At 37.7% G+C, this 57,671-nt stretch carries 64 protein-coding genes (2 of these 64 only partly in view); 10 read left to right on the forward strand and 54 right to left on the reverse strand.

What is annotated here, in order from left to right; translation table 11 throughout:
• On the forward strand, positions 1-925 hold the 3' portion of the coding sequence (locus FHT21_RS22605) for a GMC family oxidoreductase (RefSeq protein WP_167296994.1). It extends 812 nt beyond the left edge of the window; 925 of the gene's 1,737 nt are visible here — the last part of the coding sequence; the start codon falls outside the window, past its left edge; its stop codon occupies positions 923-925.
• Between the two features lie 11 nt (positions 926-936).
• Positions 937-1,569, forward strand: coding sequence for a gluconate 2-dehydrogenase subunit 3 family protein (locus FHT21_RS22610; RefSeq protein WP_167296995.1), 633 nt, complete (start codon positions 937-939; stop codon positions 1,567-1,569).
• Between the two features lie 114 nt (positions 1,570-1,683).
• On the opposite strand, the gene FHT21_RS22615 is transcribed toward FHT21_RS22610, so the two are convergent.
• The 33 genes from FHT21_RS22615 to FHT21_RS22775 all read right to left on the reverse strand — a co-directional run bounded on the left by FHT21_RS22615 (position 1,684) and on the right by FHT21_RS22775 (position 22,868).
• Positions 1,684-4,653 (reverse strand): glycoside hydrolase domain-containing protein, encoded by a 2,970-nt coding sequence (locus FHT21_RS22615; RefSeq protein ID WP_167296996.1) that lies wholly within the window; start codon positions 4,651-4,653, stop codon positions 1,684-1,686.
• Positions 4,654-4,955: 302 nt separating this feature from the next.
• Entirely contained in the window at positions 4,956-5,477 is a 522-nt protein-coding gene (gene rplQ / locus FHT21_RS22620; RefSeq protein WP_167296997.1) for a 50S ribosomal protein L17, read from the reverse strand.
• Positions 5,478-5,599: 122 nt separating this feature from the next.
• Positions 5,600-6,592 (reverse strand): DNA-directed RNA polymerase subunit alpha, encoded by a 993-nt coding sequence (locus FHT21_RS22625; protein ID WP_025145205.1) that lies wholly within the window; start codon positions 6,590-6,592, stop codon positions 5,600-5,602.
• Between the two features lie 85 nt (positions 6,593-6,677).
• Positions 6,678-7,286 (reverse strand): 30S ribosomal protein S4, encoded by a 609-nt coding sequence (gene rpsD / locus FHT21_RS22630; RefSeq protein ID WP_029282720.1) that lies wholly within the window; start codon positions 7,284-7,286, stop codon positions 6,678-6,680.
• Positions 7,287-7,346: 60 nt separating this feature from the next.
• Positions 7,347-7,736 (reverse strand): 30S ribosomal protein S11, encoded by a 390-nt coding sequence (rpsK, locus tag FHT21_RS22635; RefSeq protein ID WP_010599885.1) that lies wholly within the window; start codon positions 7,734-7,736, stop codon positions 7,347-7,349.
• Positions 7,737-7,890: 154 nt separating this feature from the next.
• Positions 7,891-8,268 (reverse strand): 30S ribosomal protein S13, encoded by a 378-nt coding sequence (rpsM, locus tag FHT21_RS22640; protein WP_010599886.1) that lies wholly within the window; start codon positions 8,266-8,268, stop codon positions 7,891-7,893.
• Positions 8,269-8,337: 69 nt separating this feature from the next.
• On the reverse strand, positions 8,338-8,454 hold the full coding sequence (gene rpmJ, locus FHT21_RS22645; protein WP_010599887.1) for a 50S ribosomal protein L36: 117 nt from the start codon (positions 8,452-8,454) through the stop codon (positions 8,338-8,340).
• Position 8,455: 1 nt separating this feature from the next.
• The gene (gene infA / locus FHT21_RS22650; protein WP_010599888.1) at positions 8,456-8,674 is read right to left on the reverse strand and encodes a translation initiation factor IF-1; all 219 of its coding nucleotides are present in this window, start codon (positions 8,672-8,674) and stop codon (positions 8,456-8,458) included.
• 71 nt (positions 8,675-8,745) lie between these two features.
• Positions 8,746-9,531, reverse strand: coding sequence for a type I methionyl aminopeptidase (gene map / locus FHT21_RS22655; protein WP_167296998.1), 786 nt, complete (start codon positions 9,529-9,531; stop codon positions 8,746-8,748).
• An 8-nt stretch (positions 9,532-9,539) separates the two neighbouring features.
• Positions 9,540-10,880 carry a preprotein translocase subunit SecY gene (gene secY / locus FHT21_RS22660; RefSeq protein WP_167296999.1) on the reverse strand — a complete coding sequence of 447 codons (1,341 nt, stop codon included), beginning with the start codon at positions 10,878-10,880 and terminating at the stop codon, positions 9,540-9,542.
• Between the two features lie 7 nt (positions 10,881-10,887).
• On the reverse strand, positions 10,888-11,334 hold the full coding sequence (gene rplO, locus FHT21_RS22665; protein WP_025145210.1) for a 50S ribosomal protein L15: 447 nt from the start codon (positions 11,332-11,334) through the stop codon (positions 10,888-10,890).
• A gap of 104 nt (positions 11,335-11,438) precedes the next feature.
• Positions 11,439-11,618, reverse strand: coding sequence for a 50S ribosomal protein L30 (gene rpmD, locus FHT21_RS22670; RefSeq protein ID WP_010599892.1), 180 nt, complete (start codon positions 11,616-11,618; stop codon positions 11,439-11,441).
• Positions 11,619-11,622: 4 nt separating this feature from the next.
• Positions 11,623-12,141 carry a 30S ribosomal protein S5 gene (gene rpsE, locus FHT21_RS22675; RefSeq protein WP_167297000.1) on the reverse strand — a complete coding sequence of 173 codons (519 nt, stop codon included), beginning with the start codon at positions 12,139-12,141 and terminating at the stop codon, positions 11,623-11,625.
• A 17-nt stretch (positions 12,142-12,158) separates the two neighbouring features.
• Positions 12,159-12,512 carry a 50S ribosomal protein L18 gene (gene rplR / locus FHT21_RS22680; protein ID WP_029278655.1) on the reverse strand — a complete coding sequence of 118 codons (354 nt, stop codon included), beginning with the start codon at positions 12,510-12,512 and terminating at the stop codon, positions 12,159-12,161.
• 5 nt (positions 12,513-12,517) lie between these two features.
• On the reverse strand, positions 12,518-13,075 hold the full coding sequence (gene rplF / locus FHT21_RS22685; RefSeq protein ID WP_167297001.1) for a 50S ribosomal protein L6: 558 nt from the start codon (positions 13,073-13,075) through the stop codon (positions 12,518-12,520).
• Between the two features lie 18 nt (positions 13,076-13,093).
• Positions 13,094-13,492, reverse strand: a complete 399-nt coding sequence (gene rpsH, locus FHT21_RS22690; protein WP_010599896.1) for a 30S ribosomal protein S8 — start codon at positions 13,490-13,492, stop codon at positions 13,094-13,096.
• A gap of 154 nt (positions 13,493-13,646) precedes the next feature.
• Positions 13,647-13,916 carry a 30S ribosomal protein S14 gene (gene rpsN / locus FHT21_RS22695; RefSeq protein WP_025145214.1) on the reverse strand — a complete coding sequence of 90 codons (270 nt, stop codon included), beginning with the start codon at positions 13,914-13,916 and terminating at the stop codon, positions 13,647-13,649.
• A complete protein-coding gene (gene rplE, locus FHT21_RS22700) occupies positions 13,916-14,482 on the reverse strand; it encodes a 50S ribosomal protein L5 (RefSeq protein ID WP_086547740.1) in 567 nt (188 codons plus the stop codon). The genes rpsN and rplE overlap by 1 nt, the downstream gene beginning before the upstream one ends.
• Entirely contained in the window at positions 14,479-14,820 is a 342-nt protein-coding gene (gene rplX, locus FHT21_RS22705) for a 50S ribosomal protein L24 (RefSeq protein ID WP_167297002.1), read from the reverse strand. Before rplX ends, rplE begins: the two co-directional genes overlap by 4 nt.
• A 1-nt stretch (position 14,821) precedes the next feature.
• Complete coding sequence (rplN, locus tag FHT21_RS22710) at positions 14,822-15,190, reverse strand: 50S ribosomal protein L14 (protein ID WP_010599900.1); 369 nt, start codon at positions 15,188-15,190, stop codon at positions 14,822-14,824.
• 1 nt (position 15,191) lies between these two features.
• Positions 15,192-15,446 carry a 30S ribosomal protein S17 gene (rpsQ, locus tag FHT21_RS22715; RefSeq protein ID WP_010599901.1) on the reverse strand — a complete coding sequence of 85 codons (255 nt, stop codon included), beginning with the start codon at positions 15,444-15,446 and terminating at the stop codon, positions 15,192-15,194.
• 13 nt (positions 15,447-15,459) lie between these two features.
• Positions 15,460-15,672, reverse strand: coding sequence for a 50S ribosomal protein L29 (rpmC, locus tag FHT21_RS22720; protein ID WP_029278652.1), 213 nt, complete (start codon positions 15,670-15,672; stop codon positions 15,460-15,462).
• Positions 15,673-15,746: 74 nt separating this feature from the next.
• Positions 15,747-16,169 (reverse strand): 50S ribosomal protein L16, encoded by a 423-nt coding sequence (gene rplP, locus FHT21_RS22725; protein ID WP_010599903.1) that lies wholly within the window; start codon positions 16,167-16,169, stop codon positions 15,747-15,749.
• Between the two features lie 40 nt (positions 16,170-16,209).
• The gene (gene rpsC / locus FHT21_RS22730) at positions 16,210-17,055 is read right to left on the reverse strand and encodes a 30S ribosomal protein S3 (RefSeq protein WP_167297003.1); all 846 of its coding nucleotides are present in this window, start codon (positions 17,053-17,055) and stop codon (positions 16,210-16,212) included.
• A 7-nt stretch (positions 17,056-17,062) separates the two neighbouring features.
• A complete protein-coding gene (gene rplV / locus FHT21_RS22735; RefSeq protein ID WP_167297004.1) occupies positions 17,063-17,422 on the reverse strand; it encodes a 50S ribosomal protein L22 in 360 nt (119 codons plus the stop codon).
• Between the two features lie 7 nt (positions 17,423-17,429).
• Entirely contained in the window at positions 17,430-17,696 is a 267-nt protein-coding gene (rpsS, locus tag FHT21_RS22740; RefSeq protein WP_010599906.1) for a 30S ribosomal protein S19, read from the reverse strand.
• On the reverse strand, positions 17,696-18,520 hold the full coding sequence (gene rplB, locus FHT21_RS22745) for a 50S ribosomal protein L2 (protein ID WP_167297005.1): 825 nt from the start codon (positions 18,518-18,520) through the stop codon (positions 17,696-17,698). Before rplB ends, rpsS begins: the two co-directional genes overlap by 1 nt.
• 20 nt (positions 18,521-18,540) lie before the next feature.
• Entirely contained in the window at positions 18,541-18,831 is a 291-nt protein-coding gene (gene rplW / locus FHT21_RS22750; protein ID WP_025145221.1) for a 50S ribosomal protein L23, read from the reverse strand.
• Between the two features lies 1 nt (position 18,832).
• Positions 18,833-19,462: a 50S ribosomal protein L4 gene (gene rplD / locus FHT21_RS22755; protein WP_167297006.1), complete on the reverse strand. Its 630-nt coding sequence runs from the start codon at positions 19,460-19,462 to the stop codon at positions 18,833-18,835.
• A 4-nt stretch (positions 19,463-19,466) separates the two neighbouring features.
• Positions 19,467-20,084 carry a 50S ribosomal protein L3 gene (rplC, locus tag FHT21_RS22760; protein WP_057932251.1) on the reverse strand — a complete coding sequence of 206 codons (618 nt, stop codon included), beginning with the start codon at positions 20,082-20,084 and terminating at the stop codon, positions 19,467-19,469.
• Positions 20,085-20,256: 172 nt separating this feature from the next.
• Positions 20,257-20,652, reverse strand: a complete 396-nt coding sequence (locus FHT21_RS22765) for a DUF1634 domain-containing protein (RefSeq protein ID WP_167297007.1) — start codon at positions 20,650-20,652, stop codon at positions 20,257-20,259.
• Positions 20,652-21,485 (reverse strand): sulfite exporter TauE/SafE family protein, encoded by an 834-nt coding sequence (locus tag FHT21_RS22770; RefSeq protein WP_167297008.1) that lies wholly within the window; start codon positions 21,483-21,485, stop codon positions 20,652-20,654. The genes FHT21_RS22765 and FHT21_RS22770 overlap by 1 nt, the downstream gene beginning before the upstream one ends.
• A 126-nt stretch (positions 21,486-21,611) precedes the next feature.
• On the reverse strand, positions 21,612-22,868 hold the full coding sequence (locus FHT21_RS22775; RefSeq protein WP_167297009.1) for a prephenate dehydrogenase: 1,257 nt from the start codon (positions 22,866-22,868) through the stop codon (positions 21,612-21,614).
• A gap of 170 nt (positions 22,869-23,038) precedes the next feature.
• Between FHT21_RS22775 and FHT21_RS22780 the strand changes: the two genes are divergently transcribed.
• Entirely contained in the window at positions 23,039-23,650 is a 612-nt protein-coding gene (locus FHT21_RS22780) for a hypothetical protein (protein WP_167297010.1), read from the forward strand.
• 276 nt (positions 23,651-23,926) lie between these two features.
• On the opposite strand, the gene FHT21_RS22785 is transcribed toward FHT21_RS22780, so the two are convergent.
• Entirely contained in the window at positions 23,927-25,270 is a 1,344-nt protein-coding gene (locus tag FHT21_RS22785; RefSeq protein ID WP_167297011.1) for a deoxyguanosinetriphosphate triphosphohydrolase, read from the reverse strand.
• Between the two features lie 143 nt (positions 25,271-25,413).
• On the opposite strand from FHT21_RS22785, the gene FHT21_RS22790 reads away from it, so the two are divergent.
• Together FHT21_RS22790 and FHT21_RS22795 are read left to right on the forward strand one after the other, a co-directional pair.
• Positions 25,414-25,776, forward strand: coding sequence for a hypothetical protein (locus FHT21_RS22790; RefSeq protein ID WP_167297012.1), 363 nt, complete (start codon positions 25,414-25,416; stop codon positions 25,774-25,776).
• A gap of 10 nt (positions 25,777-25,786) precedes the next feature.
• Positions 25,787-25,981: a YtxH domain-containing protein gene (locus tag FHT21_RS22795; RefSeq protein ID WP_167297013.1), complete on the forward strand. Its 195-nt coding sequence runs from the start codon at positions 25,787-25,789 to the stop codon at positions 25,979-25,981.
• 271 nt (positions 25,982-26,252) lie between these two features.
• Here the strand turns inward: FHT21_RS22795 and FHT21_RS22800 are convergent, their stop codons facing one another.
• The 6 genes from FHT21_RS22800 to rpsL all read right to left on the reverse strand — a co-directional run bounded on the left by FHT21_RS22800 (position 26,253) and on the right by rpsL (position 30,585).
• Complete coding sequence (locus FHT21_RS22800) at positions 26,253-26,528, reverse strand: hypothetical protein (protein WP_167297014.1); 276 nt, start codon at positions 26,526-26,528, stop codon at positions 26,253-26,255.
• Positions 26,529-26,653: 125 nt separating this feature from the next.
• The gene (locus tag FHT21_RS22805) at positions 26,654-26,899 is read right to left on the reverse strand and encodes a hypothetical protein (protein ID WP_167297015.1); all 246 of its coding nucleotides are present in this window, start codon (positions 26,897-26,899) and stop codon (positions 26,654-26,656) included.
• 100 nt (positions 26,900-26,999) lie between these two features.
• On the reverse strand, positions 27,000-27,305 hold the full coding sequence (gene rpsJ / locus FHT21_RS22810) for a 30S ribosomal protein S10 (RefSeq protein WP_008244591.1): 306 nt from the start codon (positions 27,303-27,305) through the stop codon (positions 27,000-27,002).
• Positions 27,306-27,442: 137 nt separating this feature from the next.
• Positions 27,443-29,557, reverse strand: coding sequence for an elongation factor G (fusA, locus tag FHT21_RS22815; RefSeq protein ID WP_167297016.1), 2,115 nt, complete (start codon positions 29,555-29,557; stop codon positions 27,443-27,445).
• 129 nt (positions 29,558-29,686) lie between these two features.
• Positions 29,687-30,154: a 30S ribosomal protein S7 gene (gene rpsG, locus FHT21_RS22820; protein ID WP_029278632.1), complete on the reverse strand. Its 468-nt coding sequence runs from the start codon at positions 30,152-30,154 to the stop codon at positions 29,687-29,689.
• Between the two features lie 17 nt (positions 30,155-30,171).
• Positions 30,172-30,585 carry a 30S ribosomal protein S12 gene (rpsL, locus tag FHT21_RS22825; protein ID WP_008244597.1) on the reverse strand — a complete coding sequence of 138 codons (414 nt, stop codon included), beginning with the start codon at positions 30,583-30,585 and terminating at the stop codon, positions 30,172-30,174.
• Between the two features lie 519 nt (positions 30,586-31,104).
• Between rpsL and FHT21_RS22830 the strand changes: the two genes are divergently transcribed.
• Positions 31,105-32,046 (forward strand): prohibitin family protein, encoded by a 942-nt coding sequence (locus tag FHT21_RS22830; protein WP_347878504.1) that lies wholly within the window; start codon positions 31,105-31,107, stop codon positions 32,044-32,046.
• A 16-nt stretch (positions 32,047-32,062) separates the two neighbouring features.
• The gene (locus FHT21_RS22835) at positions 32,063-32,650 is read left to right on the forward strand and encodes a rhodanese-like domain-containing protein (protein WP_167297017.1); all 588 of its coding nucleotides are present in this window, start codon (positions 32,063-32,065) and stop codon (positions 32,648-32,650) included.
• Here FHT21_RS22835 and FHT21_RS22840 read toward each other — a convergent pair.
• The 13 genes from FHT21_RS22840 to FHT21_RS22900 all read right to left on the reverse strand — a co-directional run bounded on the left by FHT21_RS22840 (position 32,647) and on the right by FHT21_RS22900 (position 48,262).
• On the reverse strand, positions 32,647-33,105 hold the full coding sequence (locus FHT21_RS22840) for a hypothetical protein (protein ID WP_167297018.1): 459 nt from the start codon (positions 33,103-33,105) through the stop codon (positions 32,647-32,649). The genes FHT21_RS22835 and FHT21_RS22840 overlap by 4 nt on opposite strands.
• Before the next feature lie 119 nt (positions 33,106-33,224).
• The gene (locus FHT21_RS22845) at positions 33,225-34,229 is read right to left on the reverse strand and encodes a discoidin domain-containing protein (protein ID WP_167297019.1); all 1,005 of its coding nucleotides are present in this window, start codon (positions 34,227-34,229) and stop codon (positions 33,225-33,227) included.
• 10 nt (positions 34,230-34,239) lie between these two features.
• Positions 34,240-35,742 (reverse strand): RagB/SusD family nutrient uptake outer membrane protein, encoded by a 1,503-nt coding sequence (locus FHT21_RS22850; RefSeq protein ID WP_167297020.1) that lies wholly within the window; start codon positions 35,740-35,742, stop codon positions 34,240-34,242.
• Between the two features lie 12 nt (positions 35,743-35,754).
• Positions 35,755-38,784, reverse strand: coding sequence for a SusC/RagA family TonB-linked outer membrane protein (locus tag FHT21_RS22855; protein WP_167297021.1), 3,030 nt, complete (start codon positions 38,782-38,784; stop codon positions 35,755-35,757).
• A 636-nt stretch (positions 38,785-39,420) separates the two neighbouring features.
• Positions 39,421-42,237 carry a TonB-dependent receptor gene (locus FHT21_RS22860; RefSeq protein ID WP_167297022.1) on the reverse strand — a complete coding sequence of 939 codons (2,817 nt, stop codon included), beginning with the start codon at positions 42,235-42,237 and terminating at the stop codon, positions 39,421-39,423.
• Between the two features lie 154 nt (positions 42,238-42,391).
• On the reverse strand, positions 42,392-42,562 hold the full coding sequence (locus tag FHT21_RS22865; protein ID WP_167297023.1) for a hypothetical protein: 171 nt from the start codon (positions 42,560-42,562) through the stop codon (positions 42,392-42,394).
• A gap of 140 nt (positions 42,563-42,702) precedes the next feature.
• On the reverse strand, positions 42,703-43,086 hold the full coding sequence (locus FHT21_RS22870) for an MmpS family transport accessory protein (RefSeq protein ID WP_167297024.1): 384 nt from the start codon (positions 43,084-43,086) through the stop codon (positions 42,703-42,705).
• A gap of 151 nt (positions 43,087-43,237) precedes the next feature.
• On the reverse strand, positions 43,238-43,456 hold the full coding sequence (locus tag FHT21_RS22875) for a VF530 family protein (RefSeq protein ID WP_167297025.1): 219 nt from the start codon (positions 43,454-43,456) through the stop codon (positions 43,238-43,240).
• Between the two features lie 20 nt (positions 43,457-43,476).
• Entirely contained in the window at positions 43,477-44,088 is a 612-nt protein-coding gene (locus tag FHT21_RS22880; RefSeq protein WP_167297026.1) for a class I SAM-dependent methyltransferase, read from the reverse strand.
• A gap of 378 nt (positions 44,089-44,466) precedes the next feature.
• Positions 44,467-44,874 (reverse strand): RidA family protein, encoded by a 408-nt coding sequence (locus FHT21_RS22885; RefSeq protein ID WP_167297027.1) that lies wholly within the window; start codon positions 44,872-44,874, stop codon positions 44,467-44,469.
• Between the two features lie 119 nt (positions 44,875-44,993).
• Positions 44,994-46,979, reverse strand: coding sequence for a M1 family metallopeptidase (locus FHT21_RS22890; RefSeq protein WP_167297028.1), 1,986 nt, complete (start codon positions 46,977-46,979; stop codon positions 44,994-44,996).
• Between the two features lie 126 nt (positions 46,980-47,105).
• Positions 47,106-47,846 carry a carboxypeptidase-like regulatory domain-containing protein gene (locus FHT21_RS22895; protein ID WP_167297029.1) on the reverse strand — a complete coding sequence of 247 codons (741 nt, stop codon included), beginning with the start codon at positions 47,844-47,846 and terminating at the stop codon, positions 47,106-47,108.
• A 68-nt stretch (positions 47,847-47,914) separates the two neighbouring features.
• Complete coding sequence (locus FHT21_RS22900) at positions 47,915-48,262, reverse strand: Spx/MgsR family RNA polymerase-binding regulatory protein (RefSeq protein WP_167297030.1); 348 nt, start codon at positions 48,260-48,262, stop codon at positions 47,915-47,917.
• 332 nt (positions 48,263-48,594) lie between these two features.
• Between FHT21_RS22900 and FHT21_RS22905 the strand changes: the two genes are divergently transcribed.
• Both FHT21_RS22905 and FHT21_RS22910 read left to right on the forward strand, forming a co-directional pair.
• Entirely contained in the window at positions 48,595-50,133 is a 1,539-nt protein-coding gene (locus FHT21_RS22905) for a histidine kinase (RefSeq protein WP_208399018.1), read from the forward strand.
• A 37-nt stretch (positions 50,134-50,170) separates the two neighbouring features.
• Entirely contained in the window at positions 50,171-50,845 is a 675-nt protein-coding gene (locus tag FHT21_RS22910) for a LytTR family DNA-binding domain-containing protein (protein WP_167297031.1), read from the forward strand.
• Positions 50,846-51,047: 202 nt separating this feature from the next.
• On the opposite strand, the gene FHT21_RS22915 is transcribed toward FHT21_RS22910, so the two are convergent.
• Positions 51,048-57,404, reverse strand: coding sequence for an MG2 domain-containing protein (locus FHT21_RS22915; RefSeq protein WP_167297032.1), 6,357 nt, complete (start codon positions 57,402-57,404; stop codon positions 51,048-51,050).
• 162 nt (positions 57,405-57,566) lie between these two features.
• On the opposite strand from FHT21_RS22915, the gene ribH reads away from it, so the two are divergent.
• On the forward strand, positions 57,567-57,671 hold the beginning of the coding sequence (ribH, locus tag FHT21_RS22920) for a 6,7-dimethyl-8-ribityllumazine synthase (RefSeq protein ID WP_167297033.1). Its footprint extends 387 nt past the window's final position; 105 of the gene's 492 nt are visible here — the first part of the coding sequence; the start codon lies at positions 57,567-57,569; its stop codon lies off the right edge, out of view.

Here is a 57,671-nt window from a genome sequence, read left to right on the forward strand (position 1 = left end):
CGTAAACCGAAAAGACTTACAAGAATATCAGGTAAACGGCAAACTGGTCATTTTAGGTGCCAGTGCTTGCGAATCAGCACGCATTTTATTGAATTCAAAATCAACTTCACATCCTAATGGCCTGGCTAATAGTAGTGGTGTAGTTGGAAAATACCTGCACGATTCTACCGGAGCAAGTGTTTCGGGTTTTCTGCCACAGTTAATGGATAGAAAACGTTATAACGAAGATGGACTGGGCAGTGTGCATATCTATTCGCCCTGGTGGTTAGATAACAGGAAATTGAATTTTCCACGTGGTTACCATATCGAATATTGGGGTGGAATGGGCATGCCAGCTTACGGTTTTGGTGGTGGCGTAGCCCAAATGAACGGGATGGTACCTGGCAGAGATGGCAAAATGAAAGAAGCCGGAGGTTATGGAAAATCACTAAAAGATGATTATCGCCGATTTTATGGAACTGGCGTTGGCATGGCTGGCCGTGGTACGGCAATTGCAAGAGAAAGTAACTATTGCGAAATCGACCCGAATACTGTAGATAAATATGGTATCCCCGTTTTAAGATTTAACTACAAATGGGACAAGGATGAGATTCTGCAGGCTAAACATATGCAGGAAACCTTTCTTTCAATTATGAAAGAAATGGGCGCCGTAGTTACTTCCGAAATTCAGGGCGCAGATACCAATTATGGATTGCTCAACCCTGGAAAAATTATCCACGAAGTTGGAACTATCAGAATGGGCGATGATCCTAAAAAATCGGCATTAAACAAATACTGCCAAGCACATGACTGTAAGAACCTATTTGTGGTTGACGCGGGCCCATTTGTTCAACAAGGCGATAAAAATGCTACCTGGACTATCATGGCACTATCAATGCGTACCGCCGAATATATTTTAGCTCAAAAGAAAAAACAAAATATTTAAAGAATTGCCATATGAACAGACGTGATTCACTAAAAGCATTGGGTTTAACAGCCATAAGCACAACTGTACTGCTCGATGCCTGTAAGCAACCCGAAACAAAAACCGAAGCTGCAGCACCGGAAGAAAGTGCTAAAGAAGCAGGAAGAGAGCAATGGGAAATAGATCGTGATAAGAAATTAAAAGCTGAAACTTTTTTCACGAAACATGAAATGGCTACGATTACAGTTTTGGCAGATATTATTATCCCTAAGGATGATGTATCGGGCAGTGCATCTGATGCTAAAGTGCCAGAGTTTATCGAATTTATAGTAAAAGATATTCCTGAACATCAAGTACCGATGCGTGGTGGCCTGAAATGGCTGGATGTGTACTGTTTCAATAAATTCCAGAAACCTTTTGTTGAAGCATCCGAGAATCAACAGATTTCGATTGTAGATGAAATTGCCTACCCTAAAAAAGCCAGGCCAGAAATGCAGGCGGGGGTAACTTTTTTCAATAGAATGAGAAACTTAACTGCATCAGGCTTTTACACAACAGAAATTGGTGTAAAAGATATTGGTTATGTAGGTAATGCACCAAACCAATGGGCTGGTGTTCCCGCAGATGTGCTGAAACAGTATGGGATGGAAAATGTGAAGGTATAACAAAGTATAAAACGTAAAAGGTCAAGTTAAAAAACTTGACCTTTTACGTTTGGATAAATATCTGCTAATCTGAGTAAGACCCTGAAACAAGTTCAGAGTGACCCCAATAAAATATTACTCTAGAATCAAAATCAAACCTTTTCCTTTTTCAACCGGAACCGATTTTCCATTAGGGTAACTTCCCGAAGTTTGGAACTTATCAATTGCAGGTGCAGCTATTTTTACTTTATCGGCATCTAAACCCAGTTTGGCCCAGTCTATTTTTAAATTGACCTTTACATCTCCTTCTGCCCAACTTGCTAAAGCAATCATCGTTTTCCCCTGTTTTTTATATACTGTCGCCAGTACTTTAGGATTATCGGTTTTAACCGGGCAGTTTTCACTCCAGTAACCGATCATCTCAGATCCTTTTATGCCAAAATTATCCCAAGCGGCCCATAAAGGTTTTGGATCACTTTTGTCAGACCAGCCCAAGCGACTTGTCATGCCATAAATCATACCGCGCCAAGGGTTTCCATCATCTTGTAACATCTCTCCCATTAATCCAAAAGGAATTCCACTTACTTCAGTTAAAAAGAAATCCGGATTGTTTTTCTGGTAATCGAAGTATTCACCAAACCATAAACGGTTCAGATAAGGGAAGTGTTCCATGTATAAAATGGCGCTATTGTTAAAGCCATCGCTTTTGTTGTACTGATTTGCTGAATGCAGATCAATAATACCAGGATGGCTATTTTGCGTTAATACGCGTTTTATACGCTTCATGGTCACCCGATCGAAGGCTACATCATCCAGATACACACCATCAATCCCAACGTTGTTTACCAACCAATTCATTCCTTCTACATAATAGTTGTGCCAGCGGTTCATTCCGCTGTTAATTACGGCCGCATCTTTAATTTCTGGTACAAACCAGGCCGCAATATAATTCGAATCTAAATGTTCCTGCAACCAGCTAAAGCCCCCACCCTTGCCCGGAGAATACACTTCAGTACCTAAACTTCTTAAAGCTGGCCATTCGTATGCATGGTTAGAAAGCTCGCGAACAGTATTGTAAATTTTAACTTTTAAACCTTTCGAGTGTGCATGACTAATATAATCTTTCATCTTTTTCCATTCGATAAATGGATAGTTGATCCAAGGGTTAATCGGAGTGGCATGGTGAATGTTTACTACAGTTGCACCCTTAGCTTTGATTGTATCTAAATCACCATATTTATGATAGAAACGGTTATCCCATTGAAAATCGGTATTAAGTAAATGGAAAGGCGTAATCAATAAATTGAAATTGTAGTATAACACATCTCCCTTTTTCATACTTCTTGCTCCAGTAAAGTTATCGGCAAGCATCGAACTGCCTTTCACATTAATCTGGATACCACCTTTATCTCCATTACCCCACGATTTGGGTAATAATAAAGGCTTCTGAAGGTAGAAATTCGTATTCAGTGGACGAATATAGTTCTCATCTCTTAAATTGTAATATAGGCCTGCATTTACATTGCCGATCCAAACGGCATCCTGATTTTTATTCGCTACATCCCATTTCCATTTTACAGTATCGGGTCTAATGCCACCTTTCTCCCCTAACCCCATTAAATACTTGGTTGAACCTTTATCAAAAGGGATATGAAAATCGACATTGCTGAAATCGACATCTTTTAGCGCGGTAACTTTAACTACGTAATGCACATAACCATCAAACTCTAAAGTACCTTCTAAATCAATTTTGAGGTTTTCGGAAGTATTCGTGGCAGTCCACTTTACCGTTCCGGCTTCTTTACTCGTAATTTGAAATTTACCCGGTGAAAATTTCTCTTGCGTTTTCGGGGTATTAAAAAAATGAAAATGGATAGGTTCAGCCAGGATATTATTAGGTTTTTCGCTATAAGCCGTCATCTCAGCATTAAAGAATGTTTGAATCTGCTTGGGAAAACCGTCTGTATTAATTTCGAACTTTCTGCCTAAAAGCGAGATTACATTCCCATCAACCGTTAGTGGCGTATATGGCGCTACAACCGTATTCGCTTGTGCCAAAGTAGAATTTAACCAGGTTAAGCGCGTCTGTTTATCTGGAGTTCCTACACCAGCATCGGCTAGTACTTCGTTCCCTACTGTAATTTTAGCTGTTATTATTTTCGATTTTCCATTGGCTTTAACTGTAAAATTACCTGTATATGTGCCCGCTGTCGTATTTTTAGGAATATCGACCGTAATCCACATCGGCTGAATTTTTCCAGAGGCTACATTTACCGTTTCAACCAAAGGTTTGTTGTCATAACTTGTTCCATTGGTGTTTAAACAATTGATATATTTTGAAGAAATTACTTTTCCTGTTACTGTTTTTAAATCGCCGAAGTTAACCGCTACATTTTTCAAATCTTTCAGCGCAAATACCCCCAGTTGAAAAGCATAATTTTCACCTTTACTCGCCGAGCCTGTAAAAGTATTTATAGCTCCTTTTTGTACCCAACGATAAGGTAAATCATTCTGCATTTTGATCGGGAACATCCTGTCTTCTGGAAAAACGATAAAAGCTGCTGAAGCATATTTGGCCTTTATTGCGGCTGTTTCTTTACCAGTTGCAATAATTTCCATCGGGTAGAAAGAGTTGAAAGCATCAACAGATTGGATTTCGACAGCAAAAGCATTCACTTTAACCCGTTTTGCAGCTGTTAACCATGTTTGGTCAGCCTGTTTGGCTTTTAAATAAACGCCTTTCGGATAATTACTTCTACCTTCATTTTTATAAGCGAGATAATACACATAATATTTTCCTGAACCCGGTGCTTCGAAATAAACATCAGCACTTTCTCTCGTCAATTTATCTGTGCCCACAGCTGAAACAGTTTTACCGTTTGCATCTTGAACGATGATTCCTTTTAATTCTGGATGTTCATCCCTCCTACGCCAATCAATTTTGGTACGTGCTATTTTATTGGTTCCATCAAATTGTACAACAACACGGTGGTTACCTAACGAGTCTGGATTCCATGCATTATTACCATTAGTATATTTTAATATTTGAGCATTAAGAGATAGCTGCCCGAAAAGACAGAGCAATAGAAAAAGCCTAAATTTCATTTTTTAATTTGTTTGAGGCTAATTTATGCATAGCTTATTACAATAAAGCCATGTAATGAAAAAATGAGACAAACGTTTGTTTATTTGGTTCATTAGTGGTATCATTCTAAACGCAGTAAAGAATCCTTTTCCTGTTGCCACAGAAAGGTGATATGCTAAAGTGCTTAACCAAGCTAGGTTCTATTTCTTTATTCAGATTGAGATTTCATACTTAAAGATTCTTCACTCCGTTCAGAATAACAAGAAAACAAAAAAGTCCTGCTCTTTCGAACAGGACTTTCTTAATCTTAAGGTGAATAAAATTATTCTCCTTTTGGTTCTTCAGTAGCAGGAGCTTCTTCAGCAGGAGCAACTTCTTCAACAACCTCAGCTTTCGCTTCAATAGCTTTAGGCGCAGCAGCTTTGCTTCTACCACGACGAGTTGTTTTCTTCTCTTCTTTAACTTCTACATCTTTACCGTAAACTGTATTGTAATCTACCAATTCAATTAAAGCCATCTCAGCATTATCACCCTGACGATTGTTTAATTTAATGATACGAGTGTAACCACCTGGACGGTTAGCAACTTTCTCAGCCACTTCGCGGAACAAAATAGTGATTACTTCTTTATCTTGTAGGTAAGAGAAAACTGTACGACGTGAGTGAGTAGTGTCATTTTTCGCTTTAGTGATTAATGGCTCAACATAAGTACGTAAAGCTTTAGCTTTAGCTAAAGTTGTTGTAATTCTTTTTGCTTTAATTAGTGATGTTGCCATATTAGCTAACATCGCTTTTCTGTGGCTGTCGGTTCTACCTAAGTGGTTTACTTTTTTACCGTGTCTCATTGTTTTTTGATTAAGTGTATACCGTCTCTGTCTCAGAGGGAATTATACACCGTGAACTAATATTTAATTCTCAATGTTCAATATCCAATTTTCAATTTGAAAACTGTTAACTGAAAACTGAATTATTCTTCGTCTAATTTAAATTTAGACAGGTTCATACCAAATGATAAACCTTTCGATTTTACTAATTCTTGGATCTCTGTTAAAGATTTTTTACCGAAGTTTCTGAATTTTAACATATCAGCAACATCGTAAGAAACTAAATCAGCTAAAGTACGGATATCAGCAGCTTTTAAGCAGTTTAATGCTCTAACTGAAAGATCCATATCTACTAATTCAGTTTTAAGGATTTTACGCATGTGTAAAATTTCCTCGTCTACTTCTTTAGTTTCTTCTTTTGCTTGAGATTCTAATACTAAATTCTCATCAGAGAATAACATAAAGTGCTGGATAAGGATCTTAGCCGCTTCTTTTAATGCCTCTTCTGGATGAATTGAACCGTCAGTAGAGATATCTAAAACCAATTTTTCATAATCCGTTTTTTGCTCAACACGAAAGTTTTCGATCGTGTATTTTACATTTTTCATTGGAGTATAAATCGAATCGATTGCGATTACACCTACAACAGCATCAGCAACTTTATTTTCTTCAGCAGGTACATAACCACGTCCTTTATTGATGGTTAATTCCACTTCCAAAGTAACAGATTTATCCATATTGCAAATTACATGCTCAGGGTTTAAAACTGTAAAGTTGTTAGAGAATTTAGTGATATCACCAGCTTTAAACTGGTCTTGACCATTAACGATGATGAAAACTTTTTCAGAATCTCCTGAATCACCTGTTTTCTTAAAACGAACTTGTTTTAAGTTTAAGATAATATCAGTTAAATCTTCTACAACACCTTTCATGGTAGAAAATTCGTGAGAAACGCCTGAAAAACGAATAGTAGTAATAGCATAACCTTCTAACGAAGAAAGTAAAATTCTTCTTAAGGCATTACCAATTGTTACACCGAAACCGGGCTCTAAAGGACGAAATTCAAATGTGCCATCGAAATCAGTTGATTTCTGCATGATCACTTTGTCTGGTTTCTGAAATGCTAAAATTGCCATTTATATTTTTTTAAATTCGTTATTGAATATATAGTAACATGAAAAAAGTTAATTACCCCATTGAGGTAATTAACTAGCTCATTTATTACTTTGAGTACAACTCGATGATTAAATTTTCCTTGATGTTTTCAGGAATTTCATCACGTTGAGGGTAGGTTAAGAATTTACCAGTTAATTCACTAGCATTCCACTCTAACCAAGCAAACTTATTAATCGTTCTACCTGCAACTGAGTTACTAATTGATTCTAAAGATTTAGATTTTTCACGAACCGCAACCACATCACCAGCTTTTAACTGATATGAAGGGATATTTACAACTTCACCATTCACAGTAACGTGTTTATGGCTAACTAACTGGCGTGCACCAGAACGGGTTGTTGAAATACCTAAACGGTAAACTGTGTTATCTAAACGCGCTTCTAATAACTGAAGTAAGTTATCACCGGTAATACCAGCACGTGAAGATGCTTTTTTAAACAAGTTACTGAATTGTTTTTCTAATACACCATAAGTATATTTTACTTTTTGTTTCTCCATTAACTGGATAGCATATTCAGATTGTTTTCCTCTTCTTTTTGATGAGCCATGTTGCCCAGGAGGATAATTTTTTCTGTCTAACACTTTATCAGGACCGAAGATTGGTTCTCTGAATTTACGTGCAATTTTTGATTTTGGGCCTGTATATCTTGCCATTTTTTTCTGTTTTAAAGTATCATCCAGCCTGTAACTGGAGATTCTTAGCTTTAAAATTAATTAAACTCTTCTCTTTTTAGGAGGACGACATCCGTTGTGAGGAAGTGGAGTAATATCTTTAATAGACGTTACTTCGATACCTGCTACTTGCAAAGTTCTGATTGCAGACTCACGACCTGAACCCGGACCTTTTACAAATACTTCAACTTTACGTAAACCTAAATCAAACGCAACTTTACCGCAATCTGAAGCTGCTTGACCAGCTGCATACGGCGTGTTCTTTTTAGAACCTTTAAAGCCCATTTTACCAGCAGAAGACCATGAAATAGTCTGTCCGTTGTTGTTTGTTAAGGTAACGATGATGTTGTTGAAGGTAGCATTGATGTGGGCCTGACCAACAGGCTCAATTACAACGATACGTTTTTTTGTTACTTTTTTACTTTTAGCCATTTTATCTTTTAGATTCTAGATATGAGACTTGAGATATGAGACTTTCTCTACCCCGATACTCAGTACCCTAATTTTCTCTTTTATTCCAGATTTGAGCAGATTTTAAAGACATGGTACTCACATCTAAAATCTCACATCTCATATCTATCAATTTCTATTTAGTAGCTTTTTTCTTGTTAGCAACTGTTTTTCTCTTACCCTTACGAGTACGTGAGTTATTTTTAGTACGCTGACCACGAGAAGGTAAACCTTTTCTGTGACGTAAACCGCGGTAACAACCGATATCCATTAAACGTTTGATGTTTAATTGAACCTCTGAGCGTAAAGCACCTTCTACTTTAATCTCATCGTTAATCATTGTACGGATTGCTGATAACTCATCATCAGACCAGTCTTGTACTTTTTTGTTCAAATCGATTCCTGCAGTAGTTAAAATACGTTGTGCAGTTGTTCTACCAATACCATAGATATAGGTTAAACCAATCTCTCCTCTTTTGTTTCTTGGTAAATCAATACCTGAAATCCTTGCCATATTTATTGATGTTTTGAAGTAATTCCGAACGGCGGGCCACCGTTGTGCGGTTGATTACAATATTCTTAATTACCCCTGACGTTGCTTGTATTTAGGATTTTTCTTGTTGATTACGTAAAGTTTTCCTTTACGGCGAATAATCTTACAATCAGCGCTACGTTTTTTAATTGATGATCTAACTTTCATTTTATTTGTATCTATAAGTAATGCGTCCTTTTGTTAAATCATAAGGAGACATTTCCAATTTAACTTTATCTCCAGGAAGGATTTTGATGTAGTGCATCCGCATCTTTCCTGAAATATGCGCAATAATCTCATGCCCGTTCTCGAGTTCTACCCGGAACATCGCATTGGATAATGCTTCTCTTATTACTCCGTCTTGTTCAATTGAGGCTTGTTTAGCCATATTTTATTGATTGTTACTTAATTAGCTGCTTCTAAACAGGGTTGCAAAATTAAATAAAAAATTTTAATTATTTATTTTTTTTGTTGTAAAACTTCTTCTATTATAGAAAACGTTGATAAAACATCTGCTTTGCCCTTTTTTACGGCTACTGTGTGTTCAAAATGTGCCGATGGTTTATTGTCTTTACTCGTTACCGTCCATCCATCGTTATGGAATTTAACACCGGCTACGCCTGCATTGATCATGGGTTCTATCGCAATTACCATTCCTTCTTCAAGTTTTGGTCCTGCGCCACGCTTCCCATAATTCGGAACTTCCGGTTTCTCGTGAAGTTTTATACCAACACCATGTCCTACGAGCTCTCTTACTACGCCAAATCCATTAGCTTCTGCATATTGCTGAACAGCAAAACCGATATCTCCAATACGCATACCAACAACAGCTTTTTCTATACCCAATTCCAGGCAACGTTTAGTAGCCTCAACCAATTTCTGTTTTTCTGCATCTATTTCCCCGATAGAGAAAGTGTAGGCCGAATCGCCGAAATAATTGTTTTTAATCACGCCACAATCAACTGAAATCAGATCCCCCTCCTGGATTACGTACTCGCTTGGAAAACCGTGAACAACTTGCTCATTTGGCGAAATACATAAAGAATTAGGGAAACCATTATAGTTTAAAAATGCCGGTATCGCTCCGTGATCACTTATAAACTCATAGGCTAGTTTATCTAACTGAATAGTAGTCATGCCTGCTTTTATCACCTTGGCCACTTCGGCTAAAGTTTTAGAAACAAGCATGGAACTTTCTCTTATTAACTCGATCTCCTCTAGAGATTTGTAATAAATTTTAGACATCCGTTACACTACAACGCTGCATTGCTACTTGCAGCAGGAACACCTGTTCTGCCAGTAACTCTACCCGTTTTCATCAAACCATCATAATGGCGCATCAATAAATAACTTTCGATCTGTTGCAAAGTATCCAATACAACACCAACTAAAATCAATAAAGAAGTACCACCGAAGAAGTGCGCAAACTCTTGTTTAATACCAAACTTAACAGCTAATGAAGGTAAAATAGCAATGATCGCTAAAAATACTGCACCTGGGAAAGTGATTTTAGAGATTACATCATCAATAAAAGTTGATGTTGCAAAACCCGGCTTAATACCTGGGATAAAACCACCGTTTTTCTTCATATCGTCGCTCATTTGAGTTGGATTAACTGTAATTGCAGTATAGAAGAAAGTAAATGCGATAATTAAAAATGCGAATGTTAAGCTATAAGCCAACGAAGTTGTATTGCTGAACTGGATTAACCAAGAACCTTGTAATGAAGGAACAAACTGCATTAAAGCACCTGGAATAAACATTAACGCCTGAGCAAAAATAATCGGCATAACACCAGCAGCATTAACCTTTAAAGGAATGTACTGGCGAACACCACCAAACTGACGGTTACCAACAATTTTTTTAGCGTATTGTACAGGCACTTTACGTACACCTTGAACAATTAAAATGGTAAACATTACCACAGCAAATAATGCAACGATCTCTAAAACCAAAGCAACCGGGCCTCCACCTTCACTGGCAGAACCTACACGGGCGCTAAACTCTTGAGAAATTGCAACTGGTAAACGGGCAATAATACCAACCATGATGATTAGTGATGTACCGTTACCAATACCTTTATCCGTAATTTTTTCACCTAACCACATTACAAATAATGTACCTGCCGTTAATACAAACGTAGATAATACTAAAAATAAAGTGTTTGGTAATAAAATAGCTTCTGCCGGAACCTGCGTTTTAACGTAACCAACAGATTGAACGATTGTGATCGCTACCGTTAGGTAACGGGTAATCTGGTTCATTTTTTTTCTACCACTTTCGCCCTCTTTCTGCATTTTTTGGAAAGAAGGAACAGCAATACCCAATAGTTGCACCACAATCGATGCAGAGATATAAGGCATTACCCCCAACGCTAAAATAGACACACGAGAGAAAGAACCTCCGGCAAACATATCTAGTAAGCCTAAGATTCCTGATTTTTCGTTATTGCCTAAAGCAGTTGGATCCACACCTGGTAAAACCACGTGAGATACGAAACGGTATACCAAAAGAATTAAGAGCGTAAACAATATACGCTCTTTTAATTCCTGAATTTTCCAGATATTACTTAAAGTAGTAAATAGCTTCTTCATTTAATAATTACAATTTTACAATAGAACCACCTGCAGCTTCAATAGCTTTTTGTGCGGTTGCAGAGAACGCATGTGCTGTAATTTCTAGCTTTGCTTTAACTTCACCACGACCTAAAATTTTAACTAAGTCGTTTTTAGAAGCTAAACCATGTGCTTGTAAAGCAGCGAAATCGATAGTTGTTAAGCTGTGTTTTTCAGCTAAAGCTTGTAAAACATCTAAGTTTACACCAACATATTCTGTACGGTTAATTGGTTTGAAACCAACTTTAGGCACACGACGTTGTAAAGGCATTTGACCACCTTCAAAACCGATTTTGGTTTTGTGACCTGAACGAGAACCCGCACCTTTGTGACCACGGGTTGAAGTACCGCCACGACCAGAACCTGTACCACGACCAATTCTTTTGCTATTTTTTGTAGAACCTACTGCAGGTTTTAAATTACTTAAATTCATTTTTTTGAATTTGTGTTGCCCTTCGCTTTCACTAAACAGGTACAACGATTAAACATATATAAAGGTAGTACCGGCTTTTACCCATACTACCTTTAAAACTTTTACTAGATTGCTTCGATTGCTACCAAATGATTCACTTTGCGAACCATACCGATAATTTGTGGAGTAGCTTCAACCTCAACACTTTGGTTCATTTTAGATAAACCCAAAGCCTGAACGGTTCTTTTTTGGCGCTCGCTTCTGTCGATAACGCTTTTTACTTGTGTTATTTTGATCTTAGCCATGATATTATCCGTTAAATACTTTGTTTAAATCTATACCACGGGTTTGAGCCACTGCATAAGCATCACGCATTTTAGTTAATGCATCAACAGTTGCTTTTACCACGTTGTGTGGGTTAGATGATCCTTTAGATTTTGCTAATACGTTATGCACGCCAGCACTCTCTAATACAGCACGCATCGCACCACCAGCAATTACTCCTGTACCTACTGCAGCTGGTTTGATTAAAACAAAACCACCTGAGAATTTACCGATTTGCTCGTGAGGAACAGTACCGTTTAAAATTGGAACTTTTACCAAGTTCTTTTTAGCATCATCCACACCTTTAGCGATGGCTTCAGTTACCTCTTTCGCTTTACCTAAACCGAAACCAACAACACCGTTTTCATCACCTACAACAACAATTGCTGAGAAGCTGAAAGTACGGCCACCTTTGGTTACTTTGGCAACGCGTTGTATACTAACCAAACGATCCTTTAATTCGATATCGGTGGTTTTTACTCTTTTTATATTAATAGTTGACATCTTACTTTTTCTTCAGATTAAAATACTAAACCAGCTTCGCGGGCACCCTCTGCCAACGATTTTACACGACCGTGGTATAAATAGCCATTTCTATCGAAAACAACTTCTTTAACACCTGCAGCAATTGCTTTTTCGGCAACTAATTTGCCTACCGCAACCGACTGATCGCTTTTATTTCCAGTACCAGTAAAATCTTTCGATAATGATGATGCTGATGCTATTGTTTTACCGGTTACATCGTTAATTACCTGCGCATAAATCCCTTTATTGCTTCTATATACAGATAACCTTGGACGTTCTTCCGAACCGGTAAGTCTTTTTCTGATCCCTTTTTTAATACGATCTCTTCTTGATAATTTTTTACCTGCCATGATTACTATTTTTTAGATGCTGATTTACCTGCTTTTCTTCTTAACACTTCACCTACAAACTTGATACCTTTACCTTTATATGGCTCTGGTGCACGTAACGAACGGATTTTCGCTGCTACTTGACCGATCAATTGTTTGTCAATACTTTCTAAAATAATTTTAGGTGTTTGACCTTTTTCTGATTGTGTAGTTACTTTAATCTCTTCTGGTAATTGGAATACGTAGTGGTGAGAATAACCTAAAACTAAATCTAATGTATTACCTGTGTTTGTAGCACGGTAACCAACACCTACTAATTCTTGAGTTAATTTATAACCTTCTGTAACACCAACAACCATGTTGTTAAGCAATGAGCGATATAAACCGTGTAATGCTTTGTGTTTCTTTTGTTCTGAAGGACGTTGAACTGTTAAAATTCCGTCTTCCTGACTTACAGTGATATCTGAATCTACTGCTTGTGTTAATTCACCTTTAGGACCTTTTACAGTTACTACGTTATCTTTTGATACGGTAATTGTAACACCTGCAGGGATTGTAATTGGGGCTTTTCCTATTCTTGACATTGTGCTGTTCTCCTAATATTAATAAACGTGACACAATACCTCACCACCAATGTTTAATTTGGCTGCTTCTTTATCGGTCATTACACCTTTAGAAGTAGATAAGATTGCGATACCTAAACCGTTTAATACTCTTGGCATATTTTCAACACCAGCATAGTTTCTCAAACCTGGTTTACTTACTCGCACTAATGTACGAATAGCAGGAACTTTAGTAATCGGATTGTATTTCAAAGCAATTTTAATAGTGCCTTGAACTGTAGTATCTTCAAACTTGTAGTTCGCGATGTAACCTTTGTCAAAAAGAACTTTAGTAATTTCTTTTTTAAGGTTTGATGCAGGAATTTCTACAACACGGTGATTGGCCTTAATGGCATTCCTTACTCTTGTTAAATAATCTGCTATTGGATCTGTATTCATTTTTTATTGTTTTTGATAGTGGTTTCCTTCTGCTACCCAGCTGTGGGACCTGCTACCGGTTAAAATTCTTTTTTTAGTATATAGACATAAGTATCAAGTATCAAGACCATATTTTGTCTCGATACTTGATACTCTAGTACTTAATACTTTGATATTACCAAGATGCTTTTTTAACACCTGGTATTTTACCGTCTAGTGCCATCTGGCGGAACGTTACCCTTGAAATACCAAAGGTACGCATATATCCACGAGGGCGACCAGTTAATTTACAACGGTTGTGTAAACGTACCGGAGATGAGTTTTTAGGTAATTTATCTAAACCCTCGAAATCTCCTGCAGCTTTTAATACTGCACGTTTTTCAGCGTATCTAGCTACCAATTTTTGGCGCTTAACTTCGCGTGCTTTTACACCTTCTTTTGCCATTATTCTGCTGTTTTTTGATTTTTAAATGGTAATCCGAATTGTTTCAATAACTCAAGAGCCTCAACGTCAGATTTTGCCGAAGTTACGAAAGTTATATCCATACCTAAAATTTTATTGATTTTATCGATATTAATCTCAGGGAAGATGATTTGCTCAGTAACACCTAATGTATAGTTACCTTTTCCATCAAATCCTTTATCATTAATACCTTTGAAATCGCGGATACGAGGCAAAGCTACAGAGATCAAACGATCTAAGAACTCGTACATGTTGTTATCGCGTAATGTAACACGTACACCTACTGGCATACCTTTACGTAATTTAAAGTTAGAGATATCTTTCTTTGAATTAGCCGGAACCGCCTGCTGACCAGTAATAGTAGTCAACTCAACGATAGTGGTATCCATAATTTTCTTATCAGTAACAGAAAAACGACCAACACCCTGATTGATACAGATTTTTTCCAATTTAGGAACCTGCATTACAGTTTTGTACTGAAATTTTTCTTTTAGTGCATTTACAACTTCTTCTTTGTATTTGCTTTTTAATCTAGGTGTAGCCATTATTTAATCTCCTCTCCTGAAATTTTAGCAACTCTAACTAATTTACCATCTGCGTTAAGTTTACGACCTACGCGGGTAGCTTTACCAGATTTTGGATCAACCAACATCAAGTTAGAAATGTGAAGAGCAGCTTCTTTTTTAATAATACCACCGTTTGGATTAGCAGCATTTGGTTTAGTATGTTTAGATACTAAGTTAATGCCTTCCACAATGGCTCTGTTTTTATCTGTAAGTACTGAAAGTACTTTTCCTTGTTGACCTTTTGAATCGCCAGCAATGACTTTAACTAAATCTCCTGTGCGGATTTTAAGTTTTGATGGTGTATTTACTTTGTTTCCCATTTTATAATACCTCCGGTGCTAATGATACAATTTTCATGAATTGTTTTTCACGTAGTTCTCTCGCAACCGGGCCAAAGATACGTGTACCTCTTGGCTCATCCTGTGCGTTCAATAATACAGCAGCATTATCGTCAAAACGGATATAAGAACCATCTTTACGACGGATTTCTTTTTTAGTTCTTACAACAACTGCTTTAGAAACTGTACCTTTTTTAATGTTACCTGAAGGTAACGCGCTTTTTACGGTAACAACTACTTTATCACCAATTGAAGCATAACGTTTGCCGGTTCCACCTAGCACGCGAATTACTAATACTTCTTTTGCGCCGCTGTTATCAGCAACGTTTAATCTCGATTCCTGTTGTACCATCTTATTTAGCTCTTTCTAAAATTTGTACCAATCTCCAGTTCTTGTTTTTACTCAAAGGACGAGTTTCCATAATCAATACTGTATCACCGATACCGCATTCGTTTTTCTCGTCGTGAGCCATAAATTTGGTAGTTTTCTTTACGAACTTACCATAAATCGGGTGTTTTACTTTACGCTCCACGCTCACTACAACAGATTTATCCATCTTGTTGCTTACCACTAACCCGGTTCTTGTTTTTCTTAATTGTCTTTCCATGTCGACTCTCAAATTATTTAGTTTCAGTAGCTGACTCAGTGTTTTTCACTTTAGTCAACGCAGTGTTTAAACGGGCTATGTCTTTCCTTACTTTTGCAATGCGTGAAGGATTTTCGATAGCTGAAATAGTGTGAGCGAACTTCAATTTTGATAAGTTCTCTTTTTCTTCCGCAATCTTAGCTACTAATTCTTCTTTTGAAAGCCCTGTGATTTCTGAATTTTTCATTTTTCTTTTTCTTTTACGTTGAGTGTAGCGGTTATAATAAAACAAGTATTTACAACATTCACCTCAACACTTTACTATGCTTCTACGTAATCTCTACGTACTACGAATTTGGTTTGGATCGGTAATTTCTGAGCTGCTAAACGCAATGCTTCTTTAGCAACTTCTAAAGGCACACCTTCAGCTTCGAAAATTACGCGTCCTGGTCTTACAACTGCTACCCAATATTCAGGAGCACCTTTACCTTTACCCATACGTACCTCAGCAGGTTTTTTAGTTACCGGTTTGTCCGGGAAGATCCTGATCCATACTTGGCCTTCACGTTTCATGAAACGAGTTACGGCAATACGGGCAGCCTCTATCTGACGACTTGTGATCCAAGTAGCTTCTAGAGATTTGATACCGAAAGATCCGAATGCTAACTCAGCTCCACGAGAAGCTAAACCCTTCATTCTGCCTTTTTGCATCTTCCTGAACTTCGTTCTTTTTGGCTGTAACATTTTATTTTGTTCTAATCGTTAAACGATGTTAATAAATCAATTATTTACGAGGACCTCTGTTAGCGCCTGCGCCACCACCTCTGTTTGCACCTCCTTGGCCTGGACCACGACCACCGCCTTGGTTTCCACCACGTCTGTCGTTACCACCGCCACGGTTATCTCTTCCACCACCACGGTTATCTCTTCCACCGAAAGCTGGTTTATCTGACTGGCCTTTTGGACCGTTGTTTGCTGCACCAATGTTTGGAGACAAATCACGTTTTCCATAAACCTCACCTTTACAGATCCAAACTTTAACACCTATTTTACCATAAGTAGTTAAGGCTTCAGCTAAAGCGTAGTCGATATCAGCACGGAATGTATGCAAAGGCACTCTTCCTTCTTTGTACTGCTCGGTACGTGCCATCTCAGCACCACCTAAACGACCAGAAGTCATGATTTTGATACCTTCAGCACCCATACGCATGGTTGATGCGATAGAAGATTTCATTGCTCTACGGAATGAGATCCTTGCTTCTAATTGTTTTGCAACACCTTCTGCAACTAATTGTGCATCAAGTTCTGGGCGTTTAATTTCGAAGATGTTAATTTGAATTTCCTTTTTAGTCAATTTCTTTAACTCTTCTTTGATTTTATCAACCTCAGCACCTGCTTTACCGATTACGATACCTGGACGAGCTGTGTGGATAGTTACTGTGATACGTTTTAAAGTACGCTCAATAACCACTTTTGCAACACCGCCTTTTGCGATACGGGCAGAAAGGTATTTTCTTATTTTCTCATCTTCAACTAATTTATCGGAGTAGTTGTTGCCACCGAACCAGTTAGAATCCCATCCTTTGATAATTCCTAACCTGGCACCTATTGGATTTGCTTTTTGTCCCATTTCCTAATTAGTTTTGAGTTTCTGTGTTTTTACTATCTACAATCAGCGTTACGTGGTTAGAACGTTTACGAATTCTATATCCACGGCCTTGAGGAGCTGGACGTAAGCGTTTTAACTGACGGCCACCATCAACCATAACTGTTTTTACAAAAAGTTGGTTTTCTTCAGGGCGGGCACCTTCATTTTTAGATTCCCAGTTTTTGATAGCAGATAATAATAATTTCTCAACTCTTATTGCTGCTTCTTTATTGGTAAACTTTAAAATGCTTAATGCTTTTTCTACACGTTCACCTCTGATAAGATCTACAACCAAACGCATCTTACGCGGTGAGGTTGGACAATTGTTTAATTTTGCTATTGCTTCCATTGTCTAATTATTTTTTCTTTTCAGCGTGTCCTCTGAATGTTCTGGTTGGAGCAAATTCTCCCAACTTGTGACCAACCATGTTTTCTGTAACGTACACAGGGATAAATTTATTTCCGTTGTGTACAGCAAATGTATGATTCACGAAATCTGGTGATATCATTGATCTGCGAGACCAAGTTTTGATTACAGACTTTTTGCCTGAATCATTCATAGAGTTTACTTTTTTCTCTACGTTATGGTCAATATAAGGTCCTTTTTTTATCGAACGAGCCATTATTTCTTCCTTCTCTCTATGATGTAACGATTAGAATATTTTTTAAGTTCTCTGGTTTTGTAGCCTTTAGCTAAAACGCCATTTCTTGAACGTGGGTGACCACCTGATGATCTACCTTCACCACCACCCATTGGGTGATCTACTGGGTTCATCGCTACCGGTCTAGTTCTCGGACGACGGCCCAACCAACGTTTACGACCTGCTTTACCTAATACTTCGTTTGCGTGATCTGAGTTAGATACAGCACCGATAGTAGCAAGACAAGTAGTCAAGATTAAACGGGTTTCGCCTGAAGGCATTTTTAAAGTAGCATATTTACCATCGCGGGCAGCTAATTGTGCGTAAGCACCTGCACTACGAGCTAATTGTGCTCCTTTTCCAGGGTGAATCTCCACGTTGTGGATGATAGAACCTAATGGAATGTTCGATAATTTTAAAGTGTTACCTACTTCTGGTGTTGCTTTGTCGCCCGATAATAATACCGAACCAACTTGCAATCCTTCAGGAGCGATGATATAACGCTTCTCGCCATCTGCATAATGTAATAATGCGATGCGGGCAGTACGGTTTGGATCGTATTCAACAGTAGCTACTGTTGCAGGAATATCGAATTTATCGCGTTTGAAGTCGATTAAACGATATGATTTTTTGTGACCACCGCCCATGTAGCGCATAGTCATTTTTCCTGTGTTGTTACGTCCACCAGACTTTTTTGATGATACAACCAATGATTTTTCGGGCTTGGTTGCTGTAATCTCCGTAAAACTAGCACCAACTCTGAAGCGGGTACCTGGAGTAACTGGTTTAAATTTTCTTAAGCCCATAGTTATAATGAATTATTAAATTAAAGGGTTGCGTAATAATCTATTGTTTCGCCGTCTTTTAACGTTACGATTGCTTTTTTGTATTTCGGGCTACGGCCTGATACAAAACCTGCTTTAGTGTAACGAGATTTAGCTTTTCCATCAACAACCATAGTGTTAACTGCAACGATGGTTACACCGTACAATTTCTCAATAGCTGCTTTGATCTGGATTTTGTTAGCCTTGTGGTTAACGCTAAACGTGAAACGGTTAGATTTCTCAGTTAAAGCTGAAGCTTTTTCGGTTAATATTGGTTTTTTTAAAATTTCCATATTATTTGGCAAACGCCTCCTCCAAAGTTTTAACAGAATCAGCAGTTAACACAAGTACACCAGCGTTTAATACATCATAAGTATTTAAATCTGCTGCCGAGATTACTTTAGTTTTCTGAACGTTTCTGCTTGATAAATAGATATTATTATTTTGTGCAGGTAAAACCAATAAAGTTTTTTGAGTATCTACTTTTAAAGCAGCCAATAAACTTGTATAGTTTTTAGTTTTAATTGTATCGAAGTTGAAATCTTCTAAAACTACCACGTTGTTATCTTTTGCTTTATAAGCTAAAGCCGATTTACGTGCTAATGATTTTAATTTCTTGTTCAATTTAAAACTGTAATCACGTGGCTGAGGACCGAAAACACGACCACCACCGTTAAATAACGGAGATTTAATGCTACCAGCACGGGCACCACCTGTACCTTTTTGTTTGTATAGTTTGCGAGTTGAACCAGCAATCTCATTACGTTGTTTAGATTTGTGAGTACCTTGACGTTGGTTAGCCAAATACTGTTTAACATCTAAATAAATCGCGTGGTCGTTAGGCTCGATACCAAATACCGATTCAGGAAGTTGCACCTTGGCACCTGTTTCTTTACCTGAAATGTTTAATACTTTAACTTCCATCTGATTATTTGTCTAAGATTACGTAAGAACCTTTAGCTCCTGGAATGGAACCACTAACTACTAATAAGTTTTGCTCAGCATAAACTTTCAAAACCTGTAAGTTCTGAATTTTTACCCTGTCTCCACCTGTTCTTCCAGCCATGCGCATTCCTTTGAATACACGTGAAGGGAATGATGATGCTCCCAATGAACCTGGGGCACGTAAACGGTTATGCTGACCGTGAGTCTGCATACCAACACCGGCAAATCCGTGGCGTTTTACAACACCTTGAAAACCTTTACCTTTTGAGGTACCTACAACATCAACAAAATCGCCTTCTGCGAATGCGTCAACGGTTACTACATCACCTAAATTAAGTGAAGTTGTAAACGAATCGAATTCTACCAGCTTGCGTTTCGGAGTTGTGTTTGCTTTCGCGAAATGGCCTTTTAACGGTTGAGTTGTGTTTTTCTCTTTTTTCTCATCGTAACCCAATTGGATTGATGAATACCCGTCTTTTTCTTCGGTCTTTACTTGTGTAACTACACAAGGCCCAGCCTCGATTACCGTACAAGGAATGTTTCTTCCTTCGGCATCAAAGATACTGGTCATTCCTACTTTTTTTCCAATAATTCCTGACATTTTATCTTTTCTTTTTAACACCCATCGAAGCAGTAGGGCTTCGTTCAAGGTGGTTGTACATCCCCCGAAAGGGACGGCAAAGATAGACAAGAATTATTAATTTTCAAATAGTTAGCAAAATATTTTTTCAAATAAATTGCTGATATGATGGGATTTAACTAGAAAAGAGATGTTAATGTGCCAATCCGCCATTTAAACTGATGGTTATAATGGCCAAAATGATAAATCCGATCAGTACATACAGGTAATCGCGTTCGATTAAAAAGCTAAAAATAGCGAAAACAATACGGGCAATTGGGGTAAAAATAAGCATCAGGATTCCAAACTGTACAATTGCATCGCCCTGAAAGCTTAATACTCCCTTAAATATAGCCACTATGGAAGAAAACTTGCTCAGCTCAGGTTTAAAAACTTTATAGTCGGTAATGGCGCCATTATTATGGATCAGGAAAATGACACCTCCTAATAATACAATACTCATCGAAATAACTACCCCCGCACGCAGCAGTGTGCCCAGAATTACCTGGATATCCTTATCGTTTAGGTTTTCTTTTCCTGTTGTATCCATTATAATCCACTTACTCCTTTATATATCATCTGTAGTGCCAAAAAAGCAACTACAATAGCAAATACAATTTTAAGTTTATCGGTTTTGGCTCTTAACAAAATTTTCGAGCCAACTGTTGCACCTGTTAAAACACCAATACAAACCGGCATGGCAATGCCAGGATCGATCTGCCCACGGTGCAAATAAACCACTGCACTGGCCGCTGCCGTAACACCCATCATAAAATTACTGGTTGTGGTTGATACCTTAAAGGGCAAACGCATAATATTATCCATCGCAATTACCTTTAGTGCTCCACTCCCAATGCCCAGCAATCCAGACAGTGTTCCGGCAAATAACATCATCAAGAAGCCACCCGGCACGTGTTTCACCGCATATGGATGATCTACACCTTTATCAGGATAAGATCCGTTCAGCTTAAAAAAATTGGCCCATTTATCGGTATTATCCAAAGTCGTATGATCTACCTTTTTCTTTAAAGTCATGATGGCCGAAAAGATTAAAATACAGCCAAACAGAATAGCAATATAGTTGGCATTTAGATAAACAGCTATAACAGCACCACACACCGCTCCTATTGTAGTAGCGATTTCCAGGAACATCCCAATGCGGATATTAGTAATGCCTTCTTTCACGTATGCTGCTGCAGAACCAGAAGAAGTAGCAATAACAGAAACAATAGATGCCCCTATGGCATAGTGGATATCAACCCCTAAAGCCAGCGTAAGTAATGGAATAATAATTACCCCTCCACCCAAACCAGTGAGCGAGCCCAATAATCCGGCTAAAAAAGCACCTAATAAAACGATAATGGTAAACAGCAATACCGACATGCGGGCAAATATACTGCACTCTTTTTGGCTAAACGAAGAATTTAGGGAATAAAATAAAGTCTATATATAAAGGGGATAAAATAGAATTTTGAGATAAAATAACCGTCACCCTGAATTTATGTTAATCTATTTTCCTAACCGCTTAATCATCTCCGCACTCAAATCCCTCCCATCATTCAGCCTATTGGCGAAAAATGATTTGGCAGCTTCGAAATGTTCTTTATAACCTTTTAAATCCCCATATCCGATAATAGAAGCCCATTCGTGCACAGCAGTATGAAATTCTAAATCATCTCCACGGATAGATTTATCATACAAAGCAGTATTAATCGACTCTTCTAACATCGCTTCGTTTTTGAAAAGATATTCAGCAATACCCAACCTCAATTTAAAAGGTGGCGTTTGGCAGATCAGGTTATCGTAAGGGTTTACGCCCATTTTATACCAGGCATATACCATACTCAGCAAACTTAAATGCGAATTTGGTTTCTGTTTATGGCTGGCGTCTGATAGGCTGAATTCTTTCATGATGTTATCATCCAACAGTAAAAGCGCACGGCTCTCATGAAAAACAAAATCACGTGCAGCATAGATCTTTTCTCTAAACACCGCCTCATTTTCGCAGATCATCAGCTTAAACAGTTCAGATTCTGCCTGGGCATAATATTTTACCTGTTTCTGTGCATAAGGATTTAAAATGGCCAAACCGGCATAAATGTGCGATTTGTAACTAAAAATCCGCAGTGTAGTCAAAATTTTCACATTATCGATTCCACCCGCGTAAGCAGGATTATCCCAGGGGAAGAAACCTGCATTTTTCCAAGCAGAACCCATGCTTTCAAAACCCATGTGCGTTACCGCCTGCGTATCGGCCACAATACGGTCATGCTCTCTGTAATCGTCCATTTCAATAATGTTCGATTTTAAAGATTTATAAATTTCTAAAGCTTTGGCATATACACCATCGGTAGCACGGTGACGCACCACCACCAGCGTTTGTCCCTCCGGACTAAATGCCGGACCATGTAAAGAATGGCAGGTTACAATCTGGGTATCCTCCGGGAGGTGTTTTTCGAAAGCAGCAATTTCAGGATGTTTAACCGAGGTTTGCCCGGCAACTATTGCACCGTATTTAGTAGAGCGTGCAAAAGTAGCCACCACTTCATCAATTTTTTCGGCTTCAACACAATAGATAATAAAGTCTGATTTACGGGCAACCTCATGACCATCGATTAAGACTTCGATTCCTTTAGGTTCCAGCTCATTTTTTAAATCTGTAAAACGTAAGGGCATATCTGCCCCACATACCTTATAACCAGCGTTTACAAAAGATAGTGCATACAATTTGCCCATATCTCCTAAACCAATAATTCCTATTTGCATGAAACAAATGTAACCTATCGCAAATAAATTTATAATAAAACTTAGATAAAATTGTTATTTAGAATGTTAAACCGAAACAATTTTATCGATTTGCCAAAACCTTAAACAAATTTACTAATCGGGAAATAGATAAAAATGTAGTTTTACATTCTAACACCTATATTTAAACTATGCAGAAAATTAAACACACCCTATTGTTTTTAGGCGCTATGCTATTTTTGAACGTTGCGTTTGGGCAAACTTTGCCTGATACTACAAAAAATACTGATCCGTCTCTAAATGGCCAGTATCAATTCATGTTAAAGAAATCTAAAAGCTTCAACGGCGCAAGGCTGATTAACCCAAACCGATTATCATCTTTATGGAAAAGTGTTAACGATACGCTAAGAAAGGAACGCAAGCAATTACAGGAAGCGAGGCAGGAAATTAAAGCACAGGCTGGTAATATTTTGAGTTTAAAAGGCGAAGTAACCGGAAAAGAAAGCTCGCTGGCCAATGCTACTGCTTCAGTTAATGAAATTAAATTTTTAGGTATTGCCTTTGATAAAGGAACATACAACACCATTGTATGGTCGATAATTATTGTACTGGCTATTGGTTTAGCTTTTATTATTTTCCAATCTGGCAAATTAAGGCACGAGGCCAAGTACCGTACAGAACTTTACCAGGAAGTGGCCGATGAATTTCAGGCACACAAAGTAAAGGCAAAAGACAAAGAAATGAAACTTGCACGTGAGCTGCAGGATGAACGTAATAAATGGGATGATGGTCGGGGGAGATAACCTAAACCGAACATTTAAAAAATAAATTAAATCCAGTTATTTTTAAGTAAAGCAGGGCTTGTGGTACTTCGGTTCCACCAGCCCCGTCATTCGCTACAATCTTTTTGTGCCTGTCTTCCTGAGTTTATCAAAGGAGCAACAAAAAGGATTTTCGCTACTGTCGGGTTTATTTCACTCATAGCAGCAACATTTCACCACATAAACTCAAGGCGAAATGCCAATCCCTTCAATTAGCAGAAGTGTGAGCGGGTTTGTTTTTAACTAAAAACTACAGTTTTAGGTTTCTGAAGGAAAAGATATTCCCTTAATATTCCGGTACAAATCTACAGCATAAAGGTCTGTCATGCCCGAAACAAAATCCAATACACTCTGTATAATAGAATAAATATCGGTTAAATCGGTATGGTACTGTTTAGGAATAAGCTTAACCAGTTTCTTGTAATAGTGTGTATTGTTATGAATAAGTGCAGGAACAAACTCTTCTAATAAACCGGCCATAATTTTGTAACCAGCTACCTCTTTCTGTATAACCGACGAGAAATTGTAGATACGCTCCACTGAGATTTTTTCTACGGCTTTCCAGGCTGAGATATAGGGTTCGGGCAGTAAATCGGTTAAACTTTGATTAAGCTCTCCTTTCAATAATTTTTCTTGTTCTCTAAAAAATATGGCTGCACATTGATTTGTTAAGGTATTAATCGCTTTGGCCCTAAGCAAACCAATTTTGGCATCATCGTCTTCATAATCGTGCTTTAAGCGATCTTCTATGGTGGTAGAATTGGCAAAGGGCAATAAATAGCGCTTTACTTCTTCGTATGAAAGTATCTTTAAGCGGTGTGCATCTTCCAAATCAATGATGCTGTAACAGATATCATCAGCAGCTTCTACCAGATAAACCAAAGGATGGCGTTTATAAATGAGGTATTCGCCGTCTTCTTTCTCCAAATGAAGTTCGGAGGCGATCTTTTGAAAAGTTTCTTCTTCCGACTGAAAGAAACCGTATTTTTTACGGTGCAGCAAACCCTTTTGTTTACCTGCAATTGAGGCGCAGGGATATTTTGCAATCGACGCCAGCGTAGAATAAGTTAAGGCATAGGCATCGTTGCCTTTTCCTTTTAAAGGATGGGTAAGAATCCGGATGGCATTTGCATTACCTTCAAAATTAATTAAATCTTGCCATTGCGATTTGTTCATTTCTTTCTGATAAACTTTCCCATCACCATCGGTAAAATAGCGTGAAATAGCTGCTTCACCTGAATGCCCAAAAGCCGGGTTTCCTAAATCGTGTGCCAACGCAGCGGCAGCTACAATATTACCTACTTCGTTAATTAAAGGAACATCTTTAATCAGTTGTGGTTGTTGCTCTTCTACACTTTTTAAAAAAATATTTGCCATTGAGCGGGCTACACTGGCAACCTCTAAACTATGTGTTAAACGGTTATGGACAAAAACACTTCCAGGCAATGGGAAAACCTGGGTTTTATTCTGCAATCTTCTAAAAGGAGACGAAAAAATCAACCGGTCGTAATCACGTTGAAAATCAGATCGTGCCCGATCTGTACTGGCACCATATTGCTCTTGTCCGTATCTCTTATTCGAAAGTAAATATTTCCACTCCATTTATCCCGTTGGTATTTAAAATTTGGCGCAAGTTAAACAAAACGCGAAAATGGTTAAGCATAAAAATTTAGGTAAATTTTATCATTAAAATTGTGCTTCAAACTATTTCTAACATCATCTGTTTAATTTAAATAGATTATACCATGAAAACGAACATATATAACAAGGAAGAGCATATTGAAGGTTACGTAGGATCAGGTGATGAGCAATCAGAAAAATCTGATGTACAAAAAGCTTACGAAGAAGGTAACAACACCAATATAGTAACCAGTTATGGCAAAGAACCGAGCGAATTGATTAAGGGAAATCCTTTAGCCAAAGACGGCCTGGATAATTCTGGCACGCAAGGTAAAGATTCGCTTAGTGACGATGCATATAATAGTACTGATAAAAATCCGACCATAAAGAGCGCAGCAAGTCACACCGGAAGTTCATCTGAAGATTTTAAAACGAATACCGGCATTAATGAGGCCGATGAAAACCATGCATTAAATACAGGAATATAAACAGGCAATTATGAGACTATTAAAATATGCTGTTTTAGGGGCAGCAGCCGTATATGGCTTTAAATATGCCACCAAAAAGCGGGCAGCTGATGGAAAATCATTAATTGACGACTTTAAGGAAAAAGTTCCGAGATATGTAGATAAGATTAGAAATTATTCTGAAAAAATAAGACAGGATTATCGGCAAACAAGTGATCTATATTAATAATTAATTTGACACAAAAGACATAAATAATTGACATTTATCAATACATTAATACCATAGTCCTTGTAAATTGACTATAAGTTCTTGAAATTTGCAGCGCTGTAGGATTCGCGACAAAGATTAAAAAAAAATCAGAGACTAACTATTTAAGGGCATTTGCTACTTGATTAACGCATTTCAGTTGTGGAATCCTAATTAATTTCCATCTACCGGAAAATGCATAAATTTTATAAAGGGATTATTCTATAAGAATAGTCTCTTTATAACTAGATTATAAATCCTTTCCCTTCAAACCTTTCTCCTTATTCTTGTTCCTATTTCCAATATCTTCGTCCTGACTTAAGTTCGAGTTATTCAAATTTTCATTTACGGCATGTGTGGGATCATTTTCTGTTTTCAATAAATGCGATGCCTCTGGTTCGTCTTTACGCCTAAAATCGGCGCGTTTATGCCCATAAGTAGCCTCTCCATTATCCCATTCTATATCTTCCTCATTGAGATTAATCTCCTCATTAGGATCGACATTTTTATTTTCATTACTTTCCATAGCCATTTTTTTTGTGGACACTTCTATTATTACAACAATTGGTACAATAAAAAGTTTAATCAGACATTAATTGTATACCAACTGGTCTTTTCGTCTCATCTTACCCATCCTGCAGTCAATTGCAGCTATTGTATGCCTTTACTTTGATCAATATGTGTACTACTAGCCAAATCGTTTTTAGTTGATCCATTTTCATCACGATGTTTTGGTGGATTTTCCATTCTGCTTTCTTCCAGTTCAGAAAAATCACCATCTTTTTGATTAGCCACTTCACCATGCGAGGATGGCTTATCTTTCAATCCCGCTATAGGATCGGCAAAATCCTGCCCCTCAATAGGTAATCCTTCTCGTTCCTTTTCTTTACTAGTCATATCAATACAACCAGCCAGCTCAGCTTTTGTTTTGGAATTTGGGATATATAAAAAAAGGCCTCGATTTGCATCGAGACCTTTTCTGTTCTTTTAAAATCAATTAAACTTTGATTTCAACTTCAACACCACTAGGTAATTCAAGTTTCATTAAAGCATCAACTGTTTTAGAATTAGAGCTATAAATATCCAATAAACGTTTGTAAGCGCACAATTGGAATTGCTCTCTAGCTTTTTTGTTTACGTGTGGAGAACGTAAAACAGTAAAGATTTTTTTCTCTGTAGGAAGTGGAATCGGACCACTTACCACTGCACCCGTAGGTTTAACAGTTTTTACGATTTTCTCAGCAGATTTATCTACCAAGTTGTAATCGTAAGATTTTAATTTAATTCTGATTCTTTGGCTCATCTTATTTTTAATTATGGTTTCCTGTTAGAGCTATTAACAACAGAAACCGGATTTATCATTTTTAGAAGCAAGTATTTAATAGCAAGTATCAAGATTGATCATTCGTCTTGATACTTACTACTTTATCTTGATACTAATTAGTCTTCAGATTTTACTCTTCCTTTAGATTTCGCTACTACCTCGTCCTGTACGTTTTTAGGTGCTGGCTCGTAGTGATCGAATTCCATTGTAGAAGTTGCACGTCCTGAAGTGATGGTACGTAATTGAGTTACGTAACCGAACATTTCTGAAAGTGGAACCAATGCTTTGATTACTTGAGATCCATTACGGGTATCCATACCTTGTAACTGACCACGACGACGGTTCATATCACCGATAACATCACCCATGTTTTCTTCAGGGGTTAAGATTTCGATTTTCATGATTGGCTCCATCAAAGCAGGTCTACATTTAGGTAAAGCCTCACGATATGCCATACGGGCAGCAAGCTCGAATGATAAAGCATCTGAATCGACTGCGTGGAATGAACCATCAATCAAACGTACTTTCATATCCGGAAGTGGATAACCAGCTAATACACCATTTGCCATTGCAGAAGCAAATCCTTTCTCAACTGAAGGGATAAACTCACGAGGAATAGCACCACCCACAATTTCGTTTACGAATTGCAAACCACCTTTTTCAAAGTCTGCATCAATTGGAGAGATCACAACTTTGATATCGGCAAATTTACCACGACCACCTGATTGTTTTTTGTAAACTTCACGGTGTTCTGTAGTACCGAAGATTGCCTCTTTGTAAGCTACTTGTGGCGCACCTTGGTTAACCTCTACTTTAAACTCACGTTTTAAACGGTCGATTAAGATATCTAAGTGAAGCTCACCCATACCAGAGATAACTGTTTGACCAGTTTCTTGATCGGTTTGAACCCTGAACGTAGGATCTTCTTCAGCCAATTTAGATAAGCCCATACCCAATTTATCAACATCAGCTTGAGTTTTAGGCTCAATAGCTAAACCGATAACTGGCTCAGGGAATACCATCGATTCAAGAACGATAGGATTTTTCTCATCACAAAGGGTATCACCAGTTTTGATGTCTTTAAATCCAACTACCGCAGCAATATCACCAGCAGCTACATTAGGCACAGGGTTTTGCTTGTTTGCATGCATTTGGAAGATACGTGAAATACGCTCTTTGCTTTCTGAACGTGTGTTGTAAACGTAAGAACCAGCTTCTAAGTTACCCGAGTAAACACGGATAAAACATAAACGGCCTACAAATGGGTCAGTTGCAATTTTAAATGCTAAAGCTGCAAATGGCTCATTGATGCTTGGTTTTAATAAAACTTCAGCACCTGTATCTGGGTTAGTACCTGTTACACCTTCTGAATCAAGAGGTGAAGGCAATAATTCCATCACGTAATCCAACATGGTTTGAACACCTTTGTTTTTGAAAGATGAACCACATACCATAGGAACGATTTTAGCATCTAAAACAGCTGCACGTAAAGCGTCTAAAACTTCGCGCTCAGTGATGGTTTCAGGAGCATCGAAGAATTTCTCCATTAGAGACTCATCATAATCAGCAACTGATTCCAATAATTTCTCTCTCCACTCAGCAACCTCATCAATCATATCTTCTGGGATAGGCACTTCAGTAAAGGTCATACCTTTATCGTGCTCATTCCAAACAATACCACGGTTGTTGATCAAATCAACCACACCTTTGAAGTTATCTTCAGAACCGATAGGTAATTGCAAAGGAACTGCATTACTACCCAACATGTCTTTAACTTGCTTAACAACTTTTAAGAAGTCAGCACCAGAACGGTCCATTTTGTTAACGAAACCGATACGGGCAACATTATAGTTGTTAGCTAAACGCCAGTTAGTTTCTGATTGAGGCTCAACACCGTCAACAGCAGAAAACAAGAACACTAAACCATCTAATACACGTAACGAACGGTTTACCTCTACGGTAAAATCCACGTGTCCTGGTGTATCGATAATGTTCATGTGATAGTTCTGGTTTCTGTATTTCCAGTTAACTGTAGTTGCAGCAGAAGTAATGGTAATACCACGCTCTTGCTCTTGTGCCATCCAGTCCATTGTTGCAGCACCTTCGTGCACCTCACCAATTTTATGACTTACACCAGCATAATAAAGGATACGTTCAGTTGTTGTAGTTTTACCCGCATCAATGTGAGCCGCGATTCCGATATTTCTTGTAAATTTTAAATCTCTTGCCATGTTATGTTTTTGATTTATCTGATTTTAAATGATTACACCGATTATGTTAAAACAAATCGGTGTAATTTATCTAATCAGTATAATCTTCTAATTAAATCTGTGTAATCTTACTAATCTGTTAATCCTAAATTAGAATCTGAAGTGAGAGAACGCTTTGTTAGCCTCAGCCATTTTGTGCGTATCTTCTTTCTTTTTAACAGCAGCACCCTCACCTTTAGCAGCAGCTACGATTTCACCAGCTAATTTCTCTTTCATGGTTTTTTCGCCACGTTTACGAGCGTATAAAATTAACCATTTCATACCTAAAGCTGTTTTACGCTCTGGTCTAACCTCAGTTGGAACCTGGAAGTTAGCACCACCAACACGACGAGATTTAACCTCTACAGCTGGCATAATGTTAGTTAAAGCACGTTTAAAGATCTCTAAACCGTTTTCACCTGCTTTTTTCTCAGCAATTTCAACAGCATCGTAAAAAATTGAATAAGCGATAGATTTTTTTCCATCGTACATCATATTGTTTACAAAACGAGTTACCTGAACATCATTAAATTTTGGATCAGGAAGAATAATTCTCTTTTTTGGTTTTGACTTTCTCATTTCTTATTTCCTCCCGATTATTTCTTTTTACCTTTTGTTGGCGCCGCAGCTACTTGTCCTGGTTTAGGACGTTTAGTACCATATTTAGAACGACGTTGGTTACGACCAGCTACACCTGATGTATCTAATGCACCACGGATGATGTGGTAACGTACACCTGGTAAATCTTTAACACGACCACCACGGATCAATACGATTGAGTGCTCCTGTAAGTTGTGACCTTCTCCAGGAATGTAAGCATTCACCTCTTTACCGTTCGTTAAACGAACACGGGCTACTTTACGCATTGCTGAGTTTGGTTTTTTAGGGGTAGTGGTGTACACACGTGTACATACACCTCTTCGCTGTGGACAACTGTCCAACGCTGGAGACTTACTCTTGAACTCCAGTGCTACTCTACCTTTTCTAACTAATTGTTGAATGGTTGGCATTGTGCTTTTTTATGTTTTTTTATTAAAAAATTTACCGCTCCCCCGGCATCTTTACAGATAGCCCATAAAACGGACTGCAAAAGTAGAACAATTCTTTTTAAAAATCAAGGGGTTAGCACAAAAAGTTTTCAGTTGGAAGTTTTGAGTTGGAAGTTGAGAATTAAGCAGTTGTGATTCTTCCTCTCGGTCATCGTCATTGCGAATCGAAGCGGAGGAAATGGTGGCGGCGTGAAGCAATCTATCTCGCCTTAAACATTACATCCATCATCGCATCATTTCATAATTATAAACTGTTATTTGGAAAGCAGTTTCAGCCATGCTAAGGTTGGGTTCGGCTCTGTTCCAAAGGAACTCCTTCTGAGCCAAAGCTACAAGCTCGTGAAGCACTCGCTTTCCACGTATATCGGGTTTAGGTTGCAAAGTAAACCAACCCTATTAACGTCCTAATTTCCCCAGCCCGTTTCTATATACTCTAAAAAGGCTTAAAACCACACATGCCTTAAATTCATAAAAGATTGTGTGAAATACTTTATCTTTAATAAAAATCTAAATTATATGTTCTTAAGTATCATCGGAATTATTATCATTTTTGTTGGTTTTGCAGTATCAAACCAAAATAACGTTATTGGCCGCTACAGCAGTATTACCAAAATTATTGGTCTGGTGCTGGTCATCATTGGCCTATCATTCTCCATGTTTAAAGTGATTGATGCCGGTGAGGTTGGCGTTAAAACCGTTTTTGGAAAAGTAGACAACGACGTTTTGTATAGTGGTTTAAACGTAATTAACCCAATTGCGGTAATCACTCCTTTTGATGTTAAAACCCAAAATTATACCATGTCTGGCGTGCATGATGAAGGTAATAAACAAACAGATGATGCACTACGTGTTTTATCTGCAGATGGCCTGGAGGTCATTATCGACCTTTCGGTACTATTCAGGGTAAAGGGAAGTTCTGCTCCGAATATTTTACGGGAAATAGGAACTGATTACCTGGAGAAGATTGTCCGCCCTGTTTCGCGTACTGCCATTAGAGATAATGCTGTAGCTTATGATGCTGTTGCACTGTACTCCAGTAAACGGGATGAATTTCAGGCAAAAATATTTAACACCATTGAGAAAAGTTTTGCCAAAAGGGGCTTAGAGCTAGAGCAACTTTTAGTGCGTAACATCACTTTACCTGCATCGGTAAAAGCAAGTATCGAATCGAAAATAAACGCAGAACAAGATGCCCAAAAGATGACTTTTGTACTCCAAAAAGAACGCCAGGAAGCAGAACGTAAAAGAGTAGAGGCCCAGGGTATTGCCGATTACCAGCGTATTCTTTCAACAGGATTGAGTGACAGGCAGCTTCAATATGAATCTATATTGGCTCAAAAAGAAATTGCGAAATCAGCAAATACAAAAGTCATTATCATGGGGAATGGAAAAACCGCTCCAATTATTTTAGGAGGAAATTAATTTAAACACTTAAAACATGAAAACAAAAATCATTACCATCATGCTTTTTAGTATTGTGTATCTATGTAATGCGCAAACTACTCCACCTGTTAAAAGAAAAGCCAATGTAGATTTTGATGCTTATGAAAAATTAATACCTAAGGTTAAAGCCCACCGAAAAAACAAGCTTGTAGATTTGCCCACCTTTTTAAAAATGGCCGCAGAAAAAGGCACCGTTATTTTAGATACCCGATCAGATAGCCTATACAAGCGGAAACACGTTAAAGGGGCAATACATCTTAACTTCTCCGATTTTACCCAACAAAACCTGCTCAGGCTTATACCTAGTGCGGATACCAGAATATTAATCTATTGCAACAACAACTTTGTAGATGATGCAGCCAATTTTGCCAGCAAAGTAGTGGTACCTGTTTTAGTAAAGAAAAAAATAGCGCCTATTTCATTGGCCTTAAATATCCCTACTTATATTAATTTATATGGATATGGGTACCGAAATGTTTATGAGCTTTCTGAACTGGTAAGCACATTAGATAAAAGAATAACTTTTGAAGGTACGCATGTTAAAAACATTGCGGTTAACGCACAAGCATTAAAAGTTAACTAATTACAATCCTTAAAACCATCTTTCAGCACCTTTAACCTGGCTACCGCAGCTTCGAGCTCTTTGGGGGCTTTCCCGTATTCGTAAGTGATTTTATATTGCTTACCATCAGCATTAATGGCAATCCACTCGGCGCCACCATCTGCACAATCGGGGCAACCTATGGTTTCGGGCAGGGCAGCAATTTTCTCCATATTCAGATCATTTTTGATAGCATTTACATCTGCCTCAGAAATGGTTTTGCTGCAGGTTTTGGTATCGGATGTCTGGCCATTTTTTGATTTGGAAAAAGTAAGCTTCAAATCGCTGATGAGCAGATTATTGGAACAGTAACCCACGCACATTCCAAATGACGATCCGTAACCAATGCTGTTTAGGTTTTTGATATTACCTTTTTTGCAACTAAAAATAGGCGTAATTAAAGCTAGCGTAAGGATGACTTGTAAAAATTTCTTCATAATTAAGAGACAAAATACAACCTCAAAGATATTGTTTATCAGCTAAGAACTTATACAAAAGCGCTGTAAACAAAGAAAGCGATCAAAATTAAGATCGCTTTCTTCAAATTACCACAATTTTAGCGTTTCACATACCCCTCAAAATTCGCCAGGCAAGGGTAATTTGACCCTTCCAGTAAAGTAATTTTTACAAATCTGACAGGAGCAGCAGGTGAAACTGCAAACTTCTGTTCGTTTACTGTAGTTGGGTTAAAGGTCCGGTCATCGCCTAGCGGCGTAAAGGTTGTGCCATCCACACTACCCGAAATAGAAAATTTGCTAAAACCTTGTTTTGGGTCGGTATGGGCGTTAAGACCGATATAAGAAAGTAAACTTGCCTTTTTCATATCAACAATAATCCAATGCGGATATGGATGCAGCACATCGTAATCGGCCTGCCAGAATGATGGAACGTTTGGTGCGGTTGGACTTTTGGCCGAAATTACATCTACCACATAAGCCGCTAAATTGGTTTCATCGCCAGGATAATTTACTTCACTCGAAGCTGTTGCTGTCCATCCTGTTTTGCTCAATGCAATATCGGTAAGCGGCTTTCTTTCCTGCAAACCGATAGCACTAAATTCTGACAAAAATGTAATGTTACCTGTTTGTGTTGCAGCTTTTTCTAAAGCAGTTAATTTAAGATAACGTACATTCCTGGCAGGCGATAAGGTAAATGCCTGTTCGGTAAAAGTGGCAGGATTAAACGTAAACTCGCCAATAACTGTAAAACTGGTTCCGTCGTTACTGCCTTCCAATCTAAATTTGGTAAAACCTTTCGAGTCACCCTGTTTTGCGGTTAAACCGATTTTTGTTACCACCGTCTGTTTTTTCATATCGATTAATAACCAATGTGGAAATGTAGCGGTAGTATTCGAGCTCCAAAAAGTGTTGGTGTTTCCATCTAAAACAGTTCCGGGTAAGTTAGTAGTCTCCTGGCTGGAGGCTGTGGCTGTCCATCCGGTACGATCCAGTACTACTTCTTCTAAATTGGAAGTTAATTCCAGACTTTTTTCTTTTTTACATGAGCTTATGGCTGCTCCCGATAAAAGCAGGCATAAAGCATATATTCTGATATTTTTCATTAGTTCTGATCTAAGGGTTCTGAGTTAGATTTTTGTTATTGTCTATCTCGTACTGTGGAACGTAAAAAATAACACGGGCATCAGTAGGCAGAATTGTTTGCGTAATATTGGTGTTTGGCGTGTTATTTAAAGCATGTGTACCAGGATAATTCCGGGTCATAGGCCTGTTGTTTCTGAATAAATCATAAGCACGCTGGCCTTCGAAAGCAAATTCCAGTCTGCGTTCTTCTAAAACTACATCTAATGCTGTTTTATTTGCCGCCGCAATACCTGTAAGTGTTAACACAGGAATTCCTGCTCTGGTACGGATCAGATTAACATCATCAAGAGCCAATTGTGCATTGCCCAGTTTGGCATTGGCTTCAGCTTTATTAAGGTACATTTCTGCCAAGCGCAAATAAACAGGCGAGCTTAAATTTGCAATCCCTTCCTGCAAATTGTATTTGGTGACATAATACATCGGCACATTGGGGGCTATTTTAGTATTTACCTGTAACACACCATTAATTTTATAGGGCGCAATAAAGCTGTGTCTTAAATCTGCAGGATTTTTATCTAGCTCTGCCATATACTGCTGAGAAGCGTAAATTTCGCCGTAACCGGTATTGCCCTGCGCCCCTGGGGTAGATAAAGCACCAGGAGTACCGCTGTAATACATGGAACCAATCGCACCAAAATCCTGATCTTCTGTTTTGGTATAACGGATGGCAAAAATGGTTTCCGAATTGGCTTCCGGAGTTTTAGTGAAGTAACTTGCATAATCTGCACCCTGAAGCAATTTATAACGACCAGAAGCGATTACCAGATCGGCATATTTTATTGCATTGGCATTATCACCCATGTTTAAGTAAATACGAGATAGCAAAGCATAAGCAACTTCCTTCGATGCAAAGATATCCGCCTTTGCTACCGTCATTAAATCTGCTGCCTTTAATAAATCGGCAATGGCAGCGGCGTACACCTCTTTAACGGTATTTCTTGCTGGAGTGCCTGCAGGTACACCTTCCTTTAAAATGGGAACACCCGGATTTTCACCATTGCCCTGTGTATACGGTCTTCCAAATACGCGAACCAGGTTAAACTCCATCATTCCTTTTAGGTAAAGATTTTCGCCTTTAAGCTGCTTCAAATCTACACTCGAATTATCTGGAATAGCTGCTATAATCTTATTTGCGGCAACAATAACGTAATAAGCTTGTTTCCAAAAGTTAGCGCCATGTGTCCCTGTGGGAATATGGGTATAACGATAGCATCTCGAAAGATCATCAGAAGATGGTTGTCCTTGAGCCACATTATCTCCCTGAAATTCTGTTAAAAAATGAGCACTCCTAACATAAGTCGCATTTCTTAGCACAGCATAAGTACCAATTGTTGCGGTCTCAATATCACCAGGGTTTGTCAATGCAGATTCGTCATCAATGGCTGTTGATGGTTTTACTTCCTTTTTACAAGCACTTACACTAAAAACCAATGCCAGTGCGGCTATATATATTTTAATTTGATTCGCTTTCATATTTTTCCTCTCCTATAAACTAATGTTTACACCAAACAATATTTTTTTGCTGATCGGGTATCTAAAACTTGAACTTCCCGGCACAACATTGGGATCATTATCATCTGGCGCCAGTACAACCTCAGGGTCTATACCCGAAAATTTAGTCCCTGTCCAAAGGTTATCGCCACTAACAAAAATCCGGGCACTACTTATTTTAATTTTATTTAACCAGCTTGTTGGAATCTGATAGCCGAGTGTAATGTTGCGCAAACGGATATAACTTCCATCTTCCAGGTAACGTGATGATTGTTGATTGGAATCATGGTTACCACCTAAAACTGGTTTCGGGTGTGTAGCAACATCTCCAACTTTTTCCCATCTGCTCCAGCCCGATTTTAATACCATTGCATTATAACTTTCGTACAAACCATCATTATCAAAATAAGCACGGCTATTGTTATACACTTCATTGCCATAAACAAAATTGAAAAATGCGCTTAGGGAAATCCCTTTATAGCTAAAGGTATTGGTAAAACCTCCTGTAAATTTTGGTGAAGCCGATGTTCCAGTATATTGGCGGGTAGCCTGAGCGTAAGTATTGGTCACCGCGATATGGTTTACCCCATCTGCATCGGTAATTACTTTTTCCCAAAGCGGATCGCCATTGTTCGGATCTACTCCTGCCCAAATCGGCATTTTCCAATCATAAATATCACGACCTACCGCCTTTGGCTGGGAACTGCCTGGATTAATAGCATCCTTTCCTTCAGTAAGGCCTAAGATGGTATTGCGGTTAAAGGCCATATTGAAATTGGTTTCCCATTGGAACTCGCCTGTAAAGTTTTTAGTATTGATGCTAAACTCAAGCCCTCTGTTTTTTAAGGCACCAACGTTTTGGAAAATATATCCGTAACCATCAGTTGAAGGCAATGGCACTTTAAACAATAGCGCATTAGAGCGTTTATCATATAAATCAACCGTTAAATCTATCCTATTCCAAAAACCGATATCCAAACCAATATTGGCTGTTTTTTGCTTTTCCCAGGTTAAATCGGGATTGCCTTTTTGATCGGGCCTAGCTCCAGGCAAACCACCATAACTGGCTGAGGCATCAATGGCATATAGTCCTAAAGATGGATAATCGCCAATTTCGGCATTACCCGTTGTACCATAACTTGCTCTTAATTTTAAGAAACTAATCGGTTTAACTTCTTTTAAAAATTGTTCGTTGCTCAAAATCCATGAAGCACCTAACTGATAAAAATCGCCACCGCTTTTGTTTAAACCAAAACGCGAAGAATTTTCGTGCACAAAGGAGGCAATTGCAAAGTATTTACCTGCATAATTATAATCAACCTGGCTTAAATATTTACTAAAATTATATTCATTTGTCCCCCCGGATGGATTACTGATAATATCGGTTGCAGTAGACATTACCGGACGGCCTGCCGGAAGATTTTTACCATTTAGATTAGCTTCATCATAATATGATTTTTCAGCTTCGCCAACTGCCAATACGGTTAAATGGTTATCGCCAAAACTATTTTCATATTTCAACCTGTTTGAGCTTAACAATCTGTTTTTATATGTTGTGGAGTTATATAGTGAGCCGTTGGTTGCACCACCCTCTTTAGTTCTTTTATCGTAATAATCTACAGCAAAGGTGTTGTAAAAAGTGGTTCTGTTATAACTGGAGAAAGTTAAGTTCTTTACAATGTTGTAATCTAAATTTACATCGGCACTTAAATTTAAGCTTCTTTGATAAGAAAGATTATACTGCGTAGAATGAAGAAAATTTTCTACATCGCGGCCTTTCCAGGTTGGTGTAATCCGCGGATCAACAGGGGTTCCATCTGCATTGTATGCAGGGTCGAAAGGGAGATTTAAATAACCATCTCCAAGTGTATTGCTGTTAGCATAGTTATTTCTGGTAAATACACCGTTTAACAATAAACTCAATTTAAGTTTTTTGGTTAACTGGCTACTTAAATTCGCCCTTAAGTTATAGGCATTTTTATCGTTATTGATTACTGTACCCTGTTCTCTATAAAAGTTACCGGCGATATAGTACCTTGTTTTTTCTGTACCTCCTGATGCAGACAGGGTATAATTCTGCGTCATTCCGTTTTGGGTAGCCAAATCCCACCAATTGGTATCATTTTTTAAAACAGATGGATCTGGATTTGAAAATGTTTTTTGATAATCATACAATTGCTGACTGTTCATCAATTTGAAATGACCAGTAGAAGGTGAGTTAAAACCTACTGTTGAACTGAATTCTATTTTTGCCTCTCCCGCTTTACCCGTTTTAGTGGTCACGATGATAACTCCACTACCTGCGCGTGAGCCATATAAGCCCGTAGCCGCAGCATCTTTTAAAATGGTAACAGATTCTACATCATTTGGACTATAAGTAGCACCTTCGGTACCGTAAGCCCCAAGAATATTTCCATCTACCACTAACAACGGCGCTGTTCCACCATTAATACTTCCTATACCCCTTATTGTCATTTTAGGAGCAGAAGTTGGATCTCCACTGCCAGAAGAAACCACAACACCAGGAGCTTTACCCTGAATCATGGAAATTACATCGTTAGATGCTACCCCCTTTAACTTTTCGGCAGAAATTACCGAAACAGAACTCGATAATTCTCCTTGCTTTTTTGACGAATAACCAACCACCACTACGTCGCTCAGGTTGTTATTTTCTTCCTCGAGGCTAATGTTGATTGTAGTTTTGCCCTGAACAGGAATTTCCTGTGTTTTAAAACCTACAGATTTAATGATTAAAATGCCATCAGCAGGCACAGTGATTGCAAAATTACCAGATCCATCAGTAGAGGTGCCGATGCTTGGATTTGATTTTAAAGTGATGGTTACTCCAGGAACTGGACCAGATTTATCGGTTATTTTCCCTTTGATGGTAATATCAGCAAAATGATTAGCCCCCATTTCCTCGGGATTAAGGTTTGCGTGATGGTTTAGATCGGCAGAGGCTTTACTTTCATTAAGCCATAATAAGCCAACTGCACCAAAAATCAGTAAAGATTTAATCTTCATGTTATTGTTGTTTTTAAGTTAGTAGATAGGTTGTTGCGAGATAATTCAGATTTGTTTTTTTAAATCATAGGCTAACTATCTTTTTTAAATACATAGGAATTTCAGTATGTTTTTTGCTCGCTTGCTGAAAAAGAAGTTCGTGTAGAGGCTGGTAAACCCCATATTTTCTCTTTCCAAACCTAATTTAAGCGATTCGAAGCATGCAAAATCTTCAAACACCACGCAAACGTTTGATTATAAATAAAGAAATTGACCAATTTTATACCTCTTGCCGGATGGCAATAGAAACTTATTAAAAGAACACCCACTTAATATTATTGAAACTGTTTTTTCGAATCAATAATTAAAGAAATCTGTCTAAGAAAATAGATGATCACCTAAGGATAAAAAAACTAACAAACGTTTGCGTTAAGATTTTTAAGCCTAGAGAAATAAAAAACCTTAACAATCCACTTTGGGGAATAAATGTTATACTTTTTACAAAAATCTGAACCAATGCTTATGCTTGGCAATAATTAATTAAGGATGAAGATATATGCACTAAATTTACATTTAGAACTTATTTATTTTAAACATAAAAAGCCTTTAACATTCTCTTCTGATAGAAATGTTAAAGGCTTAAAATAACTGGAAAAACTAATTCACCGTATTACGTGGATTATTTCTTTCGTTGTTTGCCCCTACTTTGGTCAATTTATAATTTAAAGATAAATAAAAATACCTGGTAATGTTATTGTATCGTACATCCTCAATCCGGCTACTGTTTACAATCCTATCTATACTCGTATTTTGGTTCAAAATATCAAAACCTTTCAAACTTAAAGTTACCCTGCGTTTCATTAAAAATTTATTTATCCCGGCATTTAGCAAAAAGTAATTATTGTTGAACCCATCGGCACGGCCTGCTGAGCCAACATGGTTCAGATCAGCCTCTACCCTTAAATCTTTAATAAACTCGTAGCTCAGGTTAAGCGTATTCTCCAGGCTGAAATATTTATTATCAATGGCTGCTTCGGCTGTGTTATTTACTTTGGTATAGGCTAGGTAAGCATAAATACCAGCATTAAATTTATCATCAATATCATAACTCCAGTTAATATTTGGTCCGATTTCAAACCTATTGGTAATGTTTTTAGAACTGCTGATAAAATTTGTTCTATGTTCGGTAAAAAAGTTCATTCCATAGTTCATCCTTAAGCCCTTAAGTTTGGATGGCATACCGAAAAATGTTCCGGCACGCAGATAATAATTGCCGTTTACATTAATGGGTTTAACCGTTTGAACCCCGTTGTTGTAGGTAATATCGTTGCCGATATCATCAAAAGATAAATTATACAAGAAATAGCCGTTCCAATAGCGGTTATTATCAGGGCTGAAGGTATTAAAGTTTACCGAGAGACGGTGATTTTTTCTGGCTTCGAGATCAGGGTTTCCAGCTCTTTGATATAACGGATTGGTATTGTTCTGCACAGGCTGTAAATCGGTTACCGATGGTAGGTTAACACTCGCTCTGTAATTTATAGCAATTGTTTGGTTGGCTTTATTCTTAAAATTTACCGTTAAGCGTGGCAATAAATTATAATACGATTTTTCGATGTTGCCCATGTTGACCCCAATGTTATTAAATACGTTTGCATTTAATAAACTTTGCTGTCCGTTTAATCCAAAATTATAAGTCCAGTCTTTGCCTGTATAGATGAAACCCAACCCTACGGTTTGCAGACTATTGCGGTTATCGAAAGTATTGGTTAATGAAGGAACAATGGTTTCGTAACGATCTGTAGTTGGGTTATAATCGAAAGTAAGCTGCTGTGCATCTACAATACTGCGTGTAAAACCATAAGCCACATTTGCGCTCCATTTTTGATTTAAAGGTCTTGCATAATTCCCATTAATGGTATAGGTTTTTGAAGCATTTTCCTGATTCGCCTGTTGATTGATATTGGTTGCAGTAGTACCTCCATTTGCATACTGATTAAGCAAAGATTGATTTAGCCAATCGGAATTATATGTATTCTGTGTACCATTTAAACGCAGCGAAACCGAACCTTTCTTATTTGGCAACCTTCTCAGTACGGTAAACTCTCCAAATAGAGCGGGCGTAAAATTATGCTGTTTATAGTACTGGCTTCCATCATTAGCCTTTCCGGTAGCATCAAAATCAGAACGGAAAAAGCGATTATTGATGTTTGTCGTATTATTCAAGATCACGTTCGGCCGCAGCACAATATCGGTTAACGAATCGGGATGATATTCTGCCTTAAAGTTAAAACGATGTGCCTGATTATTACTGTTCCGATCTGTATTATCTAAAGTACGCAGAATATCTCCAGAGCTTAAATCCTGGATATTTGATAATTTGTTACCTAAGCCAGAAGAGAAATAAGTAAAATAACTTCCGCTAAGGGCCATCTTATTGTTCTTACCCCACGAATTACTGTAGTTTACGCCTCCACTATGGGTGGTATACAATCCAATGGCATTGTTATCAAAAACACCACTTCCTCCAACCGTTACTTTGCCGTTATTGTTATTGATAGAGAAACTTCCTCCGGCAGGTGGGGCAAAAATATTTCCAATATTGCCACCACTAAAACTGCTCAGGTCATCGTAACCAAAACTGGCATCGTTGGTATTGTTGCTCATACCCAAAATAGCAAATTGAAGGTTTTTATTAAAATGATTGGCGCTTAAATAACTTCCGTATTTATCGGTAGTACCACCAGCAAGGTTGGCATTTCCGAACCAACCTTTTTTCTTATCTTCTTTAATGGTTAGATTTAACACCTTTTCGCGCTGCCCATCGTCTATTCCGGTTGCTTTGGCTTCTTGTGTTTTACTATCAATCAATTGCACTTTTGCTATGGCATCGGCCGGTAGGTTTTTGGTTGCAGTTTTGGGGTCAGTACCAAAAAAGTCTTTACCATCAACCGTTAATCGGGTAACTTTTTGCCCCTGCACCAAAATACTCCCATCCTTATCAACTGTTACACCAGGGAGTTTTTTCAAAAGATCTTCTACCGCAGCATTTGGCCTGGTTTTATACGCATCGGCATTAAATTCTATTGTATCTTTTTTAACTGTTGCCGTAGCATATCGGCCACTCACCGCAACATCTTTAAGAACTATGGCATCTTCATGCATTTTTAATATTCCCAGTGCAATACTTTTTCCGTTTACGCTTATGTTTTTAGTAATGGAATTATAACCCATTGCAGAAATGCTGATTTTATAATCACCGGTAATCACTGTATTAAAGGAAAATTCTCCGGCTCTGTTGGTTACTACACCTACTTTTTTGGTTGTATCGGCCCTGCTTGACAGAACGATACCCACATATTCGATTGGTTGGTTAGTTTTTCCATCAATAATTTTTCCATTAATGCTACCACTCTGTTGTGCGAAAGATTTCGTAGATAACAGGCACAACAACATCAATAAATAGGTTTTCATAGCTAAGGTTTTGATTTTTTTGTTTGGTTTGTTAGCCTTTTCTGTAAGGCTTTTAGCTATAAGACACCAGAAATATTAAAATGTGACAGTAAAAAATTATTTTTTTAGCTGGTTAAAACAAAAAAGTCTTTCAAATTGAAAGACTTTTTTATTGTTAAACTTTGGTTACTTTTTTTGTGTGTGTTTTATGATGATGTTTTTTATGACTTTTTTTAGTCTGTGATTTTTCTGTAGTCGGTTTTACAGGTGCTGCAGTTTGTGCATTAACCGTTGCGAAGGTAAACATGGCCAATAAAGCGATGCTCAAAACTTTAATTGCTTTCATTTTTCAAGTTGATTAATAATGAATAAACCTTGTTATTTTTTTATTAAATCTCGAAAATCAAGATGAAGATTTAGTGAATAATTCTCACATGGCCATTTAATTTTTGCACTCTTTTTAATGCTAAGAAATATACCTTTTATTTAAGGCAAATAGAAATCAAGACCATACAATATTTTTTTATTGGTCAGAATTTGTTCACTGATTACCTTTCCATCCACTAAAACTTTAAATTCACCCCTGGCTTTATCACCTTTGGCCGTAATTTTTACATGACCGTTACTTCCTGGTTTTAATGTAAGTACCCTTTCCCATTTCCCTTTAATACCTTTTAATTTTTGCCGCTTTCCATTTTCATCAATATAAGAAATCTTTGCTGTTGTGTTTTCATCCAATAAGGCCCGATAGCTTACTAGGTAACTTTCCTTCTGAGGAACAGCTATTTTTCCTTTTTTTAAATAATGCATGCTCAAAGAGCAGCCACTCATTACAGTAATCAGCAAAAAACAGTAGAAAATATTTTTCATACGATAAGGTTTAGAACAAGATGACGACGGTTTTAAAGAAAAGGTTGCAGGCAATAGTTTTGAAGGCGGAAATTTTGAACGATTGAGTAAGCAACATTCACCCATTCTATCATTCAATCATTTAAAATTCAATCATTTAAAATTCAATCATTTACACAAAAGTATCCAGATATAATTCTTCTACCTTTTTACGGGCCCAGGGCATTCTCCTTAAGAATTTTAAACTGGATTTAATGCTCTGGTTATTGTTAAAACAATCGATCCTGATCAGTGTTCCAAGTTTTTCCCAACCATAGTGCACCTGCAGATCGGTTACCATTTTCTCTAAGGTAATACCATGTAATGGATTGTTTTTTTGCTGTTCGGCCATGGGGTAAAGTTAAGGCAAAATTATCGGGGTTTATATTGTGCCATCCAAACATTTGCACCACCGCAATCGGGATCATTTATTTTGTGCCTAAGCACTTCAAATTGGTTTGACTGCAGTAAAGCTTGATATTCAGCAGTAGCTAAAGAAGCATGAAAAAGGTTCTCGCCACCATTCATGCCCCACACCTCTCCCCTTTCTGTTCCAGATGTAAACAGTAAAATACCGCTCGGTTTAAGGTGCCGTTTAAAAATATCAAACATGTTCGGCTGATCATCGGCAGGGAGATGAAAAAAACTATGCCATGCAATAATCGCATCAAATTTTTCGCCGAGATCAAGTTCACGCATATCTTTTAACATAAACCTGGTAGATGGGAAATTGATTTTTGCCAGCTCGATCATTTGCTCGCTGGCATCAATTCCTAAAACATTTATCCCCTGGTTGATAAAATATTCCAATATGGGTTTCCCATCCCCGCAGCCTAGGTCCAAAATCTTTGCATCCTGTGGAAAGTGTAGGAGGATATCGTTTAAATATGCTTTTTCTACCGAATCGGCATAACGGTTTTCGGCAAACCAGCGGCCTATCTTGTTGTAAACTTTGTAAACGTTTTTGCGTTCTCCTTTTTCCATCCGCTTAAATTTTCGATTATTATTGATGTTAATTTTTAATTTAAAGTTTTAAAATATTCGGAATATTACCTTATGCTTTAGTAACACCAAATTAATCATATTTGTATTTTTATTGGAAACAAACGTACAATGGTTCTGGGCAAGTGCAGCACTGCCATCCGCTTTATTCCCTTGCACTTCATGCCCGCTATTGTCTGGTTTAGGATGCACGATCTGCTTAAAGTATCGGACTGATGTTTCTAAACCCGGATTGAAGTGGAAGCCCGCAGTGCAGCGAGGACTTTGAACGGAAAGCGGGACTGAAAACCGCCAAGAACGCAGAACCCTTAATTTCCAAAACAACACCAGTTTAACAATAATTGTAACCGGGTTTATAAATTAACCAACAGCCGTAGCATCAATTTCGATCAGCATGCCATTTAAGGCCAACCTTTGTACGGGAATAAGCGTATTTACCGGAAAATTAAGGTCAGGCCAAATCCTGGTCGATTCTTCTATTAAAATCTGGTGTTTCACTTCATCGTAATCTACTACCAATGTGGTAAGTTTTGCAATATTGGCCATGGTTAAATTTTTGCTTCTTAAAGCTAAAGCAATATTTTCGAAAACTATGCTTACCTGTGTTCTAAAATCATCGCTCAATATACCATCTGTTCTGCTACCGCCCTGCCCTGCAATAAACACCAGCTGTCTTTCTGCTGAAACGGAAGCTACATGAGAATATCCATGTTGACGGGGATCGTATATACCAGCGGGATTGGTAATTTCTAAAGTGGTCTTTTCCATATCTGTAATTTATACCCGCTAAATTATCCGATAGTTTTCCGTAAACCGTCGGTTCTTTGCAATAAAAAGCCTCCTGATCTTTTAAAATCAGGAGGCTATAATTAATTATTCAGGTTAAATTAATTACCTGAGGCTGTCCAGGTATTGTTATCCGTATTCGAATCTGGTAATACTTTATTAGGATCTAAAGTAACTGATTCAATTTCTTCAGTTGTTGGGTAACGCACCAGCCAACTCGTGTTTTTCATCCAAACATCAACCGGGACTTTTACGATATCTGTTTTACCGCTTTTGGTTTTAATCTGCAGGATAATTGGCATTGGCATTTTCTCTAGGTTTACAACTTTAATCGTGTAACCCACCAATTTATCGTCTTGCTTAACGGCCTCAACACCAGCAATACCTTGGTCCATTTTCCAGTTGTTTAACCACCAGCTCCTCCAGAACCAGGCTAAATCTTCGCCTGCACCATTCTCCATTGAACGGAAGAAATCAAATGGTGTTGGATGTTTAAATGCCCAGTTTTTAATGTATTGACGGAAAGCATAATCAAAACGGTCTTCACCTAAAATCTGGTTTCTTAAAAGATCTAAGCCCCAACCTGGTTTGCTGTACAGGTTAACCCCAATATTACGCTCGGCCATTCCATCAGGCATTAGCATAATGTTTTCGAAAATCGGGTTACCAATAACAGTTTTACCAATTCTGTTTAAATCAGTCGGAGCCCCAGCGTATTCGCCTTTATTAAAACTACTTTTAGAAATACCGTTGATAAAGGTATTAAAGCCCTCATCCATCCAACCATATTTACGCTCGTTAGAGCCTACAATCATCGGGAACCAGGTATGACCAAATTCATGATCGATTACGCCCCACGCGCTTGCTTTTTTAGCTTTCCAACCACAAAATACAATACCAGGATATTCCATACCGCCAACATTGGTTGCTACATTAACCGCCATAGGATATGGATATTCGAACCATTTGGTTGAATAGTGCTCGATGGTAGATTTTACATATTCTACACCGCGGCCATATGCATCAACACCGTTACTTTCTACAGGTTGTGCAGAAACCGCCAAAGATTTTTTACCGCTTGGCAGATTAATTTTTGCCGCATCTAACACAAAAGATTTTGACGAAGCCCAGGCGGCATCACGTGCATTTAAGATTTTAAACCTCCAGGTTAATTTATCTTTCGCCGGACGGGATTTTGGATCTGTTACCTCCTCTTCTGTACGGATGTGAACGGTAGCATCGCTAAGCTTAGCGTCATTCCACCTTTTTAATTGTTCTGGTGTAAAAACTTCGGCAGGGTTTAACAACTCGCCTGAGCCCATTACAATATGACTCGCTGGCACGGTGATGGCAAAGTTAATATCGCCATACTCACAATAAAACTCACCACCGCCCCAATAAGGCAAGGTATTCCACCCGATCACATCATCATACACACACATTCGCGGAAACCACTGTGCCACGGCAAAAATTTCGCCATTTTTTGTGGTTAAATGCCCTGTTCTGTCCGATCCCTCTTTTGGTATAATAAAAGAATAATCCATTTTAACAGTTACAATATCACCATTAGCTGCCATTGGTTGGTCTAAACGGATCTGCATGCGCGTATCTTCTACCAAAGAAGTAAATTTTACGGCAGCAGCTTTTTGTGATACACTGATGTTCTGGATTTTATAGCCACCATCAAATTTTTCACCTTGTGCACCATAACGGCTACGTGCTGGCGTAATGGCATAGCCACGTGAAGTTTCTTTAAAAGTATTCTGGTCTAACTGCAGCCATAAATAGGGCAATTTATCAGGGCTATTATTTTTGTAAGTAATGGTAACGGTACCCGTGACCATGTTTTTTGTTTCATCGAGGTTAGCTGTAATGTTATAATCAACGCGATTTTGCCAATATTTTGGCCCGGGTGCACCAATTGCAGAGCGGAATTCATTCCCGTTTTGTGTATAAAATAGTGGTCCAAAGGCTTCAGCAGGGTTATAATTGCTAGCTGGCGCGGGTGTTGTAGCTTGTTGAGCCGATGCAGAAAAGGCAAAAACGCAACAAACCAAACAAAAAGTTATTAGTTTAGTCAATTTCATGATAATAATAAGGTATAATCTGACGGTAAATATAAAAAATAACCACATATAGATTTATATGTGGTTATAATGTTACCAATAACGGTAAATTGCTACCTATAGTAATACCTATAGTAATATCGTGTATTAATTTGCTTTTAACTTGGGTAAATCCTGTAGTTTTCTTTCTTGTGGCGTTAACTTTTTCCACGCCACAAAGGCTCGAGAGATATAATAAGCATAACGGTACGGCCTTTCTGCTTTTACTGTCTCAACCGAAGGGCGATAAATAATCATGAAGTTTTTCAGCTCTTCTCCCTCTAACTTGGTCATATCTGTTATGGCCTTTGCGGTAAAGTTCTCGTCAATTTCCTGGAGATACATTTCCTTTTCCTCTATATCGGCTTCTTTTCGCTGTTGTCTTCTATATTTGCCATAGCCAAGATTTAGGTTTAAGCCTCCAACCTTATCGGTCATACGTTTACGGTTTAAGTTTCCTCCGGTACTTAATAGCGTATATTTTTCGGCCAATGGATCTTTTGCGTCTGTAATCTGACTATTCATCCGCACTGCCGTAATATCTACATCTTTTAAATTATTTGTTTTAACCGGAAGATATATCGTTCTATTTAACAGGTTGGTTAAGTAAAGTGTATCGGTATGATAACCAACGGCAGAAAACTCTATCAGATCGCCAATATTGGCACCAATGGTATACTTTCCTTCTTTATTTGTACTGGTTGATTTTTTACTGTTCAGGTTTCTGATACTAACACCAGGAAGAGAAAGCGTTTTTTTCGAATAATCGAAAACTGTACCTGTAGTTACCGTTTGTGCAAAAACGCCAATAGGCAGGGCAAGCAATAGAAAAATGATCAGTTTGTACATACTCAAAAGTAACTTAGTTCGACATTTAAAAGCTGCATTTAACAAACTTTAACATTAGAACAATTGAATTAGCCTAGTGTTTTTAAATAATTGTCATCATCAAATCCAATTAATATGGCTTTGTTGTTTTGCTCAATAATCGGACGTTTTATTGCGCTGGTATTTTCTTTTAAATAAGCTATTGCCAAATCTTGGTTATCAATTTTAGCCTGCTCTTCTTTAGTGAGTTTTTTCCAGGTTAAACCTTTGCGGTTTAATACCGTTTCCCAGCCGAAGGTATTACACCATTCATTTAATTTTTCAGTTGTAATGCCTTTTTTCTTGAAATCGTGAAATTCAAAATCAACCTGATGTGTTTTTAACCAATCGAGCGATTTTTTAACTGTATTGCAATTTGGAATTCCGTAAACGGTCATATAAATTATTGAATTTTGGATGAGTGATTGAATGCAAAAGCAAAGTTAATAAACTGTTTAGCTTTATACTTAATATTTTGAAGATCCTTGTTTTATTGTGGTGGATGTGGTGTCAGATATTTCTATCTGACACTAATCGTAATTATCTTTTGGATATCAATTTAGTTGCCAGTCAGATGGTAACATCTGACTGCACAACCAACTATAAACCCGATCCTAAAATCAAATAATCCTAAAAATCCCATTCATTCATCACATTTTTAGGCCCATCGGTCACATTTTAAATATTGATGCCGATACGCTTTGTAAAATTGTAGCATAAACTAAATCAAATGGTAATTCTATCAGGTACCCCATCTACAATAAAAACCAAAAGCATCAACCAGCTTGAGTTTTGGATTTCTACAACATTATATATCCTGGCATTGATCAGCATTTGTTCATCTACAGTTTATAGCAGGGGCAGTTCTTATCGTTTTGAAGAAAGCCAAATTGACTATAGTGTAATGGCAAATTACTTTATCCCCGAACTATTTAAGATCAGCATTTTGTATATCAGTTTTTTATTGTTCAATTTTTGCTTCATGCCTCAACTGGCCAATAAAAAAAATATCGCACTTAATATCATTCTTACCATTTTAGTTACATCATTTTCTGTTGTTGCGTGGATGGTTTTTAACACGTATTCCCAAGCTTACCGACTGTTAGAATATGACAACATCGATAACGCGTACGGTGTCTTTTTTGGTGAGGCATTTACCTATATTTTCTTCCTCTATCTACTCTTTAATGCTTATGCCTACTTTAATGAGCGAGGATTAGAACTGCTAAAAAGAATTCCATTTTTAAAACATTACAATAACAACATCATTCCAGAAGTTTTTGTCTCAATTAAAATCTGGTTGATTTCTCTCATGGTATTTGCAGCGATACTTTCTTTAAAGATCGATCACGAAATACTGGTCATTTGGCTAATTGTACCGCCTGTAAATATTTTCTTTGCTTTTTGTGCTATTTATTACGTCATTCCAAATCTCAGAAAGAATTTTAAAGGTTTTGGCCGGTATTTTTGGGGAAATGTAGGTTTAACTATTATCATTTCACTACTGCTGTTGATGGTGCTTATCCCTTTTATGCGAAATGGCGAAGTGGTGCCGATTACCTTAATTTTAAACGCAATATGCTTAATCTGCATTACTACGCCATCTGCATGGTATATTTACAAACATAAATTTGAAAAACAGAGCGAAATTCAGATGCTTAAAACGGAGTTGGGCAAATCGGATGCAAACCTAAATTTCTTAAAATCGCAGATCAATCCACACTTCTTGTTCAATGCATTAAATACCTTATTCGGGACAGCTTTACAGGAAAATGCAGAAAGGACTGGCGAGGGTATTCAAAAACTGGGCGATATGATGCGTTTTATGCTCCACGAAAATACCCAGGATAAAATTTCGTTAACCCGCGAGGTAGAATACCTGAACAACTATATTGATTTACAAAAGCTACGTACCTCACGCTCTGCGGATATCAGGATTGATACACATATTGAAGAACAGTTAAATAACCTTCAGATTACACCAATGTTATTGATTCCATTTATTGAAAATGCATTTAAACATGGGATTAGCCTGCAACAGCCCTCGTACATTAAAATCACCTTACAAACCAAAGAAAAAACTTTATACTTTGATGTGAGCAATAGCATTTACATTAAGGCGGATAATGATCCCGAGAAATTAAAAAGTGGCATCGGACTTGAAAATGTTAAACAACGTTTATCATTACTTTATTATGGAAAACACGAATTAATTATCCGCGAAAGTGCCAATGAGTTTTTTGTTCATTTAACTTTGCAGTTGGATTAGTCTTATTGCTATATTGCCTTAAAGAACAAAATAAAAAATGATTGCCATTGCTATAGATGATGAACCGATTGCACTTGATATTATAACATCGCATGCCTCAAAAGTTCCGTTTGTAGAATTGCAGCAAACTTTTACAGATGCTTTTGCGGCCATCACTTATCTTCAGCACAACAAGGTTGATTTAATTTTTCTGGATATCAAAATGCCTGATATCAGTGGGATTGATTTTTTAAAGAGCCTGAGCAAGCCACCAATGGTTATTTTTACCACGGCTTATACCGAACATGCCGTACAAAGTTTCGAACTTGATGCGGTTGATTATCTGCTAAAACCCTTTTCACTTTCTCGTTTCTTAAAAGCCTGTAATAAAGCGCAGGAGCTCTTTAACCTGCGTAACCAGAAGCTAGAAACAAAAACAGAATATATTTTCGTAAAGGACGGTTACGAGCAAATTAAGGTGGAGTTGGATGAAATCCTGTACATAGAAGCCTCAGGCAACTACACCCAGATACAACTAAAAGATAAACTTTTAAGCTCAAGGATTACCATTAACGATTTGGCTGAACTGTTGCCAAAAGCAGATTTCATCCGCTGTCACCGGGCTTTTATTGTAGCTAAAAATAAAATATCCAAATTTGACCGCAGCCAGGTTTGGATTGGAGAAAAAATCATTCCTATAGGTGCAACCTATACCAATATTAAACTTACTTAATGCAGTTTAAACCTTGCAGGTTTTAAAATGGCTTTAGCCCTCAACGAGACCTTTAAAAATAAGTTAAGTAACGAGTTAAACCTGCGAGGTTTATGCTTCGTTAATTAGACCCTGAAATAAATTACCTTCGGTGAGCTCGCTTAAAACTCGGTTTACACCGTAGCTTTCCGCTTCGCTACAGGTCAGGGCCACGTTCAACATATTAAGGTTTTACATTTACCCTTATCCCTGCTGAGTGTGTGGTAAACTCAGGTGCGTACATGCTTTGCAAAGAGGTAATTCCATTCGAAAAGTTTCCGGCATGCGTAACGCGCAAAGGATATTCAAAAACGTAGGTTCCCTTTGGCATATAACTGATAAAGAAATTGGTTGAAGCATCTTTTGTACTTTCGTAATAACCTAAACCATCCTGATATTTATACCGAGAGATCACATTTACAGGTTCAAAACCCGATGAACGCATATCCTTCAAATGAATATATTCCATATCCCGATCGCAATAAATTTCAATACGCACTTTCAATAAATCGCCAGGGGCCAAAATATTGGTTGCCGTAAGTGGAGTCAAAACATCGCCTTTTGCGCTAGCTTTTTGGACAAATAATTGTTTGTTGATTTTAACACCGGTGTTGGCCATCGTAATTTTATCCAGTTGCTCAAAATATTGCCAGTACATTGCGCCCCAGGCTACGGTTTGGTTGTTGTTTTTAACCTGTACTTTCCCCATTTCTGGTTTTACATTAGCCGCTGCAATAGTTAATTTTTGATAACCCGTTCCGGCTTCTTTTAAGGCATTAGGCTGTTGCAGATCTGCTATTTTTTGACCGCCAATAGTTATTTCGGGCTCATTGCGCTCTGCCAGAAGGTTAGTACCTTTCATTAGCAATGCATAACACGCCGCTGTGGTGGCTTTGGTTGTTTTCCAATCGTTAGTCTGTTTGTTTTTGAGCAACCAGATTTTCATTTCCTCCACCGATTTGGCATCATTAGTTACTTCGTCGAAAGCCTCTATTAATAAAGCCTGTGTTTCTATCGGACTTTGGTACCACCACCAGCCAGCTTTATTTGTAGCCCAGTACATACCCAGTTCATCATTTTGCTGAGCCGTTTGATTTAATAACGTAATGATTTTTTTGGCTTCTACCTCATTGCCGTTTCTATTTAAAACCAAGGCGGTTTGTGCCAACTGGTAAGTATCAAAGGTTTTCCAGCTCGCTATTAATTTTTTCAGATAGAAATCTTTGGCCTTTAAAAAATCTGCATTGTTATTTTTTTGATTGGTGTAGCTTCTGGCGAATAGATAATGCAAAGGCAAATAGGCAAAACGTTTTCCTTTCACTTCCTCCTTGTAATCTTTAACCAGCTGTGCATCTAAATAAATAATGGCTTTATTAAGCATTACATTAAAACTAGGATAAGCTTTTTCGTCAATCAGTTTTAGTTTTTTTAACTGGCCCATTCCTAAAACAATGTGCTGTGTAATGTACCGATCTTCTTGCATACCATTAAACCACGGAAAGGCACCATTATTAAATTGCATTTTCTCTAACTTTTCGAAATTGTTTTTCAACTCATAAGTCATTCTATTTAAATCGAAAAGTATGGCTAAACGTTTTTTACGCTCGTTTTCATTATCGGCATTACGCACCCAAGGTGTTTCTTCTAACAAGATTGATTTGAGCTCCTGGTTTTTCTCCAGGTTAGATAACAGGGCCTCGCCATTATTGGTGTTTTGCCATTGTTCGAAAACGGTTTTAATTTTTGGCGAGGAATTAATAATACCTGTTGCAAAACTATTGGCATAAAATCGGCTAAAAGTTTGTTCAGCACACTCATAAGGATATTCCATCAAGTAAGGTAATGCCTGCACAGCATACCAGATAGGATTTGAGGTAAACTCGAAAGTCAAACTTTGGTTGCGCAAGGTTTTTGAAGCTCCTGATTTCTCCAGCTTCTCAAAATCAAAAGTTTTACTAGTATTACCACGCACGTTTATCGGCATACTTTCGGTAACCAACATGGCATTTGCCAAAACAGGAATGGTATTTTCTTCACCATCGCTAAACTTGCCACTTTGGGCCAAAACTTTGTAGGTAATGGCATTAATGCCTGATGGGATAATTAATGTCCATTTTAAAACCGTATTGCCTGCATCATCAACTTCAAAAGTTTTTTCGGTTTTTTCGTTTGTTCCAAAAATCTGGATCGGTTTTGCTGTTAAGGCATCTGTAAGCTCTAAAATGGCATTACCGATGAGTTTTTTGCCCGCCAGGTTATTTAGTTTGGCGCTTAATAAAATGGTGTCCCCTTCGCGGAAAAAACGTGGGGCATTAATGGCAATGGCCAATTGTTTCTGGGTAACCAATTCGTTGGTGATCGAAGCCGTTTTTAAATCTTTGGTGTGCGCAAACCCCATCATTTTATAGCGGGTTAAACTTTGCGGGATGGTAAACTCGATCTTGATTTCGCCTTTGGCATCGGTTAACAATTGCGGATAGAAAAATGCGAGTTCGTTAAAGTTGGTACGTGCTGTGATGTCAGTTTTTTTATATTTAAGTGCTTCCACTTCCTGGCGTAGTGTTGGATCTTTCTGATCAATTGATGCCCCAGCACTTGGGATTAAATCTTCAATTGCGCGATTTTTATCTGTAGCCACACCCGCCACCCTCCCTTGCAAGGTAGCAGAACCTCTGATCTGTATCGCTGCACTTGTCATCTCCTTTTTCTGCGCCCCATAGCCAACAACCACTACTTCATTTAAAGCATTCCCATCTTCCTTCAATATTACATCGACCCGTTTTTTATTGCCAATTTTTACAGCAGATCTCGTATACCCTATAAAAGCGAAATTCAGTGTCTCCCCTACTTTAGCATCAATGGTGTAAATACCAAAAACATTAGTGGTTGTTACTGTTTTGCCAGATTTCACCTGTACACCGGGCAATACATCGCCATGCTCATCGAATATCACGCCATAAATTAATTTGCCTTTTTCCAATTCAGCCAGTTTTTTTACAGCTTCGGGAGCTAAACCCCTTCTTTTAGGCCTTTGTAAATTGTTCATATAATTACGGTAACCATTGTTGTAACCGCCGTAATAATTGTAACCGAATAAATTAAGGTTTTCGTAACCACGTGTAATTGTGCCGTAATTATTTTCAGACCTTAAAAACCATAAATAACCTGCGTTCGCGACATCATTTACATTGAAGTTCCAAGTATAAAAATAATAGTTAAAGCCAGTTGGCAACTGCGTATTCCAATCCATTCTTTTCAGGTCATCCAAACTTGCGTCGTAGAGCGTAGCCACCATTTCGGCCATCTGCTTTTCGCCATTTTTATTACTGATCTGTAGCTTCCAGCTTTCTTTTTCACCGGGTTGAAGTTTATTTCTAAAGGTTAAAAACCTGATATCTAACTCTTTTTTCGGGTCTATAATTTTAACCTGTTGCATAGAACTGTAAACCATACCTTGATGTACCATGGTAAACTGTACGGCAAAACCATCCTCGTAATTACCTTTCGGCTTAATTTTAACAAAACTTTGTTTTGGCGATAGGTTAAGCCATACCTTTTCGGCTATACTATCACGATAATAAACTTCATAATAAGCCCTGCTGTTATCAGCTAAGCCAGCCAAGCGGAAAACAGCACTTTCAGTCGGTTTAATTACGCTTACTTCAGGAGCAATCCATTCGATATTAGATTGTATCGTTGCAGGCTCTTCATTATAGATAACTAAATACTTATCTACTTTAATGGTATCGTTCTGCTCGTTTATGGCTATTAAATTGATTTTATAATAACCAGGTTTTAGATTTTTTTGATTGAAGGTTAAACTCCCCCGACCATTTTTAGCCGTCGGGCTTTGTTTTAATTCTACCGATTTTATTGGCCATTTGGCTACTTCGAGTTCGTTGTTATAATCCTCATCAGGAAAACACTTAATAAACTCCTCTTTACTTAATGCATAGTTTTCGGCATAAAACGGACTCTTGTTCATTAACCTGGATGGTGCCTGCAACAAACTCCATTCTGCCTTAACATTCGCTTTAATGGGTTCGTTGTTTAAATTGGTTACCCAGAACGGGATACTATCGGTTTTGTTGCTTACATAAATAACCTGTTCGGCACTGATATTAAGATTGATATCTTTTAGCCCTACATTTATAGCTGTGGTTTTCGTTCGGGTTTCGCCATTTAAATCTGTTACCTCAGTTTCAATTTCGTAGCTATAATTCTGTTTGGTATTGGTGGCCTTTGCAAAAAAGGTAATATCAAATTTGCCACCTGGTTTGGTATTTGTTTTGCCAATGGCAATCTGTTTTCTTTCGCTATATATATTTGAACCATAAATAGCACTACGCTGCGTGTAGGTTAAGCGGTAATCGTACATCGCCCTGCGGAAAACTTTATAATTTACTTTTGCATTATTTACGGAGTATCCTGAAAATGAACTGGCTTTACCTTGTACTTTAATGCTGTCGTTCAGCTTGTAGTGCTGATTAGGTTTATCAAAAAGCACTTCAAAGGTGGGGCGTTTATATTCTTCTACCTGTATATTAATGCTGCCATAATCGGTTTCAATTTCCATCTGGCCATTTAATTTCCCGATCGGGATGCTGAAAGATCCTTGAAAAGTACCAAAATCATTGCTCGTTACATTGGTCGTAGTTACTTCCTTACCGTTAGCATCATTAAAAAAAACCTCAAGTGCTTTATTTACTTCTATATTATTTTTACCATCTTTCGATCGCAAGCATATACCCTTATAGTAAATGGTTTGTCCTGGCCGATAAATAGGTCGATCAGTAAAAAGAATTACACGTTCTTTATCTTCGTCATCCCGATAGGTGTTATAATTATTAATATTTAATTTCAACTCATCTTTCCCGAAGGTAGCCACCGCAAAAGACATATTCCCGTCGGTTTCATTTGTAGTTGCGTAACCATTTTCATTAGTGGTAATTAAGTCGCCATTAATATATTTCCGCTTATTATAATCATATCGCTGTTGTTGTATTTTAACATTTTTTAAGGGTGCACCGTTGCTAAGCTGGCTAACAAAATATTCATGTTTTTCAATATTCCGCCTGTTGATTACAGCCATTGCAGTAACCTTAAAATTAATATTGCTATAAACCGTATCTTTTTGTTCGTGGTTAACGGTCTGGGCAATCAAAGTATAATTACCAAAAGCTAAACCGTCTATTTTATCAATTAAGGTATGGCTTTGGTAATCGCTGGTTTTTGGCACAATGACAAACCATTTTTTGATTACTTTATTTTGATTAAAAAAAGCTAAAAAGTCATTCTTATTTTTAAACTGTTCGTAATCATTTTGAGGTTCAGTTGCTTTAAACAGCCTAATATGTACTGTATCTGTATTTTTATATGACAAATACAACTGTGCGGGTTTATCCGGCTGGATATATCTTTTTATTTTAATTGATAATTCGCTGCTTTTAATCTGCCTGATTAAATTTTCTGCATTTTGCGCACCAATGCTTTTAGGATAACCCTCAATAGCTTTTTTGGCTAAAGCAACGGCTGTTAAAAGATTTTGTTTGTTGGTATCAACAGGCAATTGCACATTTTTATGCATAAGGGCCTGTTCATATAAAATATCGGCATAAACTTCTGTTTGGGTGCTTTGTTCAGCTAAATTACTCAAAGCGTTATTGTACAATTCCTGATCATAGCCACTGAAATTTTGTTGTATAAATTTTAAGCGTTTTAAATCAACATCGGCCAATGCCGAAAAGTTATTGCTGTTTTGATGAAATCTGATCAGGTTTTTAAACAACTGCAACGCTTGGGGTTTAAAGAGTGTACTATCATTGGTGAGTTCTATCGCCAAAAAAACCTGTCTGTTGCCAAACCAAGCAGCATTGCTCATATCAATTGAGTCATCATCATATTGTGTAAGGTTAATCTGTGTATTGCTAAAAACATCGATGGCCCGGTGTGCAAGTAGGTCATACAATGTTGGCCTGTAATTCCGGTTATTTTTATCTCCCGCCAAAACAGCATCCAAAACATCAACTTTAGTTTGTTGCAAAATTTTAGCTTCCTTCAACGATAACAGGTAGTATTTTATCGTTTCCTCATTTAGTTTTTTAATGCTCCAGGTTTTAATATCATTGCCAATATCGCCCTGCACTTCTGTACGCGATCCAATTTTCCACCTGTTTTGTTGCAAATAATTCCAATACATTTCGGCTAAAAGCGACTGTAAAATGCTTTTTTCGGGTTGTTTGGCATTGCTGATGTCTGTGCGCAGGTCAACCAAAATTTTATCAAAGGCATTTTCTTCCAAATAGCTTTGAAACATCATCCGGTAAATAACTGATTTGATCAGCAATGGCGCATTGTTCTCTTTCTTTGCCGCTTGATTTATTTTTTCGACCAAAGCCAGCGCATCTTTTGGCTTGGCCTGGTTGGCAATAGAATCGACCCTGTAAAAATCGTTGAGTGTATATTTCTGTTGTGCAGAAACACGTAAGGACAGCAAAATGAAGAGAAAAAATAAGGCGGAGAGGCGTAATGATATATTCATAGGTAGCTTGCGTTTTTAATATAGATGGCCTGAACGGCTAAATTCCATAAGCAGTTGATATTTATCTGATTCTTATACGAATCTAAGTATTAATGCACTAAATGTTACAAGCAGCAAACATTAAGGTTTTTAACATTCGCAGCATAACCTTATCTTTGCCCCATGTCAACACAATTAAAAAATCTATCCGATTTCTCTCATACCACTGTTCCTAGCGGTGCAAACTATAAATTCGGAATTATTGTAGCCGAGTGGAATGCTGAAATT

The sequence above is a fragment of the Pedobacter sp. SG908 genome (assembly GCF_011759615.1).
Lineage (GTDB): Bacteria > Bacteroidota > Bacteroidia > Sphingobacteriales > Sphingobacteriaceae > Pedobacter > Pedobacter riviphilus.

Coding starts and splice junctions, on each gene's coding strand:
- FHT21_RS22845 (WP_167297019.1), bottom strand. CDS start 34,229: ATGAAAAATATCAGAATATATGCTTTATGCCTGCTTTTATCGGGAGCA.
- rplF (WP_167297001.1), bottom strand. CDS start 13,075: ATGTCAAGAATAGGAAAAGCCCCAATTACAATCCCTGCAGGTGTTACA.
- FHT21_RS22610 (WP_167296995.1), top strand. CDS start 937: ATGAACAGACGTGATTCACTAAAAGCATTGGGTTTAACAGCCATAAGC.
- rplN (WP_010599900.1), bottom strand. CDS start 15,190: ATGGTACAACAGGAATCGAGATTAAACGTTGCTGATAACAGCGGCGCA.
- rpsH (WP_010599896.1), bottom strand. CDS start 13,492: ATGAATACAGATCCAATAGCAGATTATTTAACAAGAGTAAGGAATGCC.
- rplQ (WP_167296997.1), bottom strand. CDS start 5,477: ATGAGACACGGTAAAAAAGTAAACCACTTAGGTAGAACCGACAGCCAC.
- FHT21_RS22865 (WP_167297023.1), bottom strand. CDS start 42,562: ATGAAAGCAATTAAAGTTTTGAGCATCGCTTTATTGGCCATGTTTACC.
- rpsS (WP_010599906.1), bottom strand. CDS start 17,696: ATGGCTCGTTCGATAAAAAAAGGACCTTATATTGACCATAACGTAGAG.
- secY (WP_167296999.1), bottom strand. CDS start 10,880: ATGAAGAAGCTATTTACTACTTTAAGTAATATCTGGAAAATTCAGGAA.
- FHT21_RS22785 (WP_167297011.1), bottom strand. CDS start 25,270: ATGGAGTGGAAATATTTACTTTCGAATAAGAGATACGGACAAGAGCAA.
- rpmC (WP_029278652.1), bottom strand. CDS start 15,672: ATGAAAAATTCAGAAATCACAGGGCTTTCAAAAGAAGAATTAGTAGCT.
- rpsG (WP_029278632.1), bottom strand. CDS start 30,154: ATGAGAAAGTCAAAACCAAAAAAGAGAATTATTCTTCCTGATCCAAAA.
- FHT21_RS22900 (WP_167297030.1), bottom strand. CDS start 48,262: ATGACCGTTTACGGAATTCCAAATTGCAATACAGTTAAAAAATCGCTC.
- FHT21_RS22890 (WP_167297028.1), bottom strand. CDS start 46,979: ATGAAATTGACTAAACTAATAACTTTTTGTTTGGTTTGTTGCGTTTTT.
- rpmJ (WP_010599887.1), bottom strand. CDS start 8,454: ATGAAAGTTAGATCATCAATTAAAAAACGTAGCGCTGATTGTAAGATT.
- FHT21_RS22775 (WP_167297009.1), bottom strand. CDS start 22,868: ATGCAAATAGGAATTATTGGTTTAGGAGATATGGGCAAATTGTATGCA.
- FHT21_RS22835 (WP_167297017.1), top strand. CDS start 32,063: ATGAAAACAAAAATCATTACCATCATGCTTTTTAGTATTGTGTATCTA.
- FHT21_RS22770 (WP_167297008.1), bottom strand. CDS start 21,485: ATGTCGGTATTGCTGTTTACCATTATCGTTTTATTAGGTGCTTTTTTA.
- rplW (WP_025145221.1), bottom strand. CDS start 18,831: ATGGAAATTTTAAAAAAACCAATATTAACCGAAAAAGCTTCAGCTTTA.
- rplD (WP_167297006.1), bottom strand. CDS start 19,462: ATGGAAGTTAAAGTATTAAACATTTCAGGTAAAGAAACAGGTGCCAAG.
- rplP (WP_010599903.1), bottom strand. CDS start 16,169: ATGTTACAGCCAAAAAGAACGAAGTTCAGGAAGATGCAAAAAGGCAGA.
- FHT21_RS22905 (WP_208399018.1), top strand. CDS start 48,595: ATGGTAATTCTATCAGGTACCCCATCTACAATAAAAACCAAAAGCATC.
- FHT21_RS22780 (WP_167297010.1), top strand. CDS start 23,039: ATGCAGAAAATTAAACACACCCTATTGTTTTTAGGCGCTATGCTATTT.
- rpsD (WP_029282720.1), bottom strand. CDS start 7,286: ATGGCAAGATATACAGGCCCAAAATCAAAAATTGCACGTAAATTCAGA.
- FHT21_RS22875 (WP_167297025.1), bottom strand. CDS start 43,456: ATGGCCGAACAGCAAAAAAACAATCCATTACATGGTATTACCTTAGAG.
- FHT21_RS22850 (WP_167297020.1), bottom strand. CDS start 35,742: ATGAAAGCGAATCAAATTAAAATATATATAGCCGCACTGGCATTGGTT.
- FHT21_RS22860 (WP_167297022.1), bottom strand. CDS start 42,237: ATGAAAACCTATTTATTGATGTTGTTGTGCCTGTTATCTACGAAATCT.
- rpsE (WP_167297000.1), bottom strand. CDS start 12,141: ATGTCAACTATTAATATAAAAAGAGTAAAAACCACCGATATCGAATTA.
- rpsL (WP_008244597.1), bottom strand. CDS start 30,585: ATGCCAACCATTCAACAATTAGTTAGAAAAGGTAGAGTAGCACTGGAG.
- FHT21_RS22795 (WP_167297013.1), top strand. CDS start 25,787: ATGAGACTATTAAAATATGCTGTTTTAGGGGCAGCAGCCGTATATGGC.
- FHT21_RS22790 (WP_167297012.1), top strand. CDS start 25,414: ATGAAAACGAACATATATAACAAGGAAGAGCATATTGAAGGTTACGTA.
- map (WP_167296998.1), bottom strand. CDS start 9,531: ATGTCTAAAATTTATTACAAATCTCTAGAGGAGATCGAGTTAATAAGA.
- rplR (WP_029278655.1), bottom strand. CDS start 12,512: ATGGCAGGTAAAAAATTATCAAGAAGAGATCGTATTAAAAAAGGGATC.
- FHT21_RS22805 (WP_167297015.1), bottom strand. CDS start 26,899: ATGACTAGTAAAGAAAAGGAACGAGAAGGATTACCTATTGAGGGGCAG.
- FHT21_RS22895 (WP_167297029.1), bottom strand. CDS start 47,846: ATGTACAAACTGATCATTTTTCTATTGCTTGCCCTGCCTATTGGCGTT.
- FHT21_RS22885 (WP_167297027.1), bottom strand. CDS start 44,874: ATGGAAAAGACCACTTTAGAAATTACCAATCCCGCTGGTATATACGAT.
- FHT21_RS22800 (WP_167297014.1), bottom strand. CDS start 26,528: ATGGAAAGTAATGAAAATAAAAATGTCGATCCTAATGAGGAGATTAAT.
- FHT21_RS22625 (WP_025145205.1), bottom strand. CDS start 6,592: ATGGCAATTTTAGCATTTCAGAAACCAGACAAAGTGATCATGCAGAAA.
- FHT21_RS22915 (WP_167297032.1), bottom strand. CDS start 57,404: ATGAATATATCATTACGCCTCTCCGCCTTATTTTTTCTCTTCATTTTG.
- FHT21_RS22880 (WP_167297026.1), bottom strand. CDS start 44,088: ATGGAAAAAGGAGAACGCAAAAACGTTTACAAAGTTTACAACAAGATA.
- FHT21_RS22910 (WP_167297031.1), top strand. CDS start 50,171: ATGATTGCCATTGCTATAGATGATGAACCGATTGCACTTGATATTATA.
- rplO (WP_025145210.1), bottom strand. CDS start 11,334: ATGAATTTAAGTAATTTAAAACCTGCAGTAGGTTCTACAAAAAATAGC.
- rplC (WP_057932251.1), bottom strand. CDS start 20,084: ATGTCAGGAATTATTGGAAAAAAAGTAGGAATGACCAGTATCTTTGAT.
- fusA (WP_167297016.1), bottom strand. CDS start 29,557: ATGGCAAGAGATTTAAAATTTACAAGAAATATCGGAATCGCGGCTCAC.
- FHT21_RS22855 (WP_167297021.1), bottom strand. CDS start 38,784: ATGAAGATTAAATCTTTACTGATTTTTGGTGCAGTTGGCTTATTATGG.
- rpsK (WP_010599885.1), bottom strand. CDS start 7,736: ATGGCTAAAAGTAAAAAAGTAACAAAAAAACGTATCGTTGTAATTGAG.
- rplX (WP_167297002.1), bottom strand. CDS start 14,820: ATGGGAAACAAAGTAAATACACCATCAAAACTTAAAATCCGCACAGGA.
- rpsJ (WP_008244591.1), bottom strand. CDS start 27,305: ATGAGCCAAAGAATCAGAATTAAATTAAAATCTTACGATTACAACTTG.
- rplB (WP_167297005.1), bottom strand. CDS start 18,520: ATGGGCTTAAGAAAATTTAAACCAGTTACTCCAGGTACCCGCTTCAGA.
- FHT21_RS22870 (WP_167297024.1), bottom strand. CDS start 43,086: ATGAAAAATATTTTCTACTGTTTTTTGCTGATTACTGTAATGAGTGGC.
- FHT21_RS22765 (WP_167297007.1), bottom strand. CDS start 20,652: ATGGATACAACAGGAAAAGAAAACCTAAACGATAAGGATATCCAGGTA.
- infA (WP_010599888.1), bottom strand. CDS start 8,674: ATGGCTAAACAAGCCTCAATTGAACAAGACGGAGTAATAAGAGAAGCA.
- rpsQ (WP_010599901.1), bottom strand. CDS start 15,446: ATGGAAAGACAATTAAGAAAAACAAGAACCGGGTTAGTGGTAAGCAAC.
- FHT21_RS22615 (WP_167296996.1), bottom strand. CDS start 4,653: ATGAAATTTAGGCTTTTTCTATTGCTCTGTCTTTTCGGGCAGCTATCT.
- rpsN (WP_025145214.1), bottom strand. CDS start 13,916: ATGGCAAAAGAAGGTGTAAAAGCACGCGAAGTTAAGCGCCAAAAATTG.
- rpsC (WP_167297003.1), bottom strand. CDS start 17,055: ATGGGACAAAAAGCAAATCCAATAGGTGCCAGGTTAGGAATTATCAAA.
- rpsM (WP_010599886.1), bottom strand. CDS start 8,268: ATGGCAAGGATTTCAGGTATTGATTTACCAAGAAACAAAAGAGGAGAG.
- rplV (WP_167297004.1), bottom strand. CDS start 17,422: ATGGAAGCAATAGCAAAATTAAACAATTGTCCAACCTCACCGCGTAAG.
- rpmD (WP_010599892.1), bottom strand. CDS start 11,618: ATGGCTAAGATCAAAATAACACAAGTAAAAAGCGTTATCGACAGAAGC.
- FHT21_RS22840 (WP_167297018.1), bottom strand. CDS start 33,105: ATGAAGAAATTTTTACAAGTCATCCTTACGCTAGCTTTAATTACGCCT.